This is a genomic window from Actinoplanes sp. NPDC004185 (assembly GCF_053603475.1).
Map to the genome: position 1 here is coordinate 112,603 of NZ_JBSGFR010000020.1, position 50,452 is coordinate 163,054.

Here is a 50,452-nt window from a genome sequence, read left to right on the forward strand (position 1 = left end):
GCCCTTGGCCGGGGCGTCCGAGCCGGACTCCTCGTCACGGCCGCCGCCGCAGGCCGTCAGGGCCAGCATCGAGATGGCGCCGATGGCCACCGTCTTGGCAAAGAATGTACGCATTGGGGGGTGTTGCCCTTCTTCAGAGGTGATACGGGTGAGAGGGGTTCTCGGTGACCGTCAGCCGGACACCGATGTCTTGGCGGGCTCGCGCTCCGCGGCCGACGAAGCCGGAATGGCAGGTGCCTCCCGGCGGAAGGGACGCATGAGGCTTCCGATGACCGAGAAGCGTCCCTGGCTCTTGTTGTAGACGTCCAGCGCGACCGCGAGCAGCAGGACCAGGCCCTTGATGATCTGGACCCGGTCGGTGCCGACGCCCTGCAGCTGGAGGCCGTTGTTGAGCACGGCCATGACCAGACCACCCACGATGGAGCCGCTGATCGTGCCGATACCGCCGGCCACGGCCGCACCACCGATGAAGACCGCGGCGATCGCGTCCAGCTCCCAGCCGTTGCCGTCCTGCGGGCCGGAGGCGGCCGAGCGGGCCACGAAGATCATGCCGGCCAGCGACGCCAGCACGGACATGTTCATCATGACGAAGAAGTTGACGCGCTTGAGCTTGACGCCGGAGAGCTCCGCGGCGCGGGAGTTGCCGCCGACCGCGTAGATGTGCCGGCCGCCCGCGGTGTTGCGGGTGTAGAAGGAGTACAGCAGCACCAGGACGACCAGGATGATGCCGGAGATCGGGAAGCTGGTGCCGACCCGGCCGCTGGCGAAGCGCAGCGCCACGAAGGCGAGCACGCCGACCATGACGGCCATCCGCAGGATCGAGACCCAGAGCGGGCCGGCGTCGGCGTCCATCTCGTGCCGGGTACGCCGGGCCTGCAGCTCCCGCCAGACCACGGCGATGCAGGCGGCCAGGCCGAGCAGCAGGGTCAGGTTGTTGTAGCCGGTGTTCGGTCCCACCTCGGGCAGGTAGCCGGCGCCGATCTTCCGGAAGCCCTCGGGCACCGCGATCGTGTTGGCGTTGCCGATGAACTGGTTGCCGCCGCGGAAGATCAGCATGCCGGCCAGCGTGACGATGAACGCGGGCACGCCGATGTAGGCCACCCAGAAGCCCTGCCAGGCACCGATCGCCGCGCCGATGGCGAGGCCGAACAGAATGGCCAGCGGCCAGGGCAGGTCCCACTCGGCCATCGACTTGGCGACCAGGATGCCGGCGAACGCGGCGATCGAGCCGACCGACAGGTCGATGTGACCGGCCACGATCACCATCAGCATGCCGATGGCCAGGATCAGGATGTACGAGTTCTGGTTGAACAGGGCGATCAGGTTGTCCGACCGCAGGGTCAGCCCGTCCGTCAGGAACTGGAACAGCAGGACGATCGCCACCAGGGTGAAGATCATGCCGAACTGGCGGGCGTTGGAGGTGGTTCCTCCGAAGAGGTTCTTCTGAAGGTCCTTGAATCGGCTCATCGGGTCTGCATCTTCTTCGTCGAGGTCATCTGCTTCATGAGGGTCTCCGGGTCCGCATCCTGGCGGGCGATGTCGCCCGTGATCTGGCCTTCGAACACGGTGTAGATGCGGTCGCAGAGCCCGATCAGCTCGGGCAGCTCCGAGGAGATGACGATGACGCCCTTACCCTGGTCGGCGAGCCGCTGGATGATGCCGTAGATCTCGTACTTCGCGCCCACGTCGATGCCGCGGGTGGGCTCGTCGAGGATCAGCAGGTCGGGGTCCGTGAACATCCACTTCGCCAGGACGACCTTCTGCTGGTTGCCGCCGGAGAGCTTGGAGACGCCCTCGTCGACCGAGGGCGCCTTGGTCCGCAGCTCCTTGCGGTAGGACTCGGCGGCCTTGTACTCGGCCACCTCGTCGAGGACGCCGCGCTTGGTGATCTTGGACAGCTTGGCCGCCACCGTCGACGTCTTGATGTCGTCGAGCAGGTTGAGGCCGATCGCCTTGCGGTCCTCGCTGACGTACGCGAGCCCGTGGGCGATCGCGTCCGCCACCGACTTGAGGACGATCTCCTTGCCGTCCTTGATGATCGTGCCGGACTCCCAGACACCGTAGGAGCGGCCGAACACGCTCATCGCGAGCTCGGTGCGGCCGGCGCCCATCAGGCCGGCGAAGCCGACGATCTCGCCGCGGCGCACCACGAAGTTCTCGTTCTTGCAGACCTGGCGCTCGGCTGAGATCGGGTGCCGCACGTTCCAGTTGCGGACCTCGAAGAACACCTCGCCGATCGTCGGCGTGTGGTCCGGGAAGCGGCTGCTGAGCTCGCGGCCGACCATGCCCCGCACGATCCGGTCCTCGTCGACGCCGTCGGCCTTGACGTCCAGCGTCTCGACCGTCCGGCCGTCACGCAGGATCGTGATCTGGTCGGCGATGGCCTCGATCTCGTTGAGCTTGTGCGAGATCATGATCGAGGTGATGCCGCGCTCGCGGAAGCCGCGCAGCAGGTCCAGCAGGTGCCGGGAGTCCGCCTCGTTCAGCGCGGCCGTGGGCTCGTCCAGGATGAGCAGCTTGACGTCCTTGGCGAACGCCTTGGCGATCTCGACCAGCTGCTGCTTGCCGACGCCGATGTCCTTGATCAGGGTGTCCGGGTCCTCGCGCAACCCGACCCGGGCCAGCAGCTCCCGGGCCTGGCGCTGGGCGGACTTCCAGTCGATCGCGCCGCGCTTGCGGGGCTCGTTGCCCAGGAAGATGTTCTCGGTGATCGAGAGCTCGGGGATGAGGGCGAGCTCCTGATGGATGATCACGATGCCGGCGTGCTCGCTGGCCCGGATGTCCGAGAAGCGGGTCTCCGTCCCTTGGTAAACGATGTCACCGTCGTACGTGCCGTACGGGTAGACCCCGCTGAGCACCTTCATCAGCGTGGACTTGCCGGCACCGTTCTCGCCGCAGATGGCGTGGATCTCGCCGGCCCGCACCACGAGGTTGACGTCGGCGAGGGCCTTGACTCCGGGGAACTCCTTGGTGATGGAACGCATCTCCAGGAGGATCGGCGCGTCGCTCATCGCTCGCACCACCTCGCCAACGTCATGGATGCCTCCGGGAGGGATCTGGCTTTCACATGGTTTTGTTGCCGAGGGCAACCTATTCAGAGCAGAAGATGATTCGCAAGTTTCTAGATCACCGGACAGGTAACAATCCGGCAATAAAGAGCCGGAGCGTGCGATGCACGCTCCGGCTCTCTTACCTGCTTAAACGGTTCACACGGTGACCGGCTCCCGCTCCGGCTCGCTCGCCAGTTCCTCGCGCAACCGCTCACCCTCGATGTCGACGTTGGGCAGTAGCCGGTCCAGCCAGCGCGGCAGCCACCAGGCGGCCCGGCCGAGCAACGAGATCACGGCCGGCACGATCGTCATCCGGACCACGAAGGCGTCGATCGCCACGCCGATGGCCAGCGCGAAGCCCATCGACTTGATGACCGGGTCGTCCAGCAGGATGAAGCCCGCGAAGACCGACGTCATGATCAGCGCGGCCGCGGTGACCACGCGGGCGCCGTGCCCCATGCCGCTGATCGTCGCCTCCTGGGCGCCGGCGCCGTGCACGAAGTCCTCACGCATCCGCGACACCAGGAACACCTCGTAGTCCATCGCGAGGCCGAACAGGATGCCGATCAGCAGGATGGGCAGGAAGCTGATCAGCGGTCCCGGGCTGTCCAGGCCGACCAGCCCGCTGAGGTGTCCCTCCTGGAACACCAGCACCGTGACGCCGAAGGTGGCGCCCACGGTGAGCAGGAAGCCGAGGGCCGCCTTGAGCGGCACCAGGATGGACCGGAACACCAGCATCAGCAGCAGCACCGACAGGCCGACGACCAGCAGCAGATAGACCGGCATGGCGGCCGACAGCTTCTCCGACACGTCGATGCCCACGGCGGTCTGCCCGGTCAGCGACACGTCCGCGTTCGCGATCCCGGCCACCCGGTCGCGGACGTCGTGCACCAGGTCCTCGGTGGCCTCGTCGGTCGGGCCGGTCCGCGGCAGCACCCCGAGCAGCGCGGTCAGCTTGTCCTGACTGAGGTTCGGCGGGGTCACGGCCAGCAGGTTGGGCGTGCCCTGCAACAGCTGGGTGGCCTGCTGCACGGCGGCGGTGGTCTGCTCCGGCGAGTCACTGGAGACGACCAGGGCCAGCCGGCCGTTGAAGCCGGGGCCGAAGCCCTCGGTGATCAGGTCGGCGGCGTCGCGGCCGGGGGTGCCGACCGGGCCGGCACCGGCACCGGGCAGCGCCACCCGCATGTCCGCGGCCGGCAGGGCCAGCGCGCCCAGGCCGAGCACGCCGACCAGCAGCACCGGGATGCGCAGCCGGGTGACCAGCCGGGCCCAGCGGAAGCCGAAGCCCTCCTTGGGCTCGGCGTGCGACGCGGCGTGCGAACCGGCGGACCGCAGCTTGCGCGGCAGCACCCGCTCGCCGGCGAAGCCCAGCAGGGCGGGCAGCAGCGTGATGGCGACCAGCACGGCCACGGCGACGGTGCCCGCGGCGGCCAGGCCCATGACCGTCAGGAACGGGATGTCCACGACCGCGAGACCGGCCAGCGCGATGACCACGGTGATGCCGGCGAACACGACGGCGGAACCGGCGGTGCCCACCGCGCGGGCGGCCGCCTCCTGCGGCGTGAGGCCGTCGACGAGGTTCTGCCGGTGCCGGGAGGTGATGAACAGCGAGTAGTCGATGCCGACGGCCAGTCCCAGCATCAGGGCGAGCACCGGCGCGGTGCTGGTCAGCGTGACGACGCTGCTCAGCGCGAACAGGCCGGCCATGCCCGCGCCAACCCCGATCAGCGCGTTGAGCATGGTCATGCCCGCGGCGACCAGCGAGCCGAAGGTGATCACCAGGACCACCAGGGCGATGATGACGCCGATGCTCTCGGTGCCGCCGACCTCGGGCTCGGAGTTCATCACCTCGCCACCGTGCTCGACCCGCAACCCGGCGGCCTCGGCGGCGGCACCGCTCCCCTCGTACGCGGCGCGCTGCTGCTCGGTCACCTCGTCGGCGCGGGTGGCGAACTGCACCTGGACGAGGCCGTACCGGCCGTCCTGCGAGAGGGCCTTGGCGGCGAAGGGGTCCACGGCGCCGAGCACGCCGGGCAGCGCCGACGCCTCTTTGACCAGGCCCTCGACCGCGGTCTTGAGGGTGGGATCGGCCAGCGTGCCGCCGGCCGGCGCGGCCACCACGATGGTGCCGGTGGCCCCGCTGGCCTCGGGGAACTCCCGCTGCAGGGCGTCGATCGCGCGCTGCGACTCGGTGCCGGGCATGGTGAAGTCGCTCGACGAGGTGCCCTTGAAGGCCAGAGCGGCCCCGCCCAGCGCGGCCAGCAGCACCAGCCACAGGACGACCACGAGCTTGCGGCGCCGGAACGAGGCCCGGCCGAGCCGGTACAACAGGGTTGCCATGTCAGTCCTTGGATCGAGGGGTGAGCAGGGCGCGCTTCGCCACGGCGATCAGGGCGGAGCGCAGGGTCGCGTCGTCGGGCTTGTCGATGGCCACCGAGCAGATGCCGGCCAGCAGCACGTCCGCGGCGATGCGGTCGACCGGGTCGATGGACCCCGCCGCGAAGGCGGTGCACAGGTTTTCGATCATGGGCTGGGCGTCCGCGAAGGCGGGGGTCCACAGCACGTCCAGAGAGCCGTAGTAGATGAGCCCGGCCTCGCGGCGGTACCGCAGCACCAGGTCGACGAAGCCGTCGATGGCCGCCTCGCGCGCGGCCTCACCGTCGAGCTGGGCCAGCCGGGCGGTGAGCTCGGCCAGCTCGGCGGCGGCCGGCGCCACCAGGGCGGCGAGGATCGCTTCCTTGGTGTCGAAGTGGTAGAGCAGCGTCGCCTTGGAGCAGCCCACCTCGGCGGCGATGTCCTGCAGCGAGGTGCCCTTGAAGCCGGCGCGGGAGAACAGCTCCGCGGCGACGGCCAGGATCTCGTCGCGTGTCCGGGTACGGGCCATGCCCACCAGCATGCCTGACCGATCGGTCAGAAGCTGGCCGATCGGTCAGTAAGTGACTCAGGTAACGCTAGACCGAGGCGAGATAGCGCTCGGCGGCATCCGGGGTCATGAACCAATGGTCCAGGTCGGTCGGATCGGAGAAGGCGTCCGCGAACCGTGAGGCCACGACGGGATTGCCCGCGGCGGCGCCGAGTATGCCCTGCACGTGCGGTGGCAACGGCTGGAGCATCGCGTTGGTCCAGTCGGTGACCGCGCGGGCGGTCGAGGACCAGAACGCCTCGGCGGTGTCGCGCATCCACTGCTCGTCGAACGGCCGGTCGCCCCGGTCACGGATCGCGGCCAGGTAGGCGGTGGCGCACTTGGCCGCGGTGTTGGCGCCCTGGCCGGTGATCGGGTCGTTGGCCAGCACCACATCGGCCATGCCGAGCACCGCCGTCCCGCCGTCCAGCCGGGCGACCGGCTCGCGCACGACCGGTGCGTACCGGCCGTGCAGGGTGGCCCGGGCGTCGGTGAGCTCGACGTGGCGGGCCCGCTCGGCGACCCAGGGCACGTACCGGCCGGCCAGCTCGAGGGTCAGGGCCAGATGCTCGGCCGGGTCCATCGGGGCGGGGCCCGCCCACCGGTCGATCGGGCCGCCGGGCACGGCCTCCCAGAACAGGATGTCGCAGGGGCCGGTCAGGGTCAGGGCGGGAATGACGAACAGCTCGCCCAGCTCGGGCACGGCGTGGAAGCCGATGTGCGGCGCCGGGAAGTCCGGGTCGGGCTCGAGCCCGTGCACGTACGCGACGGCGAGCCCTCGCTGAGGTGCGTCGTGGATCGAGCGCCGCGGGTCGCGGTCGAAGATGGACACCAGGTCGCCCCGGCCGGCCGCGACGACGGTCAGATCATGACGCCCGGCGAGCGCCGCCAGCTCCCCCGCCTCGACGGTGCGGTATTCCACCGTCACGCCGCGCTGCTCGGCCAGCTCCAGCCAGGCCGCCATCTTGAGGCGCTGGTCGACGCTGCGGCCGGGGTGGCTGAGCCGGGCGTTGAAGGCCAGCGCCTGCTCGCCGGGCGGGGCGGACAGGGTGATCCGGAAGCCCTCGAACGCCGGGGCCTGCTCACCCCAGAGGTCGAGGCCGAGGGCCCGCTCGGTCTCGAGCGCGTCGTGGAACATGCCCTGAGTGCTCATCGGGCGCCCGCCCCGGATGTCCTGCGGCGTGCGGGCGGAGATCAGCGTGACGTCGTGACCGTCGGCGCGCAGGCCGAGCGCGAGCTGGAGGCCGGACTGCCCGGCACCGACGACGAGAACCTTGCGCATGCCCGGGACTCTACACAAACGGGATTATTCGCGCAGTTGCCGCAGGATCCGGGTGAGGTCGGCCCGGTCGGTCTCGCTCAGGCCGGCGAAGAAGCGCTCCGCGGCGGCCTGCCGGGCGGCCCGGATGGCGTCGCCGGCCGCGGTGCCCGCCGCCGTCAGGTGCAGCACGGTCGCCCGCCGGTCGGCCGGGTCCGGAGTGCGCTCGACCAGGCCCCGCTCCTGCAGATCGTCGACGACCTCGGTGGCCGAGCGCGGCGCGATGCGCAGATGCTCGGCCAGGGCGCCCGGGCGCATCGGGCCGTGCCGCATCAGCACCGCGAGGGCCCGGCCGTGCGACGGGGAGACGTTCAGCGGCTCCAGCGCCTCCCGGTGACGGTGGCGCAGGGTGCGCGCGACCGACCAGAACAGCTCGGAGAGGTTCTCGTCGGCGGCGGGATCCACGGGAATACCGTACCAGCGGTTGCGGTTGTTCCCTCATGGTGAGGTAACCTCACTAAACCCCGTACCGGAAGAAGGTTGTTGCTCTTGGAAACCACCCCCGTCGGAGGCGGCCGCCGCGGCCGCACCACCACCGTCACCGCCGCCGAGAAGAAGCAGGCCCGCGAGGTCTCCCTGCGCCGCATCGGCCGGCTCTTCAGCGCCCACCGGCTGCAGCTCACCATCGTCACCGCGATCATCGTGGCCTCGTCCGTGCTCGCCATGGCCTCCCCGTTCCTGCTGCGCGAGGTCATCGACCGCGCGCTGCCGGAGCAGAACCTCCCGCTGCTGGCCTGGCTCGTCGCCGGCATGGTGGCCGTCGCCGCCGTCACCTCCGCGCTCGGCGTCATCCAGACCTGGATCTCCACCACCGTCGGTCAGCAGGTCATGCACCGGCTCCGGGTGGACGTCTTCACCCACCTGCACCGGCAGTCCGTGGCCTTCTTCACCCGCACCCGCACCGGCGAGGTGCAGTCCCGCATCACCAACGACATCGGCGGCATGCAGTCGGTGGTCACCTCCACCGCGACCTCCATCGCCTCGAACCTCACCACCGCCGTCGCCACCGCGGTCGCCATGGCCGCCCTGTCCTGGCAGCTGTCCCTGGTCTCCCTGGTGGTCCTGCCGCCGGCCATCCACCTGACCCGCCGGGTCGCGAAGATGCGCAAGGAGATCACCGCGCAGCGCCAGCGCGAACTGGCCGACCTCAACGTCACCGTCGAGGAGGGCCTGTCGATCAGCGGCGTGCAGCTGAGCAAGACCATGGGCACCGGCGCGGCGCTGGTCGAACGCTTCACCGCCTCCTCGACCCGGCTGATCGATCTGGAGCTGCGCTCCGAACTGGCCGGACGCTGGCGGATGGCCGCGATGAGCATCATCTTCGCCGCCATCCCGGCGATCATCTACCTCAGCGCCGGACTGCCGCTCACGGCCGGCACGCTGAGCATCGGCACCCTGGTCGCGTTCACCACCCTGCAGGCCGGGCTGTTCCGGCCGCTGATGGGCCTGCTCGGCGTCGGGGTCTCGCTGACCAGCTCACTGGCCCTGTTCGCCCGCATCTTCGAATACCTGGACCTGCCGGTCGAGGTCGACGACCCGGCCGAGCCGGTCGAACTGCCCGAACCGGTCCGCGGGCACCTGCGCTTCGAGGACGTCACCTTCGCGTACCCGGGCAGTGAGACCGCCGCGGTCGCCGGGATCTCGCTCGACGTGCCGGCCGGCACCTCGCTGGCCCTGGTCGGCGAGACCGGTTCCGGGAAGAGCACGCTCGCCGCGCTGATCGCGCGGCTCTACGACCCGGCCGCCGGCCGGATCACCATCGACGGCATCGACCTGCGCGATCTGCGCCTGGCCGACCTGGCCGCGGTGGTCGGGGTGGTCAGCCAGGAGACCTACCTGCTGCACACGACCGTGCGGGAAAACCTGCGGTACGCCCGGACCGACGCGACCGACGCGCAGATCGAGCAGGCCGCCCGGGCCGCGCAGATCCACGACCTGATCGCCGGGCTGCCTGACGGGTACGACACAGTTGTCGGCTCGCGCGGGCACCGGTTCTCCGGCGGTGAGAAGCAGCGCATCGCGATCGCGCGGACGTTGTTGCGTGACCCTCGCATCTTGGTGCTGGACGAGGCGACCAGTGCGCTGGACACCTCCACTGAGCGGGCTGTGCAGCGGGCTTTTGACGAGCTGGCTCGTGGGCGCACGACCGTGACGATCGCGCACCGGCTGTCGACCGTGCGCGACGCCGACCAGATCGTGGTGGTCGACCACGGCCGGGTCCTGGAGTCCGGCGACCACGACTCTCTGGTGTCGGTCGGCGGCCGCTACGCCACCCTGGCCGCCTGATCCCGCTCCACTCCCACCTTCGCCCCGCTACCGCCACACCCACTCTTCGCCGCCCGCTCTCGCGTCGATTCCGAGTCGCACTCGCCACGCCACGCGTCGCTATCGCCCGCCCGCGCCGTCGCCCTTCCGATCTTGGTAATTGGTGGCTGCCTGGACAGCCATCGCTTACCGAAATCTGTTCGGGCGTGGCCGAGCCGGGGACGGGAACGGCCGCGACGGGTTGAGGCCGGCACGAGATCGAGGCCGACACGGGTGTCAAGGTCGGCACGAGGTCGAGGCCGGCACGAGGCCCAAGGCCGACACGGGTGTCGAGGTCGGCACCAAGCCAGGAGACCGACCCCCGCACGGGATCACGGCCCGCACGGGGTGGGGCGGTGGGTTATCTGATTGCTGGGCCGGCCGAGGCCGAGGTGGCACCGGATTCCGCCGCGCCCGGGTCGGAGGGGGCGGAGTCCGAGCGGGCCGTGTCTGGGGTCGCGGGGCCGGAGGCGGAGGGGCTGGCCGGGTCGCTCGGCTGACTCATCGCCTCGGCTGCCGCTGCCTTGCGGCGTTCGAACGGGTCGCCGTATGCGCGGACCGCGGCCCGTGCGTACGCCTGCTGGAACGTCGCCACCCGCTCCGACCGTCCCCGGCCCAGGAAGCTGACCGCCCAGTGCAGCACCGCCGTCACCCTGTTCTTGAAGCCGACCAGGTAGAGCAGGTGCACCGCCAGCCACATCAGCCAGCCCAGGAAACCTGAGACGCGTAGCTTGCCCACGCTGGCCACCGCCGAGAAGCGGGAGATGGTGGCCATGCTGCCCTTGTCGAAGTACTTGAACGGGCCGGCGGGTTCCTTGCCGGCCAGCCGGCGCTTGATCTGGTCGGCCGCGTACCGGCCGCTCTGGATGGCCACCTGGGCCACGCCGGGGAGCTGGTTCAGCGCGATCATGTCGCCGACGGCGAAGATCTCCGGGTGGCCGGGCAGGGTGCAGTCCGGGTTGACCTTGACCCGGCCGGCCCGGTCGGTCTCGACGCCGGCCTGTTCGGCGAGCTTGCGGGCCAGCGGCGGGGCGGCCACGCCGGCGGCCCACATCTTGGTCATCGACTCGATGCGCTGGTGACCGCGTTTGGTGTCCACCTCGATGCCGGTGGCGTCCACGTCGACCACCTTGGTCTCCAGCTCCACCTCGACGCCGAGCAGGTGCAGCTGGCGCAGGGCGCGGGTGGACAGGTGGTCACCGAAGGTGTTCAGCACCGCGTCGAGGGCGTCGATCAGGATGATCCGGGCCTTGCGGGGGTCGATGTGCTTGTACTGGCCCGGCAGGGTGCGGTGGGCCAGCTCGGCGATCTGACCGGCCATCTCGACGCCGGTCGGGCCGGCCCCGACCACCACGAAGGTCATCCAGCGTTCGATCTCGGCCGGGTCGGTCTGCAGGTCGGCCAGCTCGAACGCGCCGAAGATGCGGGCCCGCAGCTCGAGGGCGTCGTCGATGCTCTTCATGCCGGGTGCGTGGTCGGCGAACTTGTCGTTGCCGAAGTAGGACTGCGACGCCCCCGCGGCGACGATCAGCGTGTCGTATTCCACGGTGTAGTCGATGCCGGGCGCCTCGACCGCGACCGTCCGGCCGGCCACGTCGACGTCGCTGACCCAGCCGAGTTTCACGTCGACGTTGTCCTGGCGCCGGAGGATCTCGCGGATCGGCGGGGCGATCTCGCCCTCGGAGAGGATGCCGGTGGCCACCTGGTAGAGCAGCGGCTGGAACAGGTGATAGGCCGTGCCGTTGATGAGGGTCACATCGACGTCGGCCTTGCGCAGGGACTTGGTGGCGAAGAGCCCGCCGAAGCCGGCTCCGACGACCACCACCCGGTGCCGTCGATCAGATCGTTCAGGCATCACAGTCTCCGCTGCTCGTGGTCGGCGTCTCCGTACGGTATCAACGTCCTGGTGGAAACAACCTTCGTGCTCTTCCCGGGCCGCCATCACGTCCTTACCCGCTTCCAGGCCGAGTACCTGCAACGGTGGCCGGATGTGACCATTGTCTGGGCGGTGACGTCGGCGAACCACGAGAACACGAAGCGTAATCCGGTGCCGTACCACCGGCGCGAGGCGGCCATCGAGCGGTTCAGCGTGCTCACCGGGCTGCGCTCGGTGGTGGTGCCGGTCTTCGACACCGCGCCGACCGAGCGGTTCGCCGAGGTGACGCTGAAGAACATCACGGTGGCGACCGGCCTGGAGCTGACCCCGGCGAACACCCTGGTGGCCTGCTCGACCCCGGCGGTCGCCGCGCTCTACAGCGCCCTGGGCTTCGGCATCGCCGGGGTGGAGGCCGACTCCACGCCCGAGCCGGCCCGCCCGTGGGACGTGCTGCTGCGGCTGGCGGCCGGCGACGAGAGCTGGCGGGAGCTGGCCCACCCGGCGACCGTCGACGTGTTCGACCGCTACCAGCTGGTGGAGAGCGTGCGCACGGTGGTCAACGACCCGGTGGTGGGCGCGGAGGGCGGGCTGACCACGACCCGCAACTACCACACGTACGTCGAGGCGTTCGCCGACAGCGCGGCCCGCAAGTGGGAGCAGGTCCACCAGCACGTACGGCCGGGCCGGATCGTCGACATCGGCTGCGGTGCGGGCGCGGTGCTGGAGCTGGCCGACCGGGAGCCGGCGCTGCGCGAGAGCGACCTGATCGGTGTCGAGATCGCCCGGCACCTCTACGAGGAGTGCATGCACAAGAAGGCCCAGGGCGTCTTCGGCAACGCCAACGTGTTCTTCTACCGCCGCAACGTGCTGGGCGGCGCGATCTTCCCGCAGCGTTCCATCGACACGACGCTGACGTTCGCGCTGACCCACGAGATCTGGTCCTACGGGGACCGCTGGACGTCGCTGCGCCGGTTCGCGCAGGCCATCTACGACCACACCGCGCCGGGCGGCGTGTGGATCAACAGTGACGTGTGCGGCCCGGACGGCCGGGACCGCCGGGTCCGCCTGACCCTGGACCGGACCGACGGCGCCAACCCGGCCACCGCCCGCGACGACCTGGCCGAGCTGTCCCCCGAGCAGGTCTCGGCGTACGTGGCCGGCCTGTCGACCCGGGCCAGGCTGGACCAGTTCGCCGTGGACTTCCGCTTCCCGTTCACGTACGACCCGGCCGGCGACGCGGTCGAGCTCACCCTGGGCGCCGCGATGGACTACCTGACCCGCAAGGACTACGCGGACAACTGGCTGTCCGAGACCCACGAGCAGTTCTGCGGACTGGAGTACGCGGACTGGAAGTCGCTGCTGGCCGACGTCGGCTTCGAGGTGGACCCGGCCTCGGGCACCTACCGCAACGACTGGATCATCGACAACCGGATCGCCCCCACAGCGGCGCTGGCCTCGCTCGACGGCACGCCGCTTAACTGGCCGGTCACCCACGTCCTGCTGGTGGCCCGGCGGCCGTTGAACACCTGATCAGTCGGTGAGGATCGGGCGGAGGGCGTCAAGGACCGCCGGGTCCTCGATGGTCGAGGGGACCGGTTCCGGGGTGCCGTCGGCGATGCCGCGCATCGTGCGGCGCAGAATCTTGCCGGAGCGGGTCTTGGGCAGGCCCGGGACCACGTCCACCCGGCGCAGCGCGGCCACCGGGCCGATCCGGTCGCGGACCATCGCCACCAGCTCGGCGCTCAGCTGCTCCGGGTCGATGGCGGCGCCGGACTTCAGCACCACGAAGCCGCGCGGTTGCTGGCCCTTGAGCGGGTCGTGGACGCCGATCACCGCGCATTCGGCGACCGCGGGGTGGGCCGCCAGCACCTCTTCCATCGCGCCGGTGGAGAGGCGGTGGCCGGCCACGTTGATGACGTCGTCGGTGCGGCCCATCACGTACAGGTAGCCGTCGGTGTCGAAGCGGCCGCCGTCGCCGGTCAGGTAGTTGCCCGGGAACGCCGACAGGTACGACCGCACGTAGCGTTCGTCGTCCTGCCACAGGGTGGGCAGGCAGCCCGGTGGCAGCGGCAGGCCGATGACGATCGAGCCGTCCTCGCCCGGCGGCACGTCCGCGCCGGCCGGGTCGACCACCCGGACGCGGTAGCCGGGCACCGGCACCGACGGGGAGCCCGGCTTCGTCGGCAGCGTCTCCAGGCCGCGGGGGCTGGCGGCGATCGGCCAGCCGGTCTCGGTCTGCCACCAGTTGTCGATCACCGGTACGCCGAGCCGCTCCCCCGCCCACGTGTAGGTCTCCGGGTCGAGCCGCTCGCCGGCCAGGAACAGCAACCGCAGGCTCGACACGTCGTGCCCGGTGAGCAGCTTGCCCTCGGGGTCCTCCTTCTTGACCGCGCGGATCGCCGTCGGAGCGGTGAACATGACGTTGACCCGGTGCTGGGCCACCACCCGCCAGAACGCGCCCGCGTCCGGCGTGCCGACCGGCTTGCCCTCGTACAGCACGGTGGTGGCCCCGGTGAGCAGGGGCGCGTACACGATGTAGGAGTGGCCGACGACCCAGCCGACGTCGGACGCGGCCCAGAAGACGTCGCCCGGGCCGGCCGCGAAGATCGCCTCCATCGACCAGCGCAGCGCGACCGCGTGGCCGCCGTTGTCCCGGACCACGCCCTTCGGGCGGCCGGTCGTCCCGGAGGTGTAGAGGATGTAGAGCGGGTCGGTGGCCGCCACCGGTACGCACTCCGCCGGCTCGGCCCCCTGCAGCGCCTCGTCCCAGGTCAGGTCGCGGCCGGGGACCAGCTCGGCGAGCAGTTGCGGGCGTTGCCGGACCACGCAGTGGTCGGGCTTGTGCGTGGCGGTGCCGATCGCCCGATCCAGCAGCGGCTTGTACGGCACCACCCGGCTCGCCTCGACCCCGCACGAGCTGGCCACGATCACCTTGGGCCGGGCGTCGTCGATGCGCGCCGCGAGCTCCGACGCGCCGAAGCCGCCGAAGACGACGGAATGGATCGCGCCGAGCCGGGCGCAGGCCAGCATGGCGATGACCGCCTCCGGCACCATGGCCAGGTAGACGACCACCCGGTCGCCCGGGCCGACGCCGAGCCGCCGCAGGGCGCCCGCGAACAGCGCCACCTCGTCGCGCAGCTCCCGGTACGTGTACGTGCGCAGCGTCCCGGTCACCGGGCTGTCGTGGATCAGGGCGGCCTGCTCGCCTCGCCCGCCGGCCACGTGCCGGTCGAGGGCGTTGTGGCAGGTGTTGAGCCGCGCGTCGGGGAACCACCGGGTGTCGAAGATCCGGTCCGGTGGGCTGTCCCAGTCGATGGCCTCGGCGGCGTCGCGCCAAAAGCCCTCGGGGTCGCGGAGACTGCGCTCGTACGCCTGCCGGTAGTCACCCATGCAGCCAGGGTGACCACCGGCAGGCCGGTTAGTCCAGAGCCGATCAGCTCTGCACGAACACCGCCGTGGTCCGGGCCAGCACCGTGAAGGTGCCGGTGGCCCGGTCGAACGAGCCCGGCTCGTGCTGGGCCGGGTGCGGGCCGACGGTCGCGCCCTTGAGCGCCGGCACCGTCTGGGTCGCCGTCGCCGGGGTGGCGTTGAAGACCACGGTGACCGACTTCCACCGGCGGTCCAGGCCGCGCCCGTCGAGTCGCATGGTGATCACGCCGGGCGTCTCGGCCGCGCCGGAGAGCGGGAACGACAGGCGCTTCTGCACCTCGGCCGCGGTCGGCAGCCCGAAGACCGGCGACGACCGGCGGATCGCCAGCAGCTCCCGGTAGCGGGCGTCGGCCAGCTGCACCGCGTCGCAGCCGGGAACCAGTGCCCGGTCGGCCAGCAGCGGCTTGGCGTACGCCCACTTGCTCTCGTTGTCGGCCACCGGGGGCAGGCCGCGGCCGAAGCCGTTGCCCTTGGCGCAGTCCCAGCTGATCTGGTTGAACCAGTCGCCGGAGTTGAACGAGTTGCGGTCCAGCGACTTCGAGCGCAGCCGTTCGCTGCCCGCCGTCACGAAGCCGGGGCCCTGGCCGAGAGCGGTCGTGGCCAGCGCCACGGACTGCATCCGGGCCCGGTCCAGCGCCGAGGTCCGCTGCGGCAGCTTGTACGCCAGCGCGTCGAACAGGATCTCGTTGTCGTGCGCGTCCACGTAGGTGATCGCCTCGCCCGGCGCCGCGGTGTAGCCGGCCGGGGAGCCGTTGTAGTCGACCTGCGCGCCGGTGACCGGCGTACCGGAGGTGGCGGTGAACCGGTAGCCCGCCAGGTTGCCGCTGAGCCCGACCTTGATCAGGTCCTGGTAGTGCAGCAGGCGGGCCTTCTGCTCGGCGGCCGTGCCGTTGGCCGGGTCGCCGTTGGGGTCGGTGAACAGCCCTGAGCCGAAGCCCTGGATGCGGGGGTTGTCGTCGAACGGGCCGCCACCGCGGACGGCGTCGCGGAGCCGGTCGTTGAACGTGGCGATGCCCGTACCCGCCATGTTCTTCTGGGTGGCCTGCACGAAGCGGGCGTCGCCCGCGACCTCGCCGAAGTCCCAGCCCTCGCCGTACAGGTAGATGCTCTTGCCGTCGACGCCGTCGCGGGCGACCGTCAGCTTGTCGAGCGCGGCCCGCACGGCCAGGATGTTGGCCTTCGGGTGGTGGCCCATCAGGTCGAAGCGGAAACCGTCGACCTTGTACGCCTTCGCCCAGGTCACCAGCGAGTCGACGACCAGCTTGCCCATCATGGTGTGCTCGGGCGCGGTGTTGGCGCAGCAGGTGGAGTCGGCCACCGTGCCGTCCTCCAGCAGCCGCTGGTAGTAGCCGGGCACGATCTGGTCGAGCACCGAGTGCGGGTCGGTGCCGGCCGCCGAGGTGTGGTTGTAGACGACGTCCAGGACCACCCGCAGGCCGCCGCGGTTGAGCCCGGCGACCATCTCGCGGAACTCCCGGGTGCGGGCGTCCGGGTCGACGGCGTAACCACCCTCGGGCGTCGTGTAGTGCAGCGGGTCGTAACCCCAGTTGTAGCCGTCCTTGGCCGCCACCGCCGCCACGCACTTCTGCTGCTCCGCCGAATCCGGCGGCAGCGCGGCCAGGTCACAGGCCGGTTGCTGCTGGTCGGCGCGCTTCTCCGGGATGGTGGCGAAGTCGAAGACCGGCAGCAGGTGCACGTGGGTGGTGCCGGCCGCGGCGAGGGCCCGCAGCTGCTTCATGCCGGCCGTGCCCGGGTCGGTGAAGGCCCGATAGGTGCCGCGTTCGGCCGCCGGGACGGTGGTGTCCGCGATGGAGAAGTCCCGGACGGACAGCTCGGAGATCTGCACCTTGCCGGGTTTGTGGGCGGGTTTGCGCAGCCCGGCCCAGCCGGCCGGGGTCTGCGCCGGGTCGCTCAGGTCGGCGATCCGGCTGTGGGTGGAATCGGGCGACAGGGCCACCGAGTACGGGTCGGTGACCGAGGCCGTGACGACCTTGTTCGCCGCGGGCTGCCAGGCGGTGACCCGGTACCGGTAGTACTTGCCCTTCCAGTCCTTCGCGCCCCGGACCGACCACACGCCGGTGCCGGCGTCCCGGGTCATCGCCACCGTCCGCGCGGTCGCCGCCGGGGTGTCGAAGAGCTCCAGCGAGACCGTCCGGGCGGTCGGGGCCCAGACCGCGAGGCTGGGCCGTCCGCCGGAGAACGTCGCGCCGAGCTCGGCCCGTGCCGCCCTGGCGTACACGTCGTCGAGGGCGCCGGCGGTCTGCACGCCGGTCGCGGAGAGCAGCTTGCCCTCGGCGTCGCGTTCGGTCACCGCGACCTGGCCGCGCAGCACCTCCTTGATCTTCGAGAGGTCGCTGAGCCGGAACGCCGGATACTGCCACAGGTGCGGGTTCGCGATGCGCTGGTCCTCGGTGAGACCGTTGCGGCGCGCGTTCAGGCGGATGGTGCCGTGCGCACCGGTGAGCTCGCCGTCCACGATGCCGAGGCCCCCCTCCGGGGCGTAGACCAGGTCGTAGACCCGGCCGTCGGTGCCGGCCCCGACCGGCTCCAGCGAGGACCCGAGGCCGGTCTTCCAGGCGATGGTCGCCCGGTCGATCCAGACAGCGTTCGACTTTGCCAGGTCGGCAACCCCGCCGCCGGCTTTGCGGACCACGGGCAGCAGCCGCTCCGGTACGCCCGACAACAGCCACACCTCCCGCCCGGCCTTGGCGAAGTCGAGCCGCTGGTCGTCGGGCAGGTCCTTGGTGTCGCCCTTGTGGATGATGTAGTTCAGCCCGGTCGCGCCGGCCGCCAGCGGCACCCGGAACGTCACGCCGAACGCGTCGGTCGCGGCGGGCTGCAGCGGCGCGGACCACTCGGTCGGAGCCGCGGCGCCGTCCCACACGTGCAGACCCCAGCCGGAGTAGTCGCCGTCGGCCCGCCGGTAGTGCACGATCGCAGTGTTCTGGTCCTGCTCGACGGCCGGCCCGGTGGTGGTGACCGTGGGATCACCCTGCTTCAGCCAGACCTCGGGGGTCTTGGTCGGGTCGAGGAACCGGTCGGCGCCGACGTCCTTGACGCCGTTCTTGTCGACCACGATGAAACCGACGTTCTTGGCGCCCGGCTTGAGCTTGACCCAGGCGAACCGGCCGTACGCATCCACCCCGTCGAAGGGCTGCCCGGCGGGCCAGGTGGTCGGTGTCTCGACGTCGCCGAAGGCGTACAGGCCCCAGTCGTCGTAGTCGCCGGCCGGCCGCTGGTAGTGCACGATCGCGTAGTCCGGTCCGGCGGTCACCGGCGGTGTGCCGACCTTGATCCGCGTGTTCGTCACCGCCAGGCGCCCGCGGCTGTCGCGAGCCACCGCCTTGTACTTCACCGGGGTGCCGCCGGCCAGGCCGGTCAGATCGTGGAAGGCCCGGTACGGCGCCCGGTCGGCGGTGCCGAGCAGCCGCCACGGGCCGTTACCGACCTGCGCGGCGAAGGTGACCGTGGACAGCGGGTCGCCGGTGGTCGTGGCGGTCAGCTCGGTGCGCGTCGGCACCAGGGCGTCGGCCTGGGGCGCGGTGAACGTCACGGTGGGAGCGGCGGACGCCTGGGCGATCGGCTCGGCGGCCCGGTAGACGACCGAGGACAGCGCCGGGACGGTGACGGTCAGCTTGCCGTCGGTGCCGGTGGATGCCGTACCGGTGGCGCCGTAGAGGCCGGCGAACGAGCCGGCCGGGGTCCAGGTGTCGAGGGTGACGGTCTGCGCGGTGGTGGCGTTGTTGACCGCGACCACGTACTCGGTGCGGGACCGGCGGTCGATCCGGGAGGTGGCGAAGACGCCGGGGCCGTCGGCCGCGTACCTGGTGACCTGCAGTCCGTCGCGCAGCGCGGGGTGGGCCTTGCGCAGCGCGGCGAGCGAGCCGATGGCCTTGTACAGCGGGTGGCCGGTCTCGTAGTTGGCGACCGCGTGGGTGCGGTCGGTGCCGATCAGGTCGTCGTCGAGGTAGTCGGCCGACTTGCTGGCGAACATGTCCTGCCGGGCGTCCTTGTCGCCGCCCGGGCCGGTGAAGCCCTGCTCGTCGCCGGAGTAGACGACCGGCTGCCCCCGGCCGAGGAACATCAGCTCGTGGGCGAGGCGGTCGCGGCGCAGCTGGACGGCGGGGTCCTTCTCGGCGGCGGCGACGAACGAGCCGATCCGGCCCATGTCGTGGTTGCCCAGGAACGTCGGCAGCCGGTCGGCGCCGGTGTCGCGGGTGGTGTAGAGGTCGTCGGCGGCGTACAGGTCGGACAGGGCCTTGGCCGAGCCACCGTCGGCGGCGAACGACTTCGCCGCGGCCTGGAAGGAGAAGTCCAGGGTCGCGGGCAGGCCGCCACGGCGCACGTACGTCGACTCGACCTCCTGGTCGGCGCTGTAGACCTCGCCGAACATGAAGAAGTCCTTCTTGCCGGCCTGGCGCGCGGCCCGGTCGATGCCCTGGCTGAACTGCGGCCAGAAGTCCAGGCCGGTGTGCTTGACGGTGTCCAGGCGGTAGCCGTCGATGCCGGTCCGGGCGATCCAGTCGCCGTAGATCTTCGTCATCCCGCGGACGACCTCGGGACGCTCGGTGAACAGGTCGTCGAGGCCGAAGAAGTCGCCGTACTCGCTGTTCTCGCCGACGAAGGTCGAGTCACCGCGGTTGTGGTACATCGTCGGGTCGTTCAGCCAGGCCGGCTTCTTGACCGTGGCGTCCTCGGCGCCGATCACCGGCGTGTACGGGAACGACTCCTTGTTCAGCCGCGGGAAGGCGCGGCTGCCGTCGGCGTAGTTGCGGTCCTCGAACTTCCGGCCCTGCGCGTCCACGTACGGGGCGGTGGCCTTGTCGATGTAGTCGTACTTGTTCTCGGCGTACTTGATGACGTCGGCGGTGTGGTTGACGATGATGTCGAGGTAGATCTTCATGCCGCGCTTGTGCGCGAGTCCGACCAGCCGCTCGAGGTCGGCGTTGGTGCCGAAGTGCGGGTCGACCCGGGTGAAGTCGGTGATCCAGTAGCCGTGGTAGCCGGCCGAGATGTCGTTGCCGCTGCCCTGCACCGGGCGGTTCTTGAAGACCGGGGCGAGCCAGATGGCGGTGGTGCCCAGGCCCTGGATGTAGTCCAGCCCGTTGATGATCCCCTGCAGGTCACCGCCGTGGTAGAAGCCCTTGTCGGCCGGGTCGAAGCCGGTCGAGAGCCGGTCACCGGGCAGCCGGCCGGTGTCGTTGGACCTGTCTCCGTTGGCGAAACGGTCCGGCAGGACGAAGTAGAACTGCTCGGCCGGCTCCGGCGCGGCGTCGAAGCCCCAGCTCGCCAGGGCGGCGGCGGACGGCTCGGCGGGCCGGGCGGCGGAGGCGGGCACGACCGCGGCGATGCTCAGCAGCACGCCCAGGATGAGGGACCCGACGAACGTCGGACGCCGTCCGGGCAGGAGGGTTTCCACATTGAGGCCTTCCGATGGCGGGGCGACGACGCACGCTAACCTCCGGCGGACGGACCTTGCAAGACTTTGCAGAAGTTGTCAGGCAATTACAACGCAACGGTGGAGCAACAATGTGGACATGACCGACGTCGTCTATCAGATCTACCCGCGCTCCTACGCCGACGCGGACGGCGACGGCGTCGGTGACCTGGCCGGCATCACCGCCCGCCTGGACCACGTGGCCCGGCTCGGTGCCGACGCGATCTGGCTGACCCCCTTCCAGCGCTCACCGCAGGCCGACCACGGCTACGACGTCAGCGACTACACCGACGTCGACCCGCTCTTCGGCGACCTCACCGCGTTCGACACCCTGCTGGCCCGGGCCCACGAGCTCGGCCTGCGCGTGATCGCCGACGTGGTGCCCAACCACTGCTCCGCCGCGCACCCGCTGTTCCGGGCCGCGCTGGCCGCCGCCCCCGGCAGCCCGGCCCGCCGACGGTTCCACTTCGCCGACGGCCGCGGCCCCGGCGGCACCGAGCCCCCCAACAACTGGCCGAGCGTCTTCGGCGGGCCGGCCTGGACCCGCATCACCGAGCCGGACGGCAGCCCCGGGCAGTGGTACCTGCACCTGTACGCGCCGGAGCAGCCCGACTGGAACTGGCGGGACCCGCGGACCGCGCCGTTCTTCGCCGACGTGCTGCGCTTCTGGTTCGACCGCGGCGTCGACGGCCTGCGCATCGACGTGGCCCACGGCCTGTTCAAGGCGCCCGGGCTGCCCGACCTCCCGGCCGGCGTGACCCCCGAACCGGGCCGGCTGCGCGGCAACCCGCTGGCCTGCGACCAGGAAGAGGTGCACCACGTCTACCGCACGTGGCGGCGTCTCGCCGACTCGTACGACCCGCCGCGCGTCCTGATCGGCGAGGTGAACCTGTCCCCGGACCGGGCGGCCCGCTACGTCCGGCCCGACGAACTGCACCAGGCGTTCGCGTTCGCCTTCGTGACGGCGCCCTGGGACCCGCACGCCTGGCTGGCCACGGCCACTTCCCTGCTGGCGCACGCCGCGGGCCCGGCCCCGGTGACCTGGGTGGTCGAGAACCACGACGTGGTACGCACCCCGACCCGCTACGGCAACCCGGCCCGCGCCCGCGCAGCGATCCTGACCGTGCTGGCCCTGCCCGGCTCGGCCTACCTCTACCAGGGGCAAGAGCTGGGGCTGCCCGAGGTCGACGTGCCGGTGGCGGCCCGGCAGGACCCGGCGCTGACCCGGGCCGGCTTCTCCCGCGACGGCTGCCGCGTGCCGCTGCCATGGCGCAGTGACGCGGCCTGGGCGTACGGCTTCTCCCCGGCCGGCGCCCAGCCGCCGTGGCTGCCGGTCCCGGCGGGATGGGGTGACCTGTCGGTCCAGGCGCAGGAGGCTGATCCGGGATCGACGCTGCACCTGACCCGGCGGGCCCTGGAACTGCGGCGCTTCCTGCCGGCCGAGGACACCGTGCGGTGGTCGGTCCAGGAGGACGGGCTGCTGCTGGCCCGGCGCGGGTGCGGCGTCACCCTGGCCGTGGCCATGGGCGACGGCGACGCGCGCCTGCCGGATGGGGACGTGCTGCTGGCCAGCGGACCCCTCGCCGACGACGGCATGCTCCCTCGCGACACCGCGGCCTGGCTGCGCACCTCACAGTAGAGCCGAGGTCAGGTCCGCGGATCTCGCGGTCTCTGCAGCATGTCGATGTAGAGATTCTGGTACCTGTCCAGGACGGGCTCGATGTCAGTGGCGCTTTCTTCGAGGATGTCGAGGACTCGGCGGTAGCTCTCCACATCCCTGCGGCTTCGAGAGGTCAGACCCGTGTTGTAGAGGTCAACAACGACGAGCTTGTCGTCGATCACCGTGAATCCGTGCTGGAGTGGCAGCCCGGCCGGTGCACCGTCGAGGATGACGGCGATCTTCACATTGGGGTTGCGGGCCGCCGTTTCGCGCAGATGGTCGATCTGGGCCAGCATCTCGACGGGTGAGTAGATCCGGCGCTTCAGCGCAGCTTCGCCCAGCAGGAACTGGAAGGACTTGGAGCGGTCGGCAAGGACCTCCTGCCGCCTGACCCGTGCGGAGACCGCAGCCAGCACCGCCGACTCCGAGAGGTCGTCCCCGACGTGCGGGATGCTCCGGAACGACTCGAAGACTGCTTTGGCATAGCCACTGGTCTGAAGTGGACCGGGTACCAGGGCTGGTTCGAACGTCCGCACTGTGGTCGCCGCGGACTCCCAGCCGGCCAACGTCTTCTGCTGGTCGACTCGCGCCGTCGAAGCCGGGCGCCAATCGGTCATCCTGTCGTGTGAGCGTTCTGCGCGATTCATCAGCGTCTGGACCAGCTGGTCATCCGCCCCGAGGGCACGGGCGATGATGCCGACGTCCTGCGGGTCGGGCAGACCCTGTCCGCGTTCGATACGCGAGATCTTGGGTTGACTCATCCCGACCTGCGCGGCCAGTTGAGCACCCGTCAGTCCTCTGGCTCGGCGCATGCGGACCAGAGCCGCGCCCACGGTCCCACCTTCGGCCTCGGGGGTGCCGGAAGCTGTCGGCATCCTGGGCACCCCCTCCGCTGTGGGTCGTGGATGTGATCGGTTCAGGAAAGATTACGAGCGGCCTCGGTCAGAAGGGCGAGCGGGATCTCTACCAAAATCTCCCCGTCGGGCAGTTCGACGCCGGCGCGTTCGGCCGATACGGCGTAGCCCTGCACCACCAAGGTGCCGGACCCGCTGGTGTAAACGGTCGGACAGGAACCTGCGGTGCAGACGTTCGCCACTGCTCGTAGTGGAGTGAGCGCTGGTTCTTGGCCACCGAGCTGGTCGCCGCCGACATCTGGGAGGGTTCTATTCACGCGCGGAGAATAACTCGGAGGGGTCTACCTCGTAGGGACGACACGCCGAAAGCGCGCTGGCCAGGAGGTCTATAGCAATATGCAATCTACCACTCAGCTACGTAGCAGATTCCGTCTGCACATTAATTCGCGCTCTATGAATGAAGGTGGAAATTCATCCTTGCTGAATAGATGCTTAGGGTAGTCGCTTCGACACTCTTGGTGGTTGTCATGATTGACAGGTCTGCACCGATCCCCCCGCTCCCGGCCGGGCAGTCAACCTCTCCGCACCGGCCGAGTGTGCCGCGGTGGGTGTGGGTGGTGCTCATGCTGCTTACCGCGGGCATCATCGGGGGCGTCGCCGGCCTGCTGTCGCATGCGGCCGGAAACAACATCCCCGCCGCCATACTCACCGGCGGAGGCGCCTTCGCCGGCACCGTCGCCCTTCTCCTGGCCATCGCCCACTACGCCGGCGCCGAGTGACCGAGGGCCGAACCGCTAGCTCGCCGCGGGCTCCTGTTCGCGTTCGACCTGCTGGTTCCATTCGCGCTTGGTCGACTGCCAGCCGTCCTCGTTCAGGCCGCGACGCCAGTAGCCCGAGATGGACAGCTGCGTCATCGGCAGCCCTCGCTCCACCCGCAGCAGGGCGCGCAGGTCCTTGACGAAGGTCGCCTCGCCGTGGACGAACGCGTGCACCTGGCCCGCCGGGAAGGTCAGCCCCCGGACCGCTTCGACCAGCGCCTCGCCCACCGGCCGGCCGTCGCGGTGCAGCCAGGTGATCTCGGCGTCCGCCGGGGTCTCCAGCTTCTGCTCCTCGGCCGCGCCGGCCACCTCGATGAACGCCTTCACCGGCACCCCGGCCGGCATGCCCTCCAGCGCCGCCGCGATCGCCGGCAGGGCGCTCTCGTCGCCGGCCAGCAGGTGCCAGTCCGCGGCCGGGTCCGGGGTGTAGCCGCCGCCCGGGCCCATGAAACGGACCGGGTCGCCGACCTGCGCCGCGACGGCCCACGGGCCGGCGATCCCCTCGTCGCCGTGCACGACGAAGTCGAGCCACAGCTCGGGGACCTCGGGGCGCCAGCGGCGCACCGTGTAGGTGCGGACCAGGGGCTGCTGGTCGCGGGGCAGCGTCTCGCGGATCACGGCCAGGTCGAACGGCTCCGGGTACGCGACCCCGGGCCGCGGGAAGAGGATCTTGACGTAGTGATCGGTGTACGCGCCGGCGTCGAGCCCGGTCAGGCCGGCCCCGCCCACCACGATGCGGACCATGTGCGGCGTGAGCTGCTCGACCCGGGTGACTTCCCCGATCGTGGCCGCCCGGACAGGCCTGTTCGCCATGACAACACTTCCCTACTGGGTCTCGGTCGCGGTAAGGCTACCCTTACGAACCGACCGGCCGGTGCTGTCCGGTGGTGAGACGTGCGTCGCGGGACAGAGTCAGCGGCAGCAGCGCCGCCAGCACCAGGGCCGCGCCGAGCGGCAGCAGGTCCAGGTCGAGGCCGATCGCGGCGAAGCCGGCCAGCACCAGCACCGGGCTCCAGACCGGCAGCCGGCGGGCCAGCACCAGCCGGACCAGCAGGATCAGCAGCCCGACCTGGAACAGCGCCGGCCCGGTCAGCTCCAGCGGGTCCGGCAGCGGCGCCGCCGAGCGGAAGTCCGCGGAGAGGTCACCGGTGATGACCCAGAGGAAGCAGCCCGCACCGAACAGCACGGCGACCGTGGCGGCCTCGACCAGGACGCGGGACGCCGGGGCGGCGGGGCGGTCCAGGCCGCGCAGCGCGACCGCGAGCACGGCGAACAGCACGATGGCGGCGAAGAAGGCGAGGTGGCCCAGGTCCCACGCCCGGCCGTTGTGCCGGTCGCCGTCGAGGCCGTCGACCACCCGCAGCAGGCCGTAGACCAGCATGAGGGCCGGGGCGGCGAGGGCGCAGATCCTGACGAGTCGCGGCATGGGCCCCAGCCTGCCGCCGGGCGCCCTCGGCCCACATCGGGGAATGACCCCGACACGACCCCGAGAGTCGTGGGATGGTGTCCGCAAAGGAGGGTGCTCATGCCCGGGGACCGTACGTTCGTCATCGCCGGCGCCGGACTGGCCGGCGCCAGAGCCGCCGAGACGCTGCGCGCGGAGGGCTTCACCGGCCCGGTCGCGCTGATCGGCACCGAGCCGGAGATCCCGTACGAGCGGCCGCCGTTGTCCAAGGGCCTGCTGCTCGGCACCGCGCAGCGCGACGACGCGTACGTGCACGACCTCGACTGGTACGCCGGGCACGACATCCAGCTGCGGACCGGCACCACGGTCAGCGCGATCGACGCGGACAAGCACCGGGTCCGCCTCTCCGACGGTGACGACCTCGGCTACGACAAACTGCTGCTCGCCACGGGCGCCTCGCCGCGGACCCTGGGCGTGCCCGGCGCGGGGCTCGGCAACGTGTTCTCGCTGCGTACCCTGGCCGACTCGGACCGGATCGCCGCGGCCGTCAACGGCGCCACCCACCTGGTGGTCGTCGGGTCCGGCTGGATCGGGCTGGAGGTCGCCGCGGCCGCGCGCACGCGCGGCGCCACCGTCACCGTGGTGACGCCCGCCGAGCTGCCGCTGCGTTCCGTCCTCGGTGACCGTCTGGCCGAGGTCTTCCTCGGCCTGCACCGCGAGCACGGTGTCGACTTCCGCTTCGGCGCGCGGGTGCAGGAGCTGCGCGGCGGCCCGGACGTGGCCCAGGTGGTGCTCACCGACGGCACGACGATCAACGCCGATGTCGTGCTGGTGGCCATCGGCGTCACGCCGAACACCGGCCTGGCCGACCAGGCCCGGCTCCCGGTCGACAACGGCGTGCTCGTCGACCGGCAGCTGCGCACCGCCGACCCGGACATCTTCGCCGCCGGGGACGTCGCCAACGTCGACCATCCGCTGCTGCGGACCCGGCTCCGGGTGGAGCACTGGGACACGGCCCTGCACTCCGGGCCGGTGGCCGCCCGGGCCATGCTGGGCCAGGACGCCGAGTGGGACCGGCTGCCGTACTTCTTCACCGACCAGTACGACCTGGGCATGGAGTACGCCGGATGGGTGCCGCCCGAGGCTCAGGCCCAGGTGGTCATCCGCGGTGACGAGCCGGGCCGCGAGTTCATCGCCTTCTGGACGGTCGAGGGCCGGGTGGCCGCCGGGATGAACGTCAACGTGTGGGACGTGACCGGGCAGATCCAGGAGCTGGTCCGGGCCGGGCTGCGGGGCCGTACCGTCGATCCGGTCCGGCTGGCCGACCCGGACATCGCCCTGACGGAGGTGCTCGCGTGAGTGAGGCCCTGGACCGGCTGCGCCGCTGGGAGGAGTCCGGCGCGACCTGGCGGGTGCTGGTCCGTACCCCGGAATCGGTGGAGATCGCGCTGCTCTCCTGCGACGCGGGCGAGGAGATGGACCGCCTGCGCACCGCCGACCCGGCGGTGCTCGACCACGTCGATGCCCGGGAGCAGGACGAGGGGTAGCACCCCGCTGGACGTCGTTTGCAAGGATCAGGCGATGTCGCGTCCGCCGTCCGAGGTGCGGGAGCGCCCGGCGGCGGCTCCGGCCCGTGCGGGCGTTCCGCGCTGGGCGCGGCTGGCCGCGATCGGCGTCGCGGTGGTCGTGCTGGCGGCGATCGGTCTGCGCGGGCGGCTGCCGGACCCACGCGAGTTCCTGGCCGCCCTGGCCGGGGCGGACTACGGCTGGATCGCGCTCGCGGCTGTCCTGCAGGTCGTCTCGCTCGCGGCGTTCGCGTTCCAGCAGCAGCATCTCCTGGCCAACCTGGGGGTCCGGCTGCGGGTGCGGCGGATCATGGCCATCACGCTGGCCCGGTCGGCCCTGTCGATCAGCCTGCCCGCCGGGGCCGCGGTGTCCACCGCGTACGCGATCCGGGAGTACCAGAAGGCCGGGGTGTCCCGGCGCGTCGGTGCCGCCTCCGCGGTCGTGTCCGGGCTGGCCTCCATCGGCGGTCTCACGCTGCTCTACGTGGCCGGCGGCGCGGGCGTCGTGGCCCGTGACCCGGGCACCTATCTGAGCTGGCGCCCGCTGGTGGTGGTCGCCGCGCTCGCCGCGCTCACCACGGCCGGCGTCGCGCTCGGGCGCCGGCACGCGGCCCGGCCGGAACGGGCTCCCGGCGGCACCGGGCCGCTGCGGAGCAGCCGGGCCGGGCGGCGCGTGGCCCGGCTGCTGAGCTCCGCGCGCGGCGCCTGGCGGGCCGGGGCCGGGTTGCGGGTCCGCGACTGGACGGTGGCGCTGGTGTACGCGGCGGTGAACTGGCTGACCGATCTGCTGTGCCTGGCCGCGGCCGCCCGCGCGCTGGGTCTGCCGGTGGGCGTGACCACGCTGGCCGGGATCTACCTCGGCGTGCAGATCGTGCGGCAGGTGCCGCTGACCCCGGGCGGGGTCGGCGTCGTCGAGACCGCGCTGGTCGCCGGCCTCACCGCGACCGGCGCGACGGCGGTCAGCGCGGCCGCCGCCGTGCTGGTCTACCGGCTGCTCTCCTGCTGGCTGATCATCCCCGTCGGTGGTGCCGCGGCGCTCGCGTTGCGCCGCGCGACCACGGTGCCGGTGCGGTAACGCCGGCGATCGCCACGGAAACAGTGATCGCAGGTCTTGTCTGCTGCGGATTCGGTGAAAAGATGTCTCCGCGAGGCGTGATATCTCTGCGGGAGGCCGGATGAGCACCACCAAGCGCGTGCTGACCAACTTCATCGACGGGGCGGCGGCCGAACCGGCCGACGGCCGGTACGAGGACCTGATCGACCCGTCCACGGGTGAGGTCTTCGCGGCCGCGCCGGTGTCGGGGCAGGCCGACGTCGACCGGGCGATGGCCGCGGCGGCGACCGCGTTCGAGAAGTGGCGCGACACCACGCCGAGCGACCGGCAGCGGGCCCTGCTGCGGTTCGCCGACGCGGTGGAGGCCCGGGCCGACGAGCTCGTGGCGGCCGAGTCGCAGAACACCGGCAAGCCGCTCGGGCTGACCGCCAGTGAGGAGCTGCCCCCGGCCGTCGACCAGATCCGCTTCTTCGCCGGCGCGGCCCGGCTGCTCGAGGGCCGCTCCGCGGGTGAGTATCTGACCGGTTACGAGAGCTACGTGCGGCGCGAGCCGGTGGGCGTCTGCGCCCAGGTGACGCCGTGGAACTACCCGCTGATGATGGCGGTGTGGAAGCTGGCCCCGGCGATCGCCGCCGGCAACACCGTGGTGCTCAAGCCCTCGGACACCACGCCGGTCACCACGGTCATGCTGGCCGAGATCGCCGCCGAGTTCCTGCCGCCGGGCGTGCTCAACGTCGTGGTCGGCGACCGGGACACCGGGCGGGCGCTGGTCGCGCACCCCACCCCGCGGATGGTGTCGATCACCGGGTCGGTACGGGCCGGCATGGAGGTGGCCTCCGCCGCCGCGGCCGACCTCAAGCGCACCCACCTCGAGCTGGGCGGCAAGGCGCCGGTGGTGATCTTCGACGACGCCGACCTGGAGGCGGCCGCGGCGGCGATCGCCGAGGCCGGCTACTTCAACGCCGGGCAGGACTGCACGGCCGCGACCCGGGTGCTGGCCGCCCCCGGCGTCTACACCGATTTCGTGGCGGCGCTGGCCGAGCAGGCCCGCGGCACCCGCACCGGCGCCCCGGACGACGAGGACGTGCTCTACGGCCCGCTGAACAACGCCCGCCAGCTGGACCGGGTCGGCGGCTTCATCGACCGGCTGCCCGACCACGCCAGCCTGGAGGCGGGCGGCGCCCGGGTCGGCGAGCGCGGCTACTTCTACTCCCCCACGGTGGTCTCCGGCCTGCGGCAGACCGACGAGATCATCCAGGACGAGGTGTTCGGGCCGGTCATCACCGTGCAGCGCTTCACCGACGAGGACGAGGCGGTGGCCTGGGCCAACGGCGTCGAGTACGGCCTGGCCTCGTCGGTGTGGACCCGCGACCACGGCCGGGCGATGCGGATGACCCGGCGGCTGGACTTCGGCTGCGTCTGGGTCAACTGCCACATCCCGCTGGTCGCGGAGATGCCGCACGGCGGCTTCAAGCACTCGGGCCACGGCAAGGACCTCTCCGTGTACGGCCTGGAGGACTACACCAGGATCAAGCACGTCATGCACAGTCTCGAGGGCTGAGCAGATGACGCAGTCCTCCGAAGAGCTGCACAAGCGCCGCCACGCCGCTGTCGCGCGGGGCGTCACCTCGATGGTGTCGTCCTACGTGGACCACGCGTCCGGCGGCAGCGTGCACGACGTCGACGGCCGGGAGTGGATCGACTTCGGTTCCGGCATCGCGGTGACCAGCGTCGGCAACGCGGCGCCGCGGGTCGTCGCCGCCGTCCGTGAGCAGGTCGAGCGGTTCACCCACACCTGCTTCATGGTGACGCCGTACGAGTCGTACGTGGCGGTGTGCGAGCAGCTGGCCGCGCTGACCCCGGGGCGGTTCGACAAGCGGGCGGCGCTGTTCAACTCCGGGGCCGAGGCGGTGGAGAACGCGGTCAAGGTGGCCCGGCACGCGACCGGGCGGCAGGCGGTGGTGGTGTTCGACCACGCGTACCACGGGCGGACCAACCTGACCATGGCGCTGACCGCGAAGTCGATGCCGTACAAGCACCGGTTCGGGCCGTTCGCGCCGGAGGTCTACCGGGCCCCGATGTCGTACCCGTTGCGCGACGGCGGGCTGTCCGGGCCGGACGCCGCGGCCCGGGCCATCGACGTGATGTCCAAGCAAGTGGGGGCGGCCAACGTGGCCGCGGTGCTGATCGAGCCGATCCAGGGCGAGGGCGGTTTCGTGGTGCCGGCGCCGGGCTTCCTGCCGGCCCTGGCCGCCTGGGCCCGCGAGGCCGGGGCGGTGTTCATCGCCGACGAGGTGCAGACCGGTTTCTGCCGCACCGGTGCCTGGTTCGCCTGCGCCGACGAGGGCGTGGAGCCGGACCTGGTCACCACGGCCAAGGGCATGGCCGGCGGGCTGCCGCTGGCCGGGGTGGTCGGGCGGGCCGAGCTGATGGACGCGGTGCACCCGGGCGGCCTGGGCGGCACGTACGGCGGCAACCCGATCGCGTGCGCCGCCGCGCTGGCGGCCATCGAGACCATGCAGGAGCTCGACCTCAATGCCGCCGCCAAGCGGATCGAGGCGCAGTTCATGCTCCGGCTGACCGCGCTGGCCATGAGTGACCCCGGCATCGCCGAGGTCCGCGGCCGGGGCGCGATGCTGGCGATCGAGCTGGTCAAGCCGGGCACGCTGGAGCCGGACCCGCTGCGCACCGCGGCCGTGGCGCGGGCCTGTCACGGCGCCGGGCTGCTGGTGCTGACCTGCGGCACCTACGCCAACGTGCTGCGCTTCCTGCCGCCGCTGGTCATCTCCGAAAAGCAGATCACCCGGGGCCTGGACATCCTGGCCGAGTCACTGCTCGCGCAGCTGCCAGGGTGAGCCGTAGGCGGTGAGCAGGTCGAGGAAGGGGACGGCGTCGAAGGCCTCGGGGCCCAGGACGCCGGCCCCTCGCCACGCCCCGGTGGCGAGCAGTTCGAGGGCGACGACCGGGTTGACGGCGGTCTGCCAGACGACGGCCTGGGAGCCGTACTCCCGCATGGACCAGGCGTTGTCGACGACGTGGTAGAGGTACACCGAGCGGGGCCGGCCGTCCCGGCCCGTGCCGGTGACCAGAGTGCCGGCGCAGGTGCTGCCGGTCATCTTGTCGCCCAGGCCGGCCGGGTCGGGCAGGCAGGCGGCCACCACGTCGCGCGGTGACACCGAGACGCCGCCGACGCGCACCGGGGCCGTCCGGTCCAGACCGAGCTTGTGCAGGGTCTTCAGCACGTCGATGAACTCCTTGCCCAACCCGTACTTGAAGGTCACCCGCTTGGCGTCGACCCAGCGCGGGATGAGCAGCACCTCCTCGTGCTCGACGTGCACGCACTCCACCTCGCCGATGCCGCCGGGGAAGTCGAAGATCTCCGGCTCGCTCAGCGGCTCGGTGGTGAACCAGCCGCGGCCGGCCTCCCAGATCACCGGCGGGTTGAGGCATTCCTCGATGGTGGTCCACACCGAGAACGACGGGGCGAAGTCGTAGCCGGCGACGACCAGGTTGCCGCCGTCGCGGATGCCGATCTCGTCGATGCCGGTGAAGAGGTGGTCGGCCGCGTACCGGGCGAAGACGTCGGAGAGGCCGGGCTCCACACCCATCCCGACCAGCGCCAGCCGGCCGGCGTCGAGCCAGCGCCCGGCCGCGGCGAACTGCTCGTCGCCGAGCTTGACGCCGGTGCGGCTGAACGGCTCGTCGGCGTGCGGGTGCGACAGGGACATCGCCATGTCGAGGTAGTCGGCGCCGGCCTCGTACGCGCCGTCGAAGATCGGCATGACGAACCGCGGGTCGACCGCGTTCAGCACGTGGGTGATGGCGTGTTCGCGGCAGAGCGCGGCTACCGCGGCGGCGGAGGACGCGTCGACCTGGGCGGCGGTGAAGCCCGCGTGCCCGGCGACCGCCGCGCGCGCCCGTTCGAGGTCGTAGTCGGCGACCACGAAGGCTTCGTAGAAGTCGCGGCGGGCGGCGATGCCGACAGCCGCCGCGCCGACCCCGCCGGCGCCGACGAGTAGTACGCGCATGGCATGCCTCTCCACAAAAGGTGCGCTCATCACATGAAAACGTGTGGCGATCACGGTATCGCGACGGAAACACTTGTCAATGGGCCAAAATTCTGCGATAAACGCAGCAGCAGGGTTTGCCCCCACCCCCCGGGAAGCCACCTCATGACAGTCACCGCACCGCCTCGGCGGCCGCTCCACAGAGCACGGTCAGCCCCGCCACGGATTCGCGGGCGTGTCCGGAATGCGCCGACGGATTCCGTTGCCATCCGCCGTCCTGCACGCCAGAATCGCTGCGTGACGGACCTGGCGCTGGACGACGTGAACAAGCAGATCATCGACCACCTGCAGCGGGACGGACGGATGTCCTACGCCGCGCTGGCGAAGATCATCGGGTTGTCCGAGGCGGCCGTGCGCCAGCGGGTCCAGCGTCTGCTGGACGGCGGGATGATGCAGATCGTCGCGGTCACCGACCCGCTGATGCTGGGCTTCGCCCGCCAGGCCATGGTCGGGGTCAAGTGCGTCGGCGACATGCGCGCCATCGCCGAGCAGCTGGCCGCCATCCCCGAGGTCGACTACGTGGTGATCTGCGCCGGCGGCTACGACCTGCTGGTGGAGCTCGTCTGCACCGACGACGAGCACCTGCTGACACTGCTCAACGAGGCCATCCGCGCGGTGCCCGGCGTCACCGGCACCGAGACGTTCATGTACCTGAAGCTCGCCAAACAGACCTACGCATGGGGGACACGATGACCGAAGACCTGTCCGGGTCCGCCCGCGACCACCTGTGGATGCACTTCACCCGGATGTCGTCGTACACCGGGGCGCAGGCCGGCGAGGTGCCGGTCATCGTGCGCGGCTCCGGGCCGTACATCTGGGACCAGAACGGCCGCCGCTACCTGGACGGGCTCTCCGGGCTGTTCGTCGTGCAGGCCGGGCACGGCCGCGGCGAGCTGGCCGACGCCGCCGCGAAGCAGGCGTCCGAGCTGGCCTACTTCCCGCTCTGGTCCTACGCCCACCCGACCGCGGTCGAGCTGGCCGAGCGCCTGGCCACGCTGACCCCCGGCGACCTCAACCGGGTCTTCTTCACCACCGGCGGCTCCGAGGCGGTGGAGAGCGCGTGGAAGCTGGCCCGCAGCTACTTCAAGCTGACCGGCAAGCCGATGAAGACCAAGGCGATCTCCCGGTCCATCGCCTACCACGGCACCACCATGGGCGCGCTGTCGCTGACCGGGCTGCCGCTGATCAAGCAGGAGTTCGAGCCGCTGGTGCCGGGCGCGCTCAAGGTGCCCAACACCAATTACTACCGGCGCCCGGACGAGTCCATGGGCGAGGAGCAGTTCGGCATCTGGGCCGCCGACCGCATCGCCGAGGCCATCGAGTTCGAGGGCCCGGACACGGTGGCCTGCGTCTTCCTGGAGCCGGTGCAGAACGCCGGCGGCTGCTTCCCGCCGCCGCCCGGCTACTTCCAGCGGGTACGCGAGATCTGCGACCGCTACGACGTGCTGCTCGTCTCCGACGAGGTGATCTGCGCGTTCGGCCGGCTCGGTGAGTACTTCGGCTCGACCCGGTACGGCTACACCCCCGACATCATCACCTGCGCCAAGGGCCTGACCTCCGGATACGTCCCGCTGGGGGCGATGATCGCGTCCGAGCGCCTGGTCGCGCCGTTCCTGGAGGGCGCCAACTCGTTCTCGCACGGGGTCACCTTCGGCGGGCACCCGGTCGCGTCCGCGGTCGCGCTGGCCAACCTCGACATCTTCGAGCGCGAGGACCTCAACGGGCACGTCCGGGCCAACTCGGCGCTGTTCCGGTCCTATCTGGAGCGGCTCACCGACCTGCCCATCGTCGGCGACGTCCGCGGCGACGGCTACTTCTTCGGCATCGAGCTGGTCAAGGACAAGACGACCAAGGAGACGTTCGACGCCGACGAGTCCGAGCGGCTGCTGCGCGGCTTCCTGTCCCGGGCGCTGTTCGAGGCCGGGCTGTACTGCCGGGCCGACGACCGCGGCGACCCGGTCATCCAGCTCGCTCCCCCGCTGATCTGCGAGGAGGAGCACTTCGCGGAGATCGAGCACGCCCTGCGCGGGGTGCTGACCGAGGCGTGGACCAAGCTCTGAGCGCGTCGTACTGGCTGGCCGCCCTGGGGGAACCCGAGGCGGTCCGGCCCCCGTTGCCCGGCGACCGGGACGTGGACGTCGCCATCGTCGGTGCCGGATACACCGGGCTGTGGACGGCGTACTACCTGGCCCGGGCCGACCCGACGCTGCGGATCGCGGTCGTCGAGGCGCAGTACGCGGGCTTCGGCGCTTCCGGCCGCAACGGTGGCTGGTGTTCCGGGCTGTTCCCCGTCGGCGTCGGCGCGCTGGCCCGGCGGCACGGCCGCGAGCAGGCGGTGGCCATGCACCGGGCGCTGGCCGAGACCGTGGACGAGGTGGGCCGCGCGGCCGCGGCCGAGGGCATCGACTGCTCGTACGCCAAGGGCGGCACGATCGCACTCGCCCGGTCCGCGGTCCAGTTGCGCCGCGCCGAGGCGGAGGCGGCCGAGGCCCAGGAGTACGGCCTGGACGTGACGCTGCTGGACGCCGCCGCCGCGCGGGAGAAGTGCGGTGCCGCCGGAGTGCTCGGCGGCACCTTCAGCCCGGACTGCGCCTCGCTGCAGCCGGCGGCCCTGGTCCGCGGGCTGGCGGCCGCCGTCGAGCGCCGGGGCGTCGCGATCCATGAGGGCACCCGGGCGCTGCAGCTGTCCCGCGGCGCGGTCCGCACCGACCACGGCACGGTACGCGCGGACGTGGTGGTCCGGGCCCTGGAGGGTTACACGGCCGCCCTGGCCGGGCACCGCCGCACCCTGGCCCCGGTGTACTCCCTGATGATCGCCACCGAGCCGCTGCCGCCCGAGGTGTGGGAGCGCATCGGCCTGGCCCGGCGCGAGACGTTCACCGACCACCGGCACCTGATCGTCTACGGCCAGCGGACCGCCGACGACCGGCTGGCGTTCGGCGGGCGGGGTGCGCCGTACCACTTCGGCTCGCGGGTGCGCCCGGCGTTCGACCGGGAGCCCGGCGTCTTCACAGCCCTGCGCAAGGCTCTGACCGACCTGTTCGGCATCGACCCGCCGATCGCGTACCGGTGGGGCGGGCCGCTGGGCATCCCCCGCGACTGGATGCCCTCGGTCGGCCTGGCCGACGGCCTGGCCTGGGCCGGCGGCTACGTCGGCGACGGCGTCGCGGCGGCCAACCTGGCCGGGCGCACCCTGGCCGACCTGATCACCGGTACGGACACCGAGCGCACCCGGCTGCCGTGGACCGGCCACCGCTCCCGCGCCTGGGAGCCGGAACCGCTGCGCTGGCTCGGCATCAACGCCGCCCTGCGGGGGACGGCCCTGCGCGACGCCTGGGAAATCGCCCGCGAATAAGGGTGCAGATCCGCCCGGCCCGGCCGATGGGGTAACCCGACAGTCAGCGACGACGACAGGGGTTCACCATGGCAGTCGAGGCCATCGGCTCGACGGGATCCGGCACGCCCAGCGCCCGCACCGAGCTCCAGCGCATCCAGCAGAAGCTGGCCGACGACCTGGCGGCCAAGGCGGCCGAGAAGGTCGCCGCCAAGGACAAGGCGGTCCTCACGCGGACCGAGGAGGACTCCCTCAAGGAACGGCAGACGACCAGCAAGACGCTGGACATCGGCCAGCTCGGCAGCTCCCTGGACCTGATCATCTGAGGCTTCAGCCGACGGCGACACGTGACGGATAAAAGTCGTTAAAAGGCCACATTGGTCGCCGATGGTCGTAGCATCGCCGCCATGGCCACCCGCCCGCACGGCCGCCTCGCCCTCGCCACGTTCGCGGTGACCCTGGTGGCGCTCACCGCCACGCCGGGTGCGGCGGTCGCGGCACCACCGGACCCGGCGGCCCTGGAAGCGGTCACCGAACTGGTCGACGGCGAGATGTGGCAGAAGGTGACCTACCGGGTGCACCGCGGCGAGGAGGTCACCGCGGCCCTCGGCGTGATCAGCGTGCAGGCCGCACCCGTCCGCGGCCTGGTCGCCGAGGTGCGGGCGTACGGCGATCTGGAGTTCACCCGGCACTACCGCAACTGCTGGTACACGACCGGGACCGACGCGGAGATCGCCTGGTGCCAGTTCGACGACGCGGTCGTGCCCGGGCACGGCGGGCTGACCCTCGAGGCCCCGATGGTCTCGGTGCGGCCGGACGCCGCGCCCTGGCACATCCACGGCCTGCCGTTCCGCTGGCAGAGCCTGAGCTGGGCGGCTTCCCGTGGCGGCCTGCGCAAGGTGGTCGACTACTTCAAGGTGCCGGGCGCCGCAGTGACCCGGGGCACCGACGGTGTCGTCGGCCTGCGCGCGCGGGCGCTGCCGATGGCCGACATCCGCGCCAACGGCAACTTCGCCCCGCTGGAGCTGGTCGACGGCCCGCCTCCGGCGAGGCCCTCGGCCTCCCCGGCCGCCTCCTCGCCGAGCGCCACCGCTTCCCCCTCCCCGGCCGCCACCGCCGCACCCTCCTCGCCCGCCACAGCTGCGCCCGCTCCGGCCGCCACTGTGGCCGGAACCGGCCAGGTGCCCGGCGCGAAGCCGGACCAGGGCCCCGGCGCGGAGCCCGGCGGCGCCGGCCTGGCGGTGACCGGCGGCCGGACCGCCGGAACGGCCGGCATCGGGGTGGCGCTGCTGATCAGCGGACTCGCGACCGTGCTGGTCGCACGCCGTCGGCGACGCTTGTATTGACACAACTCCAGCCGACTGGCACCCTTCCCTTGTATCAAGCGCATGACACAAAGGGGGACGGGTGCACCTCATCGCCACGGTGGTTCTGGTGTTGCTGCTGCTCGGCATCGCGGCCCTCGCGCTGGTCCGGGTCCACTGGCCCCTCACCGTGCCGGCCCCGGCCGTCCGCCGCCCCGATCCGGCCGCGCGGTGGCGAGTGGCCGGCATCCTCGCCGGCATCGTGGCCGCCGCTCTCGCCGTCGCCGCACAGACCCCCGAGCTGGGTCGCGGGATCCTGCTGGCGGCCCCCGTCTTCAGCATCGGCGTCTTCGCCGGGGCGCTGACCGGCGAGGCGACCCGCGGCCGGCCGGCGGGCGGGGTCCGCCGGGCCGGGCTCCGCGTCCGCCGCACGCTCGACTACGTCCCCCGCATCCTCGGCGCGGGCGTCGCGGCCTCCACTGTGGCGCTGTTCGCGGTGGCCACCCTCACGACCATGACCGCCTCCGCGGAGTCCGGCGGTCAGATGCTGATCTGCCCGGGAAACGTGCAGGAGCCGTGGCCGGGGTCGCACTACACCGTTCCGGCTCTGTCGGCCGTCGTGGCCGGGCTCGTGCTCGCGGCGTTCACGCTGCACCGGGTGGTCCGCCGCCCGCAGGCCGCCGAGCTCGCCGCCACCGACGACGCGTTGCGACGGCGTTCCGCCGAGGTCGTCACCGCCGCGACCGGCGTCCTGGTGCTCGTTCCGCTGACCGGGATCGCCCTGACCGCGGCCCTGGCCCTGCGGACGAGGTCGGAGTGTTCGGCCCAGTGGTGGGACTTCGCGGGACAGGGCCTGTCCGCGCTGGGCCTGGTCGCGTTCGCGGCGGCGGCCTGGTGCGGCGCCTGCGTGCTGCTGCCGGCGAAGCGGGCCCGGGCATGAGCGAGCCGCCCGTCCTGAGTGTCACGACGACGGACCCGACCCCGCCGTACGAGCAGGTGCGCCGGCAGCTCGCCGCCCTGATCGGCAGCGGTGCACTGCGCCGGGGTGAGCGCCTGCCGCCGCTGCGGCAGCTCGCCGGGGACCTCGGCCTGGCCGTCGGCACGGTCGCCCGGGCGTACCGGGAGCTCGAGGCCGCCGGCCTGGTCGTCTCCCGCCGCGGCGGCGGCACCCGGGTGGCCGGCGACGCGGCCCGCCCGGCCGGCCCGGCGGACGACGAGTCGGTGCTGCGGCGGGCCGCCGAGGACTACGTCTGGCGGGCCCGGGCGGCCGGCGCCGACCGCGGCTCCATCGTGGACGCGCTGCACCGGGCCCTCGACGCCACCCCCTGACCTCAGACATCGATGCCCTTGACTATCGATGAGCGCCGGGCTTAACGTCTGCGAAACCTTCCCGAGCATCAGCGAAGTCTTCGAGGGCGTCGATGAAACGATTCATGACCGCCGTGATCCTGGTCGTCGCCACCGCACTCGTGGGCTCCCCCGCGCTCGCGGCGGCGCCCACGGTCACGCAGAGCTCCGTCACCGTGCTGACCACCACCGGCCGCACCGCGCTGACCTACACCGGCTACATGAACGGCGAGTCGTTCCAGCAGGACGGCATCACCACGGTCGCCGGTTGGCAGTACACGGCGTTCTGGGACCAGAGCGGCTACGTGAACCTCTCCCGGCGGCAGCTGCCCGGCGGCGGCTGGCAGAACCTGCGGCTCACCGACTACGCGACGACCTCCACCGACTCGCACAACACCATCAGCATCGGCATCTCGCGCCAGGACGGCACCATCCACCTGGCCTTCGACATGCACTCCTCGGTGCTGCGCTACCGCCGGTCGGTGGCCGGGCTGGCGGGCTCCCCCGGCACGGCAGCCTGGTCCACCGGGAGCTTCGGCCCGGTGGTGACCAGCCTGACCGGGGCGGCCATGCCGACGATGACGTACCCGCAGTTCCTCACCACCCCGGCCGGCAAGCTGCAGCTCGCCCTGCGCACCGGCACCAGCGGCGCCGGGGACGAGGTCCTCTACGAGTACGCGGGCGGCACGTGGAGCTCCGTCGGGCGGTTCATCGACGGCACCACGGCCGGCAACAACGCGTACCTGTTCGGGCTGGAGTACGACAGCACCGGCCTGCTGCACGCCACGTGGACGGTGCGGGAGACGTCGGACGCCAGCACCAACCATGACCTGTTCTACGCGTACAGCAAGGACGACGGCCGTACCTGGCGCAACAACGCCGGGACCGTCATCGCGACCACCGGCAGCGCGCCGCTGATCTCCGACGCGGCCGGGCTGCGGGTCTGGGCCATCGGCCAGAACCGCGGCCTGATCAACCAGGAGTCGCAGGTGGTCGACAAGGCCGGGATCGTGCACGTGCTGGCCTCGCACCTGCCGGCGGCGGCCCCGGGCACCAGCGACTTCACCGCGGCCCGGGAGAACGCGGTGCTGGTGCACTACTGGCGGGACAAGGCGTCGAAGGTCTGGCACCAGACCTACACGCCGTTCCTGGAACGCTCCAGCCGCGGTGACATCGCGGTCGACGCGGCGGACAACCTCTACGTCGCCAGCGGCGACTCCAGCACCCGCAAGCTGCACATCGAGACGGCCTCGAAGGCGTCCGGCTGGACCGACTGGACGCTGCGCCACACCTCCGCCGCGATCTACTACTCCGACCCGCTGGTCGACCACGAGCGGCTGCGCACGCTGGGCGTGCTGAGCATCTTCGCGCCGCGGTACGGCGGCAGCCAGATCGACATCCAGGACTGGACGGTACGCCCCTGAGCGCATCGAGCGCCTACGATCCTCCTCATGGAGCAGACCCAGCCGCCCGTCGACCTGCAGACCGACCGCCCGCACCCGGCCCGGGTCTACGACTACCTGCTCGGCGGCAAGGACAACTTCGCGGCCGACCGCGCCGCCGCCGAGCAGGGCATCAAGGCCAATCCGGCCAGCCGCACGCCACCCCGGGAGAACCGCGCCTTCCTGCGCCGGGCGGTCCGCTTCCTGGCCGCGGAGCGCGGCATCGACCAGTTCCTCGACATCGGTACGGGCATCCCGAGCGCCCCGAACGTGCACCACGTGGCCCAGGAGGTGAACCCGGCCGCCCGGATCGTCTACGTCGACAACGACCCGATCGTGCTGGCCCACGCCCGCGCGCTGCTGACCAGCACCCCGGAGGGCCGCACCGAGTATCTCGACGCCGACCTGCGCGACGTGGACTCCATCCTGAACGCCCCGCAGCTGCGCGACACCCTGGACCTGGGCCGCCCGGTGGGTCTGCTGCTGATCGCGATACTGCACTTCATCGGCGACGAGAACGACCCGGAGGGCATCGTCGCGCGCCTGCTGGCGGCCCTGCCCCCGGGCAGCCACCTGGTGCTGTCCCACCTGACCGGCGACTTCGATCCGGTGGCGTGGGAGCACGTGGCGGCGATCTACCGGCGTACCGGGGTGACCATGCAGGTCCGCCCGCGCGACCGCATCGCGGGCTTCTTCACCGGCCTGGAGCTGGTCGAGCCGGGCGTCGAGCTGGTCAACCGCTGGCGCCCGGACGGCCCGAACCCCGACGGTGAGCCCACCGACGCCCAGGTCTCCGTCTACGGCGGGGTGGCCCGCAAGCCCGTCACCATTTGAACCGCCCCGGATACGTCACGTCGGCCAGCTTGTTCTGGCCCTCGATGTCGGGGTGGAAGTAGTCGATCTCGTTGACCAGGTCGAGGGAGAAGCGGACCCGGTGCGCGTCGCCGCCGTCCCAGCGGCACTTGCGGCCGTACTTCTCGCAGGCCGCCTCCAGCTCCCGGTTGTACGCGTCCACCCGGTCCTCGACCTGGCGGCGCCGCTCGTCGTCGGCCTTGGCGGTCGAGGTGGGCCGGGCCAGCAGGGACTGGCAGACGCCGCGGTTCCAGGCCCGGACGGCACGCTCGTTCTCGTGGCCCAGCTGCCACAGCCGGTAGATGTCCGGGATGCTCACCACGAGCACGCGCGCCTTCGGCAGGCCCTTCTTCAGCCGGGCCAGTGCCGTGTCGACCTGCTTGCGGAAGGTCCTGGTCGTGGTCATGTCGGCGACCCGGCCGGTGCAGGCGTCGTTGGCGCCGATGAGGACGGTCACGTACTGGACCTTGTCGTCGACCGCCCGATCGGCCTGGCCGGCGAGATCACGCGCCCGGGCCCCCGGTACGGCGTAGTTCTCGGCGTGACCCTTGATCGCGCCGTTGCCCTCTCGGATCCGCCGGTAGTGACTGTCCACCGCGGCACTGCTGCCGGTCGTCCACGAGTTACGGCTGCACGCCACCAGGGTGAAGCAGGTGCCGTAGCCGGCGGTGATGGAGTCGCCCAGCGCTCCCATGGACGCCGGCAGGCCCTTGGCGGTGCCGGTGGGCTCCGGAGCGGCGGTTCCGGCTCCCTCGCAGGCCAGCGCGAGGGCGGCGAGGGCGACGAGCACGATCAGGTGCCAGCGGCGGAGCACAAGCAATCCCCCATCACCGAATGCAACGACTGCATCACCGTAAGGCATGGGCGCTGCGGCCGTCACCCCGGTCACCCCCGGCCGGGCGGGACATCGCAAGCTGATCACCATGACCTACTCCGCGCTCAGCCACCTGGAGTGTTCCCGGACCGGCGCCCGCTACGACGCCGACGTGGTGCAGGGAGTCAGCGACGCCGGCGTACCGCTGCTGGCCCGCTACGACATCGAACAGGCGGGCCGGACCCTGACCCGCGAGTCGCTCGCCGCGCGCCCGGCGACCCTCTGGCGCTACCACGAGGTGCTGCCCGTACGGGACCCCGGCCGGATCGTGACCCTCGGCGAGGGCATGACGCCGTTGCTGCCGCTGCCGCGCTACGGTGCGCGGATCGGCGTACCCGGGCTGCTCATGAAGGACGAGGGCCTGGTGCCGACCGGATCCTTCAAGGCCCGCGGGGCCGCGGTGGGTGTCTCCCGGGCGGCCGAGCTGGGCGTCACCGGGGTGGCCATGCCGACCAACGGCAATGCGGGAGCGGCCTGGGCCACCTACGCCGCCCGGGCCGGAATGACCTGCCTGATCGCGATGCCGGTCGACGCGCCCGCGATCACCCGGACGGAATGCGTGGCCACCGGGGCCGAGCTGTACCTCGTCGACGGGCTGATCGGCGACGCCGGCCGGCTCATCAACGCGGCGGTCCGGGAGCGCACCGGCTACCAGGAGGTGTCGACGCTCAAGGAGCCGTACCGGCTCGAGGGCAAGAAGACCATGGGGTACGAGATCGTCGAGCAGCTCGGCTGGCGGGTCCCGGACGTCATCCTGTACCCCACCGGCGGCGGCGTCGGGATCATCGGCATCCACAAGGCCCTGCGGGAGATGCAGGAGCTCGGCTGGATCGGCGCGGACCTGCCCAGACTGGTGGCGGTGCAGGCCGAGGGGTGCGCGCCCATCGTGGAGGCGTTCGAGGAGGGCGCCGACGTGAGCCGGCCGTACCCGGACGCGAAGACCATCGCCTTCGGCATCACCGTGCCCAAGGCACTCGGCGACTTCCTGGTGCTGGACGCGGTCCGCGCGACCGGCGGTACGGCGGTGGCCGTCAGCGACGAGGCGCTGCTGGCCGAGCAACTGCTCGCCGCCCGCGACGAGGGCACCTTCATCTGCCCGGAGGGAGCGGCCTGCCTGGCCGCCGCCCGGCAGCTGCGCGAGAGCGGCTTCCTCGCCGCCACCGACAGCGTGGTCGTGCTCAACACGGGTACGGGCCTGAAGTACCCGGAGACCATCACGGTCGACGTGCCGACCCTGCCGGTGGACGGAGTGATCCCGGCCCCGAGCTGAGTCAGCTCTCGTCAGCGGACGGAATTCCACCCGAACAGGTGACAGTCAACCGCACGAGGTTGTTGCCGTGCTTGAAGACCGCGTAGGCACTCGACCCCGGCCCCTCGTCGACGTCGTTCACCTTGTACGGCTTGTTCGCAGAGTAGGACAGCAGCTTCGCGGTGGATGCACTCGGGCAGGTCGCCCGGACCGAACCACCGTCCGAGCTGAACGTGCGCTCCACGGGCGGCGGCGGCTCGGTCGTCGGCGCGGCCGTGGTCGGCGCGGGCTCCTCCGGGCCGGCTCCGGGTGCCGTGGTCGTCGGGGCCGGGGCACCGTCGACCGGAGGCGGGAAACCGGCGCCGGCCGGCGGGCCACCCGGCTCACCGGCGACGGCCGGCCGGGTTGCGCCGGTCCGGCCGGGGGCCGGGGCACCGGCGGGAGCACTCGGCTTGCCGGCGATCGACGGCGTGCGGGCCGAGGGGGCGACCGAGGCCACGTCGGCGTCGCTGAACACCGGGCCGGCGGCCGGCCGGTCGGTGCCGGTGCTGTCCGGGTTGATCAGCCACCAGAGCAGGCCGACGGTGCCGAGCAGGGCGACTGCCACGATGAGGGGCAGGATCCGCCGGCGCCGGTGGCGCGCTGCGGCCCGCGGGCCGGTGGGCGGGACCGCGGTGTGGGCTGGAGCGGTGGCGTGCTCGCCCGCCGGGCGAACGGTGGGGCCGGCGGCAGCCGACCCGGCGGCGAAGACCGGACCGGACGGTCCGGCGGTCGCGGCGCGCGGCTCAGCAGCCGCGGCACCCGGCTCAGCAGCCGCAGCACCCGGTCCGGCAGCCGCGGCCGGGCCCGGCCGCGCGACCGGCCAGCCGGAGCCGCTCAGCGTGTCCGGCCGACCGAACCCTGGCGCATCGGGCCCACCCATGTCGGCGGGATCATGCGACCCACCACGACCGGCCGCCGCACCTGCTCCACCAAGGCTCGCCGCGCCGCCCGGCCCACCGGCATCCGGAGCGGCCGGCCGAGGCGGATGGAACATCTCCGGAGGGACCCGATCCGGGTCACCGAGGGCAGCGACCGCGACCCCCGGACCGGCGACCGCCCCGGAGGACCGGGGCCGGATCAGCACCGAAGGCTCGTTGTCGTACGACGGCCCCCGCGCCCCGGCCGGCGCCGCGTCCTCCACCACGCGCAGCCCCGCACCCTGGGCCAGCAGCGCCGCCGCCTCCCGGGCGCTCGGCCGTTGCGTGGTGTCCTTGCTCAGGCACCGGTTGCACAGCGCCGTGATGTAGTCGGGCACGCCCGGGCTGACCGGCAGCGGCTCCGGGTCGATGTAGACGTGGGCGTTGAGCATCTGCGTGGTCGTGTCGGCGCTCCACGGCGAGTGCCCGGAGAGCATCCGGTACAGCAGGACACCGAGGGCGTACACGTCCGAGGCCGGTTCGACGCCGTCGCCGATCAGGCGTTCCGGGGCCAGGTAGGCCGGGGTGCCGAGCACCTCGAACTCCTCGTCGCCGGTGCCGGCCGGGTTGATCGCCGCCGCGATGCCGAAGTCGACGACCTTGGCGCCGGTCTCGGTCAGCATCACGTTGGCCGGTTTGATGTCGCGGTGCACGAGTCCGTCGGCGTGGGCCGCGGCCAGCGCCGCCGCCACCTCGGCGGCGACCCGCATCGCGAAGCGCGGGGACATCGGCCCGGCGTCCATCCGGTCCTGCAACGTGCCGCCGCGGACGAGCTCCATCACGACGTACGGCATGGAGGCCCCGTTCTCGCGGGCCTCGCCGTAGTCGTACACCTGGGCGATGTTGGGGTGCGACAGCGCCGCCGCCGCCCGGGCCTCGGCCCGGATCCGGTCACGCGCGTCCGGCTCGCCGGCGTGCTTGCCGGCCAGCAGCTTCACCGCGACGGGCCGGCCGAGCACCTCGTCGCGGGCACGCCAGACCACGGCCATGCCGCCGACACCGATCTCGTCGAGCAGCGCATAGCGGCCGCCGAGCAATTGAGCCCCCTCCATCCGGGGCAGTCTGCCCGGATCCGCTTCGCCGCGCATCCCCGGGGTCCCCGACACCTTGACGTGGATCGATGTATTGCGCTGAGATGAACGACGTCACCGGTTGTTAACGGTCACATCGTCCCAGCCCCCGGGAGGACCCGCCATGCCCATCTCCAGACGTCTGCTGACGGCGGCGGTGACCGGTCTGCTGGCCGGCGCGACGCTGACCGCGGTGACCGCGCAACCCGCGGCCGCCGCCGGGCCCGCGCCGCACTACCTGATGACAGCCTTCACCAACTCCAGCGAGTCGAACATGTACGTCTACGACTCGTCCAACGCCACCAACTTCGACCTGATCAGGGCGAACGCCTACACACCGCCGTCCGGGCTGATCCGCGACCCGAGCGTCATGCGGCACACCGACGGTTACTACTACATCGTCTACACGACCAACTGGACCGGTAACACGATCGGCTTCGCCCGCAGCACCGACCACGTGACCTGGACCTTCCTGCGCAACGTGACGGTCGGACTGAACGGCGCGACCGGCAGCACCTGGGCGCCTGAGTGGTTCAAGGACACCGACGGCAGCGTCAACGTCATCTTCTCGGCGTCGAGCACCGGGACGGCGGGACAGTTCCAGCCGTACAAGATCACCGCGACGAACGGTGACCTGTCCGCGTGGAGCGCGCGCACCGCGATCGGCATCCCGGCCAACCACATCGACACCTTCGTGGTGAAGTCGGGCAGCACCTACCACGCGTTCGCGAAGAACGAGACGACCAAATACATCGAGCACGCCACGGCCGGCTCGCTGACCGGACCCTGGACCTTCACCGGTACGGGCAACTGGGCGGGCTGGGGCTCCGGACTCGAGGGCCCGGCCCTGACGCAGCTGCCGAACGGGTCATGGCGGCTCTACTTCGACCAGTACGGCGCCGGGCGCTACTACTACGCCGACAGCAGCAACCTGAACACCTGGTCGGCCAAGACCGAACTGCCCGGCCTCTCCGGCACCGTGCGGCACTTCACCGTGCTGCGCGAGAACGTCGGCGACAGCACCGCGGTCCCGACCGGCAACCGGTCCCTGCGCTCGGTCAACTTCCCCGACCGGTACGTGCGCCACCGCAACAGCCTCGGCTACCTGGAGCCGGTGAGCACCGCCACCGACCGCCTGGACGCGACGTTCACGATCGGCGCCGGCCTGGCCAACGGCAACTGCTACACGTTCCAGTCGGTGAACCCGGCCGGCCGCTACCTGCGCCACGCCAACAACCGCCTGGTCCTGGCGGCCAACGACGGCAGCGCCACGTTCCGCAACGACGCCACGTTCTGCGGACGGGCCGGGCTGTCGGGCAGCGGGACGTCGTTCGAGTCGTACAACTATCCGGGCTTCTACCTGCGTCACTACAACTACGAGCTGCGCATCGACCGCAACGACGGCAGCGCGGCCCTGAAGTCCGACGCCTCCTTCACGGTGACCGCGCCGCTGGGCTAGGTACGACCGCGGGCCCCTGCCGAACAGGCTCGCGCTCATGACCGGCGGCGACTGGCGGGATGGCGGTTTCAGGCAGCGCCGGCCCTCCGTGGAGACTCTCGCCTGGGTCGCCGGTGCCGGGCATCCTGGCCACTGATTCAGACCGTGGACGGATTCCTGGATAGCTCCCCCGGGCGAGCGTCAGGTGCCGGTCGGCGCGCAGAGGCCAGCTGTGTGGAAGGCGGCGTTCGGTGTCATGGCGACGCCGCCGCCACCGGACATCGCCGTCTTTCTGCACTGCGACCTCCTGCCGGTCAACATGCTTTGGTCGCGCGGGAGGATCACTGGACTGACCGACTGGAACTCCATCCATCGGGGGCCGCGCGCGGTCGACATCGGGCACTGCCGGCGATACCTGGCGGCGCTCTGCTCGCCCGAGTGGTCGGAGCAGCTCCGGTCGCTCTACGAGTCGATCGCCGGGGTGACTCTCGATCCGTGGTGGGACCTGTACGCCCTGCTGCACCACGACGACAGCGGGCCGAAGTGGATCAGTGGTCAGGTGCCTCGGCTAGGCATCAGGCCGCGGTGCAGCCCGCGGTGGTCGCAGCCGGGTGGCACTCGGCGAGCCGGGCTCCGATGACCTCCGGCTCGATCGGCAGGGTCGCCGCGCCGGCGCCCGCGATCGGCCGGGGGCGCCGGGGTTGCACCCGGCCCGAGCTGCCGCCGCGGCCCGGGTAGACCAGCAGGCCGTTGATCGGGTCGGGCACCGCGTCCAGGGCCGCGCGTACGCCCGGCAGCTCGCGGAACACCGGCCACTGCCCGTCACCACGGAACGCGATCTCGAACAGCACGCCCCACGAATGCCGGTGCCAGTGCCACTCGTACGCGCCGTGCGTCAGCGCCGCCTCGGTCAGGGCGTCGCCGTGCGCGTCCTGCCACAGCGCCGCCGAGAGCGTCGCGCCGTCGAGGACCTCCACCGACCACCAGTGCAGTTCCATAGTGCGATCGACCGTACGCCCGCCGCGCCACCTGCGGAGCGTTGATCGGCGAGGTCCGCAGATGGTGCGAGGCGGCGTCAGTGGCGGCCGGCGGCCATGCCCATCAGGTGGTCGAGGATGTGGTCGCCGGCGACGCGCAGGCCGTTGTGCTCGTACTCGCTGGTGACCCAGACCCGGGTGTTGCCGACCGCGCGGGCCGTCTCCAGCTGGAGCTGCGCGTCCACGTACATGTCGTCGAAGTAGACCGCCGCGTGCACCGGGACCTCGTTGGCGGCGAGCCGGTCGAGGTCGTACAGCGGCGGCCAGTCGTCGTAGCCGGCCAGCAGGTCGGCGGCCGCGGCGAACGGCTTCAGCGCGGCGATCTCCCGGAACATCCAGGGATACATCATCTCGCCGGTGAACAGCAACGGGTCGGCGTCGGCGGCGAACTCCGGGTGCCGGGCCAGGGCCCGTTCCGCCGCCCAGCCGGTGGCCGAGCCGTCCGGGTTACAGGTGAACTCCTGCAGCGCGAAGATCGGGATGTCGATGAAGCCGGTCGTGGCCATCACCGCGTACCGGAAGCCGTCGGCCAGCTGGTCGCCGTGCCAGGCCTCGTCGAGCAGCCAGTGCAGGTTGGCGTAGCCGTCGCTCATCCCGAACGAGTTGCCCAGGAACCGCAGCCGGCGGGTGGTGAGCCGGTCCCCGTCGGGCAGCCGCACGTCGTTGTCGTCGAGGTGGTCGGCGAGCCGGCGCACGGCCGCGGCGTCCTCGGGGTACGCGCGGTAGTACTCGGCGTTGCGGGCGGCCACGCGTGGGTAGGTGCGCGCGTACCAGTCGTCGGCGGTCGCCTTGATGCCCGGCAGGCCGCCCGTCACGTAGCAGGTGCGCAGCCCCTCGGGCGCCCGCGAGAGGTAGGCCAGGGTGATGAAACCGCCGTAGCTCTGCCCCAGGGTGTCCCACCGCGCGCCGCCGGCGATCCGGGCCCGGGCGATCTCCGCGTCCGCCACGATGCTGTCCGCGCGGAAGAGCCGCAGGTGCGCGGCGAGCTGCTCGGGGGCCATGCCCTGCACCGTCCGGGCGGTGACGGGCGAGCTGCGCCCGGTCCCCCGCTGGTCGAGCAGCAGCACCCGGTGGGTGCGCAGGGCCCGGCCGAGCCAGCCGTCCGCGGCCGTCGGCCGCGGCGCCTTGCCGCCCGGACCACCCTGCAGGAACAGCAGCCACGGCAGGTCGTCGCCGGCCCGGTCCGGGGCCACGACCTCCCGCGCGAAAAGCTCGATGGCCGGTCCGCCGGGGTCGTCGTGATCCAGCGGTACGGCGAGAACATGGTCGCGGAAGCACAGCCCCGGAGTGGCGATCATGCGGCTACGGTAGCCGCCGCGTCAGTCGTGCGGCAGCGCGGCGATCCGGCTCTCCGGCACGTCCCAGTCCGCTTCCAGGGCGCCGGCCCAGGGCACGACCCGCACCGCGATCGAGCCGCCGCCCGCGCAGCTCGCGGTCAGCAGGCCGGTGGACTGGCCGGAGAAGTAACCCACGCTGACCGTGCGACCGGCCACCTCGACGTCGTGCGGGCGGCGGCTCCAGCCGGCCGCGCTGAGCCGGAGCCGGACGATCGGGCCGTACCGCTCGTCCAGGGCCTGGATCAGGCCGGGCAGTTCGGCGGCCGGGTCGGTGCCCCGGGGCCACCAGCAGCCCTGGACCACCGGGCGAGGGCCTGCGGTGGGTTCGAGCCACAGCCGGGGCGCGTCGGTGGGAGTGCGGGTTTCGGTCGAGCGTGCCATCGGACTTCCTGTCATCGATGAGCGTCGTCGGGCACGGGTCCAGACCAGAATTGGCGGTAACGGAAGGGACGAGGTCCACCGAGGCCGGTGAAGGGGAAACACCCTGAACAGTACGCCTGCGCCGCCAGCCGGCCGGTGGCGCCTACGCCGCGAGGGTGCGCTCGGCGACGATCGCCGCGATGCACTCGTAGGCGTCGGGGTGCCCGGATCGGCCCGGGTCGACGCAGGCCAGCGAGGCCGCGCGCTGCTCGTCGAAGGCCGGCCCGGGCAGCCCGGCGGGGTCGCCGGACGCGGCGAACGGGAACGGCCGGCTGCCCGCGGGCGCCGAGACGTGCCGTGGCCGGCCGTGCGGTCGCGCTCCGCCGCGCCCGGCCCCGCCCGGCAGCAGGGTCGCCGCTTCCTCGTCGGTGCCGCCGTCGCCGGTCACCAGGGACAGCTGGGTCTCCTCGCTGTCCGGCTGCAACGGCCAGCACTGACTGCGGACGATCAGCCTGCCCGCGCTGCGCTCACGGTGGGGCAGTTCCGTGCCGTCGTATGTATCGATGGTCTTCATCACGGCCTCCCCGCGGGACAGCGGCCGAAATCTGGAGCCGTCCTCCACGGTACGCCCGATCCAGCCCGGCGAACCCGCCAAGATGTGCCGAAATCGTCAGGGTGCCGCCCGGACCGCGCCGCCGTCGAGCCAGCCGTCGGCGTCGCCGAGGTCCCAGTCGGCGAGGATCTCGCGGGTGTGCGCGCCAGGCAGGGCCGGGGTGCCGACCGGGCCGGGCGGCGTCGCGGAGAAGCGGGGCGCCGCCGCCGGCTGGACCACGCCACCGGGGCGTTCGAAGGTGCCACGGCTCGCCAGGTGCGGGTGCGCGGCGGCCTCGCCCAGCGACAGCACCGGCGCCACACAGGCCTCGGTGCCCTCGAAGATTCGCGCCCATTCCTGCTGGGTGCGGGTGGCGAAGGCGGCGGCGATGCGGGCGCGCAGCTCCGGCCAGCGGGCGCGGTCGTACTGCGCGGGCAGGTCGTCGCCGGGGGCGAGCAGGCGGATGAATTCGGCGTAGAACTGCGGCTCCAGCGCGCCGACGGCCAGGTGGCGACCGTCCGCGGCCGGGTAGACGTCGTAGAAGGGCGCGCCGGTGTCGATCAGGTTCACGCCGCGCTCGTCGCGCCACTGACCGGCCGCGCTGAGGCCGTACAGCAGGGTCGTGAGATGGGCCGCGCCGTCCGTGATCGCCGCATCCACCACCTGGCCGTGGCCGGTGCGCGCGGCCTCGCGCAGCGCGGCCAGCAGGCCGACGACCAGGTAGAGCGAGCCACCGGCGAAGTCACCCAGCAGGTTGACCGGCACCTGCGGCGGGCCGCCGGCCCGGCCGATCGCGTGCAGCGCGCCGGTGACGGCCAGGTAGGTGAGGTCGTGACCGGCGCTCGCGGCGAGCGGCCCGTCCTGGCCCCAGCCGGTCATCCGCGCGTAGACCAGCCGCGGGTTGCGGGCCAGCGCCGCGTCCGGGCCGACGCCGAGCCGTTCGGCGACCCCGGGCCGGTAGCCCTCGACGACCGCGTCGGCCCGCTCGGCCAGAGCCAGCACCAGCTCCCGGCCGCGGTCCTGCTTGAGGTCCGCCGCGATCGAGCGTTTGCCCCGGGTCAGCAGGTCGAAGCGCGGGTCCACGGACAGCGGCGAGCCGGGGCCGACGCGGTCCACCCGGACGACGTCGGCGCCGAGATCGGCCAGCAGCATCGCGGCGAACGGGCCCGGCCCGATGCCGGCCAGCTCGACCACCTTGAGACCACGCAACGGTCCCCGATCATCCGGCATGCGTACCTCCGAGCACTGGACTCCCCTACGATGAACCCCGTCGATCCCCCTCGACCGGGAGGCGATCATGTATCCACCCCAGCCGTGGGATCTGCGCGGTCAGCTCCATCTTTCGCTCTTCGCGGTGCCGCGGTCCGCGCTCGCGCCACTTCCGGAACCCCTGGCGGCCGCCATCCGGCCGGTCCCGTTCGGCCGCCCGGCGACCGCGCTCCACGAACGGCGGCCCTGCCGGTGCCACACCTGGGCGAAATCGCCGAGGCGGTACTCCCGGCCGCTCATGCGGACCCC

Annotated in this window: 43 protein-coding genes and 1 pseudogene (1 of these 44 cut by a window edge); 21 read left to right on the forward strand and 23 right to left on the reverse strand. The window is 71.9% G+C overall.

Features of this window, described 5'->3' with window-relative positions; all coding sequences use genetic code 11:
• The 7 genes from ACWEOZ_RS21725 to ACWEOZ_RS21755 form a co-directional block, all read right to left on the reverse strand.
• On the reverse strand, positions 1-114 hold the start of the coding sequence (locus tag ACWEOZ_RS21725; RefSeq protein WP_451912487.1) for a substrate-binding domain-containing protein. It extends 987 nt beyond the left edge of the window; the window shows 114 of its 1,101 coding nt (coding positions 1-114); its start codon is at positions 112-114; its stop codon lies off the left edge, out of view.
• A gap of 57 nt (positions 115-171) precedes the next feature.
• A complete protein-coding gene (mmsB, locus tag ACWEOZ_RS21730) occupies positions 172-1,467 on the reverse strand; it encodes a multiple monosaccharide ABC transporter permease (protein WP_451912488.1) in 1,296 nt (431 codons plus the stop codon).
• The gene (mmsA, locus tag ACWEOZ_RS21735) at positions 1,464-3,011 is read right to left on the reverse strand and encodes a multiple monosaccharide ABC transporter ATP-binding protein (RefSeq protein WP_451912489.1); all 1,548 of its coding nucleotides are present in this window, start codon (positions 3,009-3,011) and stop codon (positions 1,464-1,466) included. The genes mmsB and mmsA overlap by 4 nt, the downstream gene beginning before the upstream one ends.
• A gap of 195 nt (positions 3,012-3,206) precedes the next feature.
• The gene (locus ACWEOZ_RS21740; protein WP_451912490.1) at positions 3,207-5,390 is read right to left on the reverse strand and encodes an MMPL family transporter; all 2,184 of its coding nucleotides are present in this window, start codon (positions 5,388-5,390) and stop codon (positions 3,207-3,209) included.
• Position 5,391: 1 nt separating this feature from the next.
• Positions 5,392-5,934 (reverse strand): TetR/AcrR family transcriptional regulator, encoded by a 543-nt coding sequence (locus tag ACWEOZ_RS21745; RefSeq protein ID WP_451912491.1) that lies wholly within the window; start codon positions 5,932-5,934, stop codon positions 5,392-5,394.
• Positions 5,935-6,001: 67 nt separating this feature from the next.
• Positions 6,002-7,234 (reverse strand): styrene monooxygenase/indole monooxygenase family protein, encoded by a 1,233-nt coding sequence (locus ACWEOZ_RS21750; RefSeq protein WP_451912492.1) that lies wholly within the window; start codon positions 7,232-7,234, stop codon positions 6,002-6,004.
• Between the two features lie 24 nt (positions 7,235-7,258).
• On the reverse strand, positions 7,259-7,675 hold the full coding sequence (locus tag ACWEOZ_RS21755) for a MarR family winged helix-turn-helix transcriptional regulator (RefSeq protein ID WP_451912493.1): 417 nt from the start codon (positions 7,673-7,675) through the stop codon (positions 7,259-7,261).
• 84 nt (positions 7,676-7,759) lie between these two features.
• Here ACWEOZ_RS21755 and ACWEOZ_RS21760 point away from each other — a divergent pair, with 84 nt between their 5' ends.
• The gene (locus tag ACWEOZ_RS21760) at positions 7,760-9,556 is read left to right on the forward strand and encodes an ABC transporter ATP-binding protein (protein ID WP_451912494.1); all 1,797 of its coding nucleotides are present in this window, start codon (positions 7,760-7,762) and stop codon (positions 9,554-9,556) included.
• A gap of 379 nt (positions 9,557-9,935) precedes the next feature.
• Here the strand turns inward: ACWEOZ_RS21760 and ACWEOZ_RS21765 are convergent, their stop codons facing one another.
• Positions 9,936-11,429 (reverse strand): NAD(P)/FAD-dependent oxidoreductase, encoded by a 1,494-nt coding sequence (locus tag ACWEOZ_RS21765; protein WP_451912495.1) that lies wholly within the window; start codon positions 11,427-11,429, stop codon positions 9,936-9,938.
• A 51-nt stretch (positions 11,430-11,480) separates the two neighbouring features.
• On the opposite strand from ACWEOZ_RS21765, the gene ACWEOZ_RS21770 reads away from it, so the two are divergent.
• Positions 11,481-12,980 (forward strand): class I SAM-dependent methyltransferase, encoded by a 1,500-nt coding sequence (locus ACWEOZ_RS21770; RefSeq protein WP_451912496.1) that lies wholly within the window; start codon positions 11,481-11,483, stop codon positions 12,978-12,980.
• On the opposite strand, the gene ACWEOZ_RS21775 is transcribed toward ACWEOZ_RS21770, so the two are convergent.
• Positions 12,981-14,840, reverse strand: a complete 1,860-nt coding sequence (locus ACWEOZ_RS21775; RefSeq protein WP_451912497.1) for a propionyl-CoA synthetase — start codon at positions 14,838-14,840, stop codon at positions 12,981-12,983.
• Between the two features lie 43 nt (positions 14,841-14,883).
• The gene (pulA, locus tag ACWEOZ_RS21780; protein WP_451912533.1) at positions 14,884-20,250 is read right to left on the reverse strand and encodes a pullulanase-type alpha-1,6-glucosidase; all 5,367 of its coding nucleotides are present in this window, start codon (positions 20,248-20,250) and stop codon (positions 14,884-14,886) included.
• A 166-nt stretch (positions 20,251-20,416) separates the two neighbouring features.
• Here pulA and ACWEOZ_RS21785 point away from each other — a divergent pair, with 166 nt between their 5' ends.
• On the forward strand, positions 20,417-21,955 hold the full coding sequence (locus tag ACWEOZ_RS21785) for a glycoside hydrolase family 13 protein (RefSeq protein ID WP_451912498.1): 1,539 nt from the start codon (positions 20,417-20,419) through the stop codon (positions 21,953-21,955).
• Between the two features lie 8 nt (positions 21,956-21,963).
• Here the strand turns inward: ACWEOZ_RS21785 and ACWEOZ_RS21790 are convergent, their stop codons facing one another.
• Together ACWEOZ_RS21790 and ACWEOZ_RS21795 are read right to left on the reverse strand one after the other, a co-directional pair.
• Complete coding sequence (locus tag ACWEOZ_RS21790) at positions 21,964-22,809, reverse strand: helix-turn-helix domain-containing protein (protein WP_451912499.1); 846 nt, start codon at positions 22,807-22,809, stop codon at positions 21,964-21,966.
• Between the two features lie 83 nt (positions 22,810-22,892).
• Complete coding sequence (locus tag ACWEOZ_RS21795) at positions 22,893-23,147, reverse strand: hypothetical protein (protein ID WP_451912500.1); 255 nt, start codon at positions 23,145-23,147, stop codon at positions 22,893-22,895.
• Between the two features lie 297 nt (positions 23,148-23,444).
• Between ACWEOZ_RS21795 and ACWEOZ_RS21800 the strand changes: the two genes are divergently transcribed.
• Positions 23,445-23,609, forward strand: a complete 165-nt coding sequence (locus ACWEOZ_RS21800) for a hypothetical protein (RefSeq protein WP_451912501.1) — start codon at positions 23,445-23,447, stop codon at positions 23,607-23,609.
• Positions 23,610-23,624: 15 nt separating this feature from the next.
• On the opposite strand, the gene ACWEOZ_RS21805 is transcribed toward ACWEOZ_RS21800, so the two are convergent.
• Positions 23,625-24,461: a siderophore-interacting protein gene (locus ACWEOZ_RS21805; protein WP_451912502.1), complete on the reverse strand. Its 837-nt coding sequence runs from the start codon at positions 24,459-24,461 to the stop codon at positions 23,625-23,627.
• Positions 24,462-24,504: 43 nt separating this feature from the next.
• Positions 24,505-25,074 (reverse strand): hypothetical protein, encoded by a 570-nt coding sequence (locus tag ACWEOZ_RS21810; RefSeq protein WP_451912503.1) that lies wholly within the window; start codon positions 25,072-25,074, stop codon positions 24,505-24,507.
• A 99-nt stretch (positions 25,075-25,173) separates the two neighbouring features.
• Here ACWEOZ_RS21810 and ACWEOZ_RS21815 point away from each other — a divergent pair, with 99 nt between their 5' ends.
• From ACWEOZ_RS21815 to gabT, 5 genes are all read left to right on the forward strand, one after another.
• Entirely contained in the window at positions 25,174-26,412 is a 1,239-nt protein-coding gene (locus tag ACWEOZ_RS21815) for an NAD(P)/FAD-dependent oxidoreductase (RefSeq protein WP_451912504.1), read from the forward strand.
• Positions 26,409-26,600 carry a hypothetical protein gene (locus ACWEOZ_RS21820; RefSeq protein ID WP_451912505.1) on the forward strand — a complete coding sequence of 64 codons (192 nt, stop codon included), beginning with the start codon at positions 26,409-26,411 and terminating at the stop codon, positions 26,598-26,600. Before ACWEOZ_RS21815 ends, ACWEOZ_RS21820 begins: the two co-directional genes overlap by 4 nt.
• A 34-nt stretch (positions 26,601-26,634) precedes the next feature.
• Positions 26,635-27,693, forward strand: a complete 1,059-nt coding sequence (locus ACWEOZ_RS21825) for a lysylphosphatidylglycerol synthase transmembrane domain-containing protein (protein WP_451912506.1) — start codon at positions 26,635-26,637, stop codon at positions 27,691-27,693.
• 100 nt (positions 27,694-27,793) lie between these two features.
• The gene (locus ACWEOZ_RS21830; protein ID WP_451912507.1) at positions 27,794-29,233 is read left to right on the forward strand and encodes a gamma-aminobutyraldehyde dehydrogenase; all 1,440 of its coding nucleotides are present in this window, start codon (positions 27,794-27,796) and stop codon (positions 29,231-29,233) included.
• A gap of 4 nt (positions 29,234-29,237) precedes the next feature.
• Positions 29,238-30,527: a 4-aminobutyrate--2-oxoglutarate transaminase gene (gene gabT, locus ACWEOZ_RS21835; RefSeq protein WP_451912508.1), complete on the forward strand. Its 1,290-nt coding sequence runs from the start codon at positions 29,238-29,240 to the stop codon at positions 30,525-30,527.
• Here the strand turns inward: gabT and ACWEOZ_RS21840 are convergent.
• Positions 30,501-31,700 carry a saccharopine dehydrogenase family protein gene (locus ACWEOZ_RS21840; RefSeq protein ID WP_451912509.1) on the reverse strand — a complete coding sequence of 400 codons (1,200 nt, stop codon included), beginning with the start codon at positions 31,698-31,700 and terminating at the stop codon, positions 30,501-30,503. The genes gabT and ACWEOZ_RS21840 overlap by 27 nt on opposite strands.
• A gap of 276 nt (positions 31,701-31,976) precedes the next feature.
• On the opposite strand from ACWEOZ_RS21840, the gene ACWEOZ_RS21845 reads away from it, so the two are divergent.
• From ACWEOZ_RS21845 to ACWEOZ_RS21885, 9 genes are all read left to right on the forward strand, one after another.
• Positions 31,977-32,432, forward strand: a complete 456-nt coding sequence (locus ACWEOZ_RS21845) for an Lrp/AsnC family transcriptional regulator (protein ID WP_360544365.1) — start codon at positions 31,977-31,979, stop codon at positions 32,430-32,432.
• Complete coding sequence (locus ACWEOZ_RS21850; protein WP_451912510.1) at positions 32,429-33,799, forward strand: aspartate aminotransferase family protein; 1,371 nt, start codon at positions 32,429-32,431, stop codon at positions 33,797-33,799. The genes ACWEOZ_RS21845 and ACWEOZ_RS21850 overlap by 4 nt, the downstream gene beginning before the upstream one ends.
• The gene (locus ACWEOZ_RS21855; RefSeq protein ID WP_451912511.1) at positions 33,784-35,094 is read left to right on the forward strand and encodes an NAD(P)/FAD-dependent oxidoreductase; all 1,311 of its coding nucleotides are present in this window, start codon (positions 33,784-33,786) and stop codon (positions 35,092-35,094) included. Before ACWEOZ_RS21850 ends, ACWEOZ_RS21855 begins: the two co-directional genes overlap by 16 nt.
• 68 nt (positions 35,095-35,162) lie before the next feature.
• Entirely contained in the window at positions 35,163-35,399 is a 237-nt protein-coding gene (locus tag ACWEOZ_RS21860; RefSeq protein WP_451912512.1) for a hypothetical protein, read from the forward strand.
• An 81-nt stretch (positions 35,400-35,480) separates the two neighbouring features.
• Entirely contained in the window at positions 35,481-36,419 is a 939-nt protein-coding gene (locus ACWEOZ_RS21865; RefSeq protein WP_451912513.1) for a hypothetical protein, read from the forward strand.
• A gap of 61 nt (positions 36,420-36,480) precedes the next feature.
• Positions 36,481-37,317, forward strand: a complete 837-nt coding sequence (locus tag ACWEOZ_RS21870; protein ID WP_451912514.1) for a hypothetical protein — start codon at positions 36,481-36,483, stop codon at positions 37,315-37,317.
• Complete coding sequence (locus tag ACWEOZ_RS21875) at positions 37,314-37,706, forward strand: GntR family transcriptional regulator (RefSeq protein ID WP_451912515.1); 393 nt, start codon at positions 37,314-37,316, stop codon at positions 37,704-37,706. Before ACWEOZ_RS21870 ends, ACWEOZ_RS21875 begins: the two co-directional genes overlap by 4 nt.
• 104 nt (positions 37,707-37,810) lie before the next feature.
• Positions 37,811-39,148, forward strand: coding sequence for a BNR repeat-containing protein (locus ACWEOZ_RS21880; protein WP_451912516.1), 1,338 nt, complete (start codon positions 37,811-37,813; stop codon positions 39,146-39,148).
• A gap of 27 nt (positions 39,149-39,175) precedes the next feature.
• Positions 39,176-40,000, forward strand: coding sequence for an SAM-dependent methyltransferase (locus ACWEOZ_RS21885; protein ID WP_451912517.1), 825 nt, complete (start codon positions 39,176-39,178; stop codon positions 39,998-40,000).
• Here ACWEOZ_RS21885 and ACWEOZ_RS21890 read toward each other — a convergent pair.
• A complete protein-coding gene (locus ACWEOZ_RS21890) occupies positions 39,990-40,832 on the reverse strand; it encodes an SGNH/GDSL hydrolase family protein (RefSeq protein ID WP_451912518.1) in 843 nt (280 codons plus the stop codon). The genes ACWEOZ_RS21885 and ACWEOZ_RS21890 overlap by 11 nt on opposite strands.
• A gap of 109 nt (positions 40,833-40,941) precedes the next feature.
• Here ACWEOZ_RS21890 and ACWEOZ_RS21895 point away from each other — a divergent pair, with 109 nt between their 5' ends.
• Positions 40,942-42,162, forward strand: a complete 1,221-nt coding sequence (locus ACWEOZ_RS21895; protein WP_451912534.1) for a threonine synthase — start codon at positions 40,942-40,944, stop codon at positions 42,160-42,162.
• Position 42,163: 1 nt separating this feature from the next.
• Here ACWEOZ_RS21895 and ACWEOZ_RS21900 read toward each other — a convergent pair whose 3' ends face one another.
• A complete protein-coding gene (locus ACWEOZ_RS21900; RefSeq protein ID WP_451912519.1) occupies positions 42,164-44,152 on the reverse strand; it encodes a serine/threonine-protein kinase in 1,989 nt (662 codons plus the stop codon).
• 142 nt (positions 44,153-44,294) lie between these two features.
• Here ACWEOZ_RS21900 and ACWEOZ_RS21905 point away from each other — a divergent pair, with 142 nt between their 5' ends.
• Both ACWEOZ_RS21905 and ACWEOZ_RS21910 read left to right on the forward strand, forming a co-directional pair.
• On the forward strand, positions 44,295-45,629 hold the full coding sequence (locus ACWEOZ_RS21905) for a glycoside hydrolase family 43 protein (protein WP_451912520.1): 1,335 nt from the start codon (positions 44,295-44,297) through the stop codon (positions 45,627-45,629).
• A gap of 211 nt (positions 45,630-45,840) precedes the next feature.
• Positions 45,841-46,248 (forward strand): phosphotransferase, encoded by a 408-nt coding sequence (locus tag ACWEOZ_RS21910; protein ID WP_451912521.1) that lies wholly within the window; start codon positions 45,841-45,843, stop codon positions 46,246-46,248.
• On the opposite strand, the gene ACWEOZ_RS21915 is transcribed toward ACWEOZ_RS21910, so the two are convergent.
• From ACWEOZ_RS21915 to ACWEOZ_RS21940, 6 genes and pseudogenes are all read right to left on the reverse strand, one after another.
• Positions 46,184-46,606, reverse strand: coding sequence for a hypothetical protein (locus ACWEOZ_RS21915; RefSeq protein WP_451912522.1), 423 nt, complete (start codon positions 46,604-46,606; stop codon positions 46,184-46,186). The genes ACWEOZ_RS21910 and ACWEOZ_RS21915 overlap by 65 nt on opposite strands.
• A 77-nt stretch (positions 46,607-46,683) precedes the next feature.
• Entirely contained in the window at positions 46,684-47,943 is a 1,260-nt protein-coding gene (locus ACWEOZ_RS21920; RefSeq protein WP_451912523.1) for an alpha/beta fold hydrolase, read from the reverse strand.
• Positions 47,944-47,964: 21 nt separating this feature from the next.
• Complete coding sequence (locus tag ACWEOZ_RS21925) at positions 47,965-48,363, reverse strand: DUF5994 family protein (RefSeq protein ID WP_451912524.1); 399 nt, start codon at positions 48,361-48,363, stop codon at positions 47,965-47,967.
• A gap of 142 nt (positions 48,364-48,505) precedes the next feature.
• Positions 48,506-48,916 (reverse strand): hypothetical protein, encoded by a 411-nt coding sequence (locus ACWEOZ_RS21930; protein WP_451912525.1) that lies wholly within the window; start codon positions 48,914-48,916, stop codon positions 48,506-48,508.
• A gap of 96 nt (positions 48,917-49,012) precedes the next feature.
• Entirely contained in the window at positions 49,013-50,164 is a 1,152-nt protein-coding gene (locus ACWEOZ_RS21935) for a CaiB/BaiF CoA transferase family protein (protein ID WP_451912526.1), read from the reverse strand.
• 99 nt (positions 50,165-50,263) lie between these two features.
• Positions 50,264-50,452: pseudogene (locus ACWEOZ_RS21940) on the reverse strand (hypothetical protein); the annotation flags it as partial.

Coding starts and splice junctions, on each gene's coding strand:
- ACWEOZ_RS21750 (WP_451912492.1), bottom strand. CDS start 7,234: ATGCGCAAGGTTCTCGTCGTCGGTGCCGGGCAGTCCGGCCTCCAGCTC.
- ACWEOZ_RS21880 (WP_451912516.1), top strand. CDS start 37,811: ATGACCGCCGTGATCCTGGTCGTCGCCACCGCACTCGTGGGCTCCCCC.
- ACWEOZ_RS21850 (WP_451912510.1), top strand. CDS start 32,429: ATGACCGAAGACCTGTCCGGGTCCGCCCGCGACCACCTGTGGATGCAC.
- ACWEOZ_RS21875 (WP_451912515.1), top strand. CDS start 37,314: ATGAGCGAGCCGCCCGTCCTGAGTGTCACGACGACGGACCCGACCCCG.
- mmsA (WP_451912489.1), bottom strand. CDS start 3,011: ATGAGCGACGCGCCGATCCTCCTGGAGATGCGTTCCATCACCAAGGAG.
- ACWEOZ_RS21920 (WP_451912523.1), bottom strand. CDS start 47,943: ATGATCGCCACTCCGGGGCTGTGCTTCCGCGACCATGTTCTCGCCGTA.
- ACWEOZ_RS21925 (WP_451912524.1), bottom strand. CDS start 48,363: ATGGCACGCTCGACCGAAACCCGCACTCCCACCGACGCGCCCCGGCTG.
- ACWEOZ_RS21915 (WP_451912522.1), bottom strand. CDS start 46,606: ATGGAACTGCACTGGTGGTCGGTGGAGGTCCTCGACGGCGCGACGCTC.
- ACWEOZ_RS21840 (WP_451912509.1), bottom strand. CDS start 31,700: ATGCGCGTACTACTCGTCGGCGCCGGCGGGGTCGGCGCGGCGGCTGTC.
- ACWEOZ_RS21765 (WP_451912495.1), bottom strand. CDS start 11,429: ATGCCTGAACGATCTGATCGACGGCACCGGGTGGTGGTCGTCGGAGCC.
- ACWEOZ_RS21830 (WP_451912507.1), top strand. CDS start 27,794: ATGAGCACCACCAAGCGCGTGCTGACCAACTTCATCGACGGGGCGGCG.
- ACWEOZ_RS21905 (WP_451912520.1), top strand. CDS start 44,295: ATGCCCATCTCCAGACGTCTGCTGACGGCGGCGGTGACCGGTCTGCTG.
- ACWEOZ_RS21825 (WP_451912506.1), top strand. CDS start 26,635: ATGTCGCGTCCGCCGTCCGAGGTGCGGGAGCGCCCGGCGGCGGCTCCG.
- gabT (WP_451912508.1), top strand. CDS start 29,238: ATGACGCAGTCCTCCGAAGAGCTGCACAAGCGCCGCCACGCCGCTGTC.
- ACWEOZ_RS21745 (WP_451912491.1), bottom strand. CDS start 5,934: ATGGCCCGTACCCGGACACGCGACGAGATCCTGGCCGTCGCCGCGGAG.
- ACWEOZ_RS21815 (WP_451912504.1), top strand. CDS start 25,174: ATGCCCGGGGACCGTACGTTCGTCATCGCCGGCGCCGGACTGGCCGGC.
- ACWEOZ_RS21740 (WP_451912490.1), bottom strand. CDS start 5,390: ATGGCAACCCTGTTGTACCGGCTCGGCCGGGCCTCGTTCCGGCGCCGC.
- ACWEOZ_RS21860 (WP_451912512.1), top strand. CDS start 35,163: ATGGCAGTCGAGGCCATCGGCTCGACGGGATCCGGCACGCCCAGCGCC.
- ACWEOZ_RS21805 (WP_451912502.1), bottom strand. CDS start 24,461: ATGGCGAACAGGCCTGTCCGGGCGGCCACGATCGGGGAAGTCACCCGG.
- ACWEOZ_RS21935 (WP_451912526.1), bottom strand. CDS start 50,164: ATGCCGGATGATCGGGGACCGTTGCGTGGTCTCAAGGTGGTCGAGCTG.
- ACWEOZ_RS21775 (WP_451912497.1), bottom strand. CDS start 14,840: ATGGGTGACTACCGGCAGGCGTACGAGCGCAGTCTCCGCGACCCCGAG.
- ACWEOZ_RS21885 (WP_451912517.1), top strand. CDS start 39,176: ATGGAGCAGACCCAGCCGCCCGTCGACCTGCAGACCGACCGCCCGCAC.
- ACWEOZ_RS21785 (WP_451912498.1), top strand. CDS start 20,417: ATGACCGACGTCGTCTATCAGATCTACCCGCGCTCCTACGCCGACGCG.
- ACWEOZ_RS21865 (WP_451912513.1), top strand. CDS start 35,481: ATGGCCACCCGCCCGCACGGCCGCCTCGCCCTCGCCACGTTCGCGGTG.
- ACWEOZ_RS21895 (WP_451912534.1), top strand. CDS start 40,942: ATGACCTACTCCGCGCTCAGCCACCTGGAGTGTTCCCGGACCGGCGCC.
- ACWEOZ_RS21810 (WP_451912503.1), bottom strand. CDS start 25,074: ATGCCGCGACTCGTCAGGATCTGCGCCCTCGCCGCCCCGGCCCTCATG.
- ACWEOZ_RS21900 (WP_451912519.1), bottom strand. CDS start 44,152: ATGGAGGGGGCTCAATTGCTCGGCGGCCGCTATGCGCTGCTCGACGAG.
- ACWEOZ_RS21930 (WP_451912525.1), bottom strand. CDS start 48,916: ATGAAGACCATCGATACATACGACGGCACGGAACTGCCCCACCGTGAG.
- mmsB (WP_451912488.1), bottom strand. CDS start 1,467: ATGAGCCGATTCAAGGACCTTCAGAAGAACCTCTTCGGAGGAACCACC.